The organism is Blautia sp. BCRC 81119 (assembly GCF_003184505.1).
GTDB classification, from domain to species: domain Bacteria; phylum Bacillota; class Clostridia; order Lachnospirales; family Lachnospiraceae; genus Blautia_A; species Blautia_A fusiformis.
The window spans coordinates 1-57,149 of sequence record NZ_QJHD01000033.1 but is presented as its reverse complement, the minus strand read 5'-3'; the positions used below and the strand labels follow the sequence as shown (position 1 = coordinate 57,149).

Sequence of the window (57,149 nt, the reverse complement as noted above, 5' to 3'; positions counted from 1 at the left end):
TCAGCTGGAAAAGTATCGTTATCTTTTTCAATGCGCAAAGGAAAGCAATGATTTTGATTCATTTATGAAATTCGCAGTGTAGTTTTGTGCAATTTTTCAAATTTGCTCATTTATAGTATATAATATAAATTACAAATATTTCTGCAGCTGTGTTATAATACAACAAGAATGACAGATCGTGAAGCGCTCACATTCGTGGAGATGTAAGTAATGGAGATGAATGTCCGCTTTACACCGCAAAAGTTAAGCAGATACAATCAATCCGAAAAAATATATGGAGGGAAGATCAATGAAAAAAAGAAACATGATCGCAGCTCTGCTCTGCAGTGCATGCCTTGTGGCAGGAAGTGTAAATCCCGTATTTGCAGATGCATCGAAGGTAGTAACACTTGGAGCAGATCTTACGGATGCTCAGAAGCAGACAATGATGAAATATTTTAATGTAAGTTCCGATCAGGTGCAGGTGATGACCATTACAAATGAGGATGAGCATAAACACCTGGATAATATCGCGCCACAGTCCCAGATCGGTTCCAGAACTTTGAGCTGTGCTTATGTGAAGCCTACACAGTCCGGCGGGATCAAGGTCCGCACAGCAAATCTGAACTGGGTGACAGGTAATATGATCGCAACCACACTTTCCACATCCGGTGTGAAGAATTGTGAAGTAGTTGCTGCCTGCCCGATGGAAGTATCCGGAACAGGTGCACTTACCGGTATTCAGATGGCATATGAGAAGGCCAGTGGAGAGAAGCTGGATGAGACCAAGACGAAGCTTGCCAACCAGGAGATCGTAACCACCGGTGAACTTGCAGATAAGGTTGGTAAAAATGAGGCGACAACAGTTGTAAATCAGTCTAAGATGGATGTGATCCAGAACGGAGTACAGAATGCAGATGAGATCCAGAATATTGTCATCAATGTGGCTGAGCAGAACAATATTTCCATAAGCCAGGACGATATTGACAGGATCGTGTCTCTTCTGGGACAGATCGCACAGCAGGATTACAATTATGATGATGTGAAGGAAACACTGGAGCAGGTAGATGCCAATACCACAGGCCAGGCCTCTTCCTCTGATGATACACTGGATGGAGAGAGCAGTGATGACACCGTAGATGTGGATGAAGATTCTTCAGATGATATCGTCAACAATGTAAATGACAGCATTCTTGGGGACGATGTGATCCAGAGCTCCACAGAAGACCCGGGTCTTGAGAAAGAAACAGGAGCAGATTCTCAGGATACAAGCAATGAGACCGGAATTCCGGATGCTACCGACGACGGAACCTATGGCAATGAGGAAAACTCGGACGAAAGCAGCACAGACGAAAGTGCATCTGACGAGAACAGCACAGAGGATAGTGCATCTGACGAGAGCAGTACAGACGAAAGTGCTTCTGACGAGAACAGCACAGATGAAAGCGCTTCTGATGAGGCTGCATCCGATGAGACCGGAATCCCGGAGGCAACAGAAGATACAGAATCTTCAGAAAGTACAGAGGGCTCAGACCAGGCAGATAGTGCAGAAAACGATACTTCCGTGCTCAGTGAAGAAGCAAAGAACAATTATGACAAATTTGTCCTCTTTGTAAAAGGCGAGTATGAGGGAGATGCAGATTCCCTTCTCGCTGCAACGGAGGATACAGAGGCAGTGGCAACGGTAACACTGGATGAGCAGATAGCGAAGAGTGTGACAGAAACTGTTGAGAAGGATTATTATGATATCCTGAAGGATGGTACAGAATCCTATGAGGCAGATGGTACAGAAAAATATCAGAGTACAGAGCTGAATATGATGGATCAGAAGCTGAAGAAGCTGTTCGGCATTGACAGTTCCCAAGAGGACACAGATGCCACAGACGTGACAGCTGCTATTCTTGCAGATGTTCCCCAGGAAGATAAGCAGACACTTTATAAAGAAACCATGAAATATCTGGCAGGTCTTTACGGCGAGAACACGGACGCTTCTGAGGAATCCGCAGCAGAATAAAAGATCAGCAGAAAAAGAGATGAATACGCCGCAGCAGAGAAAACAACCTCTGCTGCGGTATTTTTTGTCGTGCCGGAAAGATATCATGAAAATTTTGTGATTTACGACAAGGATTTGTGTAAGCACTGGAAAAATGGATTTTTCTGTGATAAAATTGACCGTAAATCGGTTTTGTGGACTCATACATCGCAAACCGTGACAGGGAAACGAGAAAGGGAAAAGGTAGAATTTATGAGCCTGGCAGTAGTAACATTAAAAAAAGGCGAAGGCAGATTCCTGAAATCAGGAGGCCTCTGGGTATATGACAATGAGATCGCAAGCATCATGGGAAGTTTTGTGAACGGAGATATCGTTCTGGTCCGGGACTTTGACGGATATCCCATGGGAAGAGGATTTATCAACACCAATTCCAAGATCACAGTCCGTATGCTTACCAGAGATGAGCGTACAGAGATCAGTCCGGAATTTTTGAAGCAACGTGTCCGCGACGCATGGGAGTATCGTAAGAAGGTAGTAGATACCGGAAGCTGCCGTGTGATCTTCGGAGAAGCAGACTTTCTTCCGGGTCTTGTTGTGGATAAGTTTTCAGATGTGCTTGTTGTACAGTCTCTTGCACTGGGAATCGACCGTCTTAAAGAAACAATCATAGATGCACTGAAGGAAGTCCTTGCTGAGGATGGAATCCGGATCCGCGGAGTCTATGAGCGAAGTGATGCAAAGGTACGCCGCCAGGAGGGAATGGAACTTACCAAGGGATTTATCGGAGAAGAATTTCCGACACTTGTTCAGATTGAAGAGAACGGTGTGAAATATGAAGTAGATATCAGGGATGGGCAGAAGACCGGATTTTTCCTGGATCAGAAATATAACCGTCTTGCTATCCAGAAGCTCTGCAAGGGGGCGAAGGTGCTGGACTGCTTTACACATACCGGCTCTTTTGCCTTGAATGCGGGAATTGCAGGGGCACAGAGTGTTCTTGGTGTGGATGCGTCGGAAACTGCAGTTCTGCAGGCAAGACGAAACGCCAGTCTGAACGGCCTGGACGGAACAGTGAAATTCCTCTGTGAGGATGTTTTTGAACTTCTTCCCGAGCTTGAGGAGAAGGGAGAGAAATTTGATGTTGTGGTACTGGATCCTCCGGCATTTACGAAATCCAGAAGCTCTGTAAAAAATGCCATCAAGGGATACCGTGAGATCAATCTCCGTGCAATGCGTCTTGTAAAGGACGGCGGATTTCTGGCGACCTGTTCCTGCTCTCATTTTATGACATATGAGCTGTTTACACAGACCATCGGTCAGGCAGCGAAGAATGTCCATAAGAGACTGCGCCAGGTAGAGTACCGTACACAGGCACCGGATCATCCGATCCTCTGGTCAGCTGACGAATCCTATTATCTGAAATTCTACATTTTCCAGGTGTGTAATGACCGTTAGGAACTGCCTCCGGATTTTTTGCGGAAATTTTTTGGCAGTGCCGTATGGCAGTGAAAAGGAGATGCAGATCATATGAGAGACAAATTCAATAAATTTATGCAGGGACGTTATGGAGTGGATGATCTTTCCAGGTTTACCATGGGAGCTGCACTGGTTCTGATCATTCTGGCAATGTTTGCCAATATATTCAGCAGAACTGCCGGCAGCACTCTTGACATTCTCGGGGTCGCAGCGATCGTATATGCATATATGCGTATTTTTTCCAGAAATATCCAGCAGCGTTATGCCGAAAATCAGAAATTCCTTCAGATGACGTCGAAGTTCCGTTTTCGCTTCAATAAAGAAAAGAATCTGATGAAGCAGAGAAAGACTCATCACATCTACAGCTGTCCGGGCTGTGGACAGAAGATACGTATTCCAAAGGGAAAGGGCAAGATCGAGATCGAATGTCCGAAATGCCATACAAAATTCGTAAAAAGGAGCTGACATGTTCGGATATGTGACCGTTAATAAACCGGAAATAAAATTCAAGGATTTTGATGTGTACCGTTCTTTTTACTGTGGCCTTTGCAGAGAACTTCGGGAGAGATACGGGATACCGGGACAGATCTCACTGACTTATGATATGACATTTGTGGTCCTTCTTTTAAGTGCCCTTTATGAACCGCCAACGAAGAAGGGAACTTCCAGGTGTGTGGTCCATCCGCTGAAGCCCCAGCCGGTACGTAAAAATACAGTAACTGAGTACTGTGCGGATATGAATGTGATCCTTACCTATTACAAATGTATGGATGACTGGCAGGATGAACACAAACCACTGCACTATGCATATGCAAGGATTCTGAAGAATTGCGGAAATATGCATATGTCTGATTATCCGGAGAAGATCCAAAGGATCCGAGGCGCACTGGAGGAGCTTTCTTCCCTGGAAAAACAGGGGGAAACCGATGTGGACCGTGTAGCCGGGTGTTCCGGACGTATCATGGAAGAGATTCTGGCCTTCCGTAAGGATGTCTGGGAATCATCCCTGCGCCGTCTGGGATTTTATCTCGGAAAATTTATCTATATCCTGGATGCTTATGATGATGTGGAAAAAGATGCAGAAAACGGAAATTACAATCCTTTCCTTGAAAAACATAAGATAGAAGGGTTCGAGGAAGAGGTACGTCGGCTTCTTATGATGATGCTTGCAGAATGCTGCAGAGAATTTGAAAAGCTGCCGATCATCCGATACGGAGATATCCTTCGAAATATTTTATATTCCGGCGTCTGGTGCCACTTTGCGGCAATCGGACAGAAGCGCAGGGAAGAACGGGAGAAAGAGAAAAAATGTTAGATCCATACAGCGTGCTGGGAGTTCCCAGAAACGCATCTGATGATGAAATAAAAAAGGCATACCGGAAGCTGAGCCGAAAGTATCACCCGGATGCCAATATCAATAACCCGAATAAGGATCAGGCCGAAGAAAAATTCAAAGAAGTGCAGCAGGCTTACGAGCAGATCATGAAAGAGCGTGAGTACGGAAGCAGTTCCCAGAATGGTTATGGCGGCTACGGAAATTACGGTGGTTTTGGAAATTACGGAAATGCCGGTTCCAGTGCCTATCAGGATGAGGAAAGTATGCGCAGAAGGGCGGCCGCCAATTATGTGCAGAGCGGTCATTTTAAGGAAGCTATGAATGTACTGGATTCTCTTGGTCAGAAAAATGGAGAATGGTATTACCTGGCTGCTATGGCGAATATGGGAATGGGAAATAATGTAACAGCTCTGGATCAGATCCGTGAGGCAGTCCGTCAGGAACCGGATAATATGCAGTACCGTATGTTACTCCAGAGAATGGAAGGCGGTGGCGGCTGGTATCAGCAGCGACAGGATCCCTTTGGGGGAATGCCGACCGCAGGAGGAGATATGTGTGATGCCTGCTGCAGGACCATGGCCTGTTTCATGTGCTGGCCGGGCGGCTTTTTCTGCTGCTGATGCAGAAACAAAGCGGTCATCGATATCCCGGAACTGAGAATCGGAATATCCTGAGGCAGCATGTCCATATGATTGTAAGGCGGATCAGGCAGATCCGTTTTGCGATATAGATCGCAGAGGAATTTTTCTGACAGAAATTCACAGTGCTGTCCGGAAAATGACATACTGCAGAGAAAAAGAGGAGGAAATCATTATGAGTATAAGAATTGGTATTTTAGGTTACGGAAACCTGGGACGCGGCGTGGAGTGCGCCATCAAGCATAATCCGGATACAGAGCTGGTTGCAGTATTTACCAGACGTGATCCGGAGACTGTAAAGATCCTTACAGAGACCGCAAAGGTTTATTCTGTAAAAGACGCAGAGAAGCTGAAAGATGAGATCGATGTCCTGATCATCTGTGGAGGAAGTGCGACAGATCTTCCTGTTCAGACACCGGAGTATGTAAAATATTTCAATGTTGTGGACAGCTTTGATACACATAAGAAAATCCCGGAGCATTTTGCAAATGTTGACAAGGCAGCAACAGAGAGTGGACATGTAGGAATCATTTCCGTAGGCTGGGATCCCGGAATGTTTTCTCTGAACCGTATGTATGCAAATGCGATCCTTACAAATGGAAACGACTACACATTCTGGGGCAAGGGTGTCAGCCAGGGACATTCTGATGCAGTCCGCCGCATCAAAGGCGTAAAGGATGCAAAGCAGTACACCATTCCGGTAGAAGCTGCACTTGAGGCAGTAAGAAACGGAGAAAATCCGGAGCTTACCACACGTCAGAAACATACAAGAGAGTGCTTCGTAGTTGCTGAGGAGGGTGCTGATCTTGCACGTATCGAGGAAGAGATCAAGACCATGCCGAATTACTTTGACGAGTATGATACAACGGTACATTTCATTTCCCAGGAAGAGCTGGATCGTGACCACAGCGGTATTCCACACGGCGGTTTTGTGATCCGCAGTGGAAAAACAGGCTGGAACAATGAGAACAGCCATGTGATCGAGTACAGCCTGAAGCTGGATTCCAATCCTGAGTTCACATCTTCTGTGATCGTTGCCTATGCAAGAGCTGCATACCGTATGAATCAGGAAGGACAGAAGGGCTGCAAGACAGTATTTGATGTTGCACCTGCATATTTAAGTGCCCTTGACGGAGCAGAGCTTCGCAAAAAATTTCTGTAAGGATCTGTAACAGATCTGTAACAGACAGGAGTAAAACTGCATAAAGGATCATATCCCCGGAGCATCAGTGAATATTTCTGATGTTTCGGGGATTTTTTCTGCATAAAATCAACATTGGTAATACCGGAATGACATTTTTTCTGAAAGAAAAGGAAAGAGTTGACGGACTGTAAAGAATGTTATATAATATGGACGTAAAATTGTAACAAAATTGTAATGTTTACGATCAGCCGGACTTAAGAAATAGTAAATATCAATGATCTATCTATCAAAGGAAGGTATGTATGCGAAAATTAAGCAGAAAATGGAAACTCTGGGGACTTTTTTTTGTTCTGATGTTCTTTGCAGCCGGAGCAACTGTACATACAACGGCAACCGATGTACAAGCTGCGGCCAAGAACGGCTTTAAGACCGAAAAAGGAAAATCCTATTATTATCAGAATGGCCAGAAGGTAAAAGGCTGGCTTACACTGAACGGGAAGAAATATTTTTTTAATAAATCCACAGGCGTGCAGATGAAGCGCTGGGCTAAGGATTCCAAGGGCAAACGATATTTTTATAATGTTAACGGTGTCAAGGGCTATATGGCAACAGGCTGGCTTACAGACAGAGAGAACAATACCCGCTATTTTAATCCCACCAGCGGATATATGACAACGAGATGGGCCACGATCAGTAATAAGAAATATTATTTCTACAGCGGCAGTGGTGTTGCTGCAAGAAGCGTATTCCTTACAGACAAGAAGAATGTGACCAGATATTTTACCAGCAAATGCTTTATGGCAAAGGGCTGGGCAACAAATAAAAAACAGCAGAAGCGCTATTTTGATCCAAACACGGGAGCTATGTATAAGGGCTTCAAGAAGATCGGCAGCGATACCTATTATTTTTACAGCAAGAGCGGCGTGATGGCTACCGGTTGGGTCACAAATTCCAAAAAAGGATATAAATATTATTTCGATCCGTCAACCGGTGTCATGGCTACGGGAACGAAGACGATCGATGGCAAGAAGTATACATTTGGCAGCAATGGTGTCTTGGATACCAACCCAAGCACTACTACAGCGACAAGCTCCAGGACTATCAAGAATTTCCTTGCCAATGCATTACTTCCAGTAGGAAAGACTCTTTACGTATGGGGCGGCGGCCACAACTGGTCGGATGCGACCAGAAAGGGCATCAGTCCAAAATGGAAACAGTGGTATGACAGCAATTCCAGCTCCTATAATTACAGATATTATATGGATCTCAGTGAAGCTACAGAACAGAAGGGCCTTGACTGTTCCGGCTTTGTAGGATGGTCTGTATATCAGATCATGCAGAGCAGATCCGGTGGACCTATGTACACGGATGTTTCCGGAAATCTTGGATCTTTGTATTCCGGCAAGGGAATGGGTACCGTTGTTTCCCAGGCTCAGCTGGCAAGCTCAAACTGGAAGCTTTATCCTGGGGATATCGGATACAACAGCGGACATACCTGGATCGTTCTCGGACAGTGTTCCGATAAGAGTGTCGTGATCCTCCACTGTACACCGAATGCCGGCGTACAGATTTCCGGAACACCGACACCAAGCGGAACTTACGGAAGCCAGGCGATCAAGCTGGCAGAAACTTATATGTCTAGGTATCCTGGAGCCAGCAAATATGACTATCATGAATCCAGTGGTAATTATATCCGAAACGGTGCATACTTCAGATGGAACAGAAGCACTCTTTCCGATCCCAACGGATATCTGAACAAGACAGCCAATCAGATCCTTGCAGATCTTTTCTGATCAGGATATGCTGAAAGAAATTTATATGTAACAAATAGCAATAAGAAACGCGAGAGGAGAATCTGAGATAACCCGGGTTCTCCTTTTTTAATGTCAAAATCATTAATAAATGTTACAAAGTTTTAAACTAATTAATAGAAAATCCTTGCAATCCAAATAACACTGTGTTAATATATAAAAAGATTGAAACAAGATATTGCAAAAGTATTACAAAGAAAACCAACGAAGCGGATGGTCAGATCCGCTGTATTAAATTAGAATCAGATTGCGAGGGTGAACAGTCATGAAGAAAAGGATATTATGTCTGACACTGGCGCTCATCATCAGCGGAGCACAGGTAGTCAGCGTAAGCGCAACAAGAGAAGATGAGGCAGCACTTCAGCAGGAGATGGATGCGACCAACGAACAGCTGAATGCGACTTATTCCAGATTGGATGAGCTTTCCTCACAGAAGTCACAGATTGAAGGCGAGATTTCAACTCTTGATGCCAATCTTGTAAACGTGATGGTTTCGATCCAGACACTGGAGGGAGATATCTCCAATAAGGAAGCCGACATTGCATCTACACAGACCAACCTTGAGAAGGCCAAAAATGCCAAGCAGAAACAGTATGAGGCAATGAAGAAACGTATCCAGTATCTCTATGAGAAGGGTGGAGACGATGCATGGTTCCAGATGATGCTGAATGCAGAGAACCTGTCTGACCTTCTTACAAGAGCAGAGTACACACAGAAGACTTATGAGCAGGACCGTAAGAGTCTTGAAAAATATTCCAATACGATCCAGCAGGTGGCAAACCTGGAGGCACAGTACACACAGGAGAAGGCAGAGCTGGAGGGAATGAAGCAGGAATATGAGGCAGAGTCCCAGAACCTGCAGGCACAGCTGGATGAGAAGCGTGCCACATCCGCAGATTATGATAATGAGATCGCCTACGCACAGCAGCAGGCTACAGATTATGCAAACCTTCTTGCAGAGCAGACTGCAGAGCTTCAGAGATTAGAGGCTGAGCGTATTGCAGCAGAGGAAGAGGCAAGACGTCAGGCCGAGGCTGAAGCAGCAGCGAGAGCACAGGCTGAGGCAGAAGAGGAAGCAAGACGCCAGGCAGAGCAGGAAGCACAGCAGGATGAGGCAGACGAGAGCGAAGACGGACAGTACGATGAGGACGGCGACGTGATCGAGAATGCAGATGAGGATACTGCAGAAGATGACACCGAGGATGTGGATGAAGATGCAGACAATGGTGAGAATGATGATGCGTCCGAGGATACTGAGAATACAGAGGATAATGCAGACGCAGATTACGATAACAGCACAGACGCATCTGAAGAAAGTGCAGAGGACACATCTAATGCAGAGGATACATCTTCAGACAGTGACAGTTCTTCTTACAGCAGTGGTTCCGGATCTTCTGTTGTGAATTATGCTACACAGTTTGTGGGAAATCCTTACGTATGGGGCGGAACAAGCCTTACCAATGGTGCAGACTGCTCCGGATTTGTACAAAGTGTCTATGCGAACTTCGGAGTCAGCCTTCCGAGAACCTCCTATGAGCAGCAGAATGCAGGTACAGAAGTATCCTACGCAGATGCACAGCCGGGAGATCTGATCTGCTATGGCGGACACGTGGCTATTTACATGGGTAATGGCCAGATCGTTCATGCATCGAACTCTCAGGACGGGATCAAGATCAGCAATGATGCTACATACAGAACAATTGTATCTGTAAGACGTCTTGTATAATAAGAACGTACAACAGAAAATAAAAATACAGCAGCCCGACAGTAGTTTGTCGGGCTGTTTTTGACGTCGGAAAAAATATTGAAAACCCATGGAACGGATTGAACAGCAATAAAATATGCTCAAAAATGTATAAATATTGAAAACAGTATTGACATATAATTAACAGGATGTTATTATAATGTCAGTATAATTCCATATTGAACATAGCAAGTGCTGAGGATAGCTGACAGTTATATATTGATTATCAGAAGTCCACAGAAAAGGGAATCAGGTGTGAAACCTGAGCGATCCGGTCACTGTAACGGAGGAGCGAATCTCATAGTCCATTGTACGTATGTATGAGAAGGAGAGAGGAGTCATGATCCCGGAGCCAGGAAACCTGCTTGTTATGGCGAGGTTAAACTTCCGTGTAAAGTGTAACAACCATTTCAGGGACTCCGCACCCCTGGGACGTTGTCTACTTTTTTACGAGAGTAGGCATTTTTTTATGGAATGCGCCTGTTCATATGAATTATACATGATTAAATGGCAGGCGATACTACTCCGGATACATTCGTTCCCTCCGCGCACTCATGAACGGATTATATTTCTACCCCGGGGTGGCATCGCTACCTCTTTTTTATAGGAAAAAATTATGTGTGGTTATGTCAGGAGAGGAGAAAAGAGCCATGGAGAAACCATACTGGGAAGGCAAAGAATACTCTTACTTCAGCCACAAAAACTGTGAGTATTTTCCGTGCCATAAAGGAGCAGATCCGGAGAACTTCAATTGTCTGTTCTGCTATTGTCCTTTATATGCACTGGGAGATAAATGTGGTGGTAATTTCCGCTTTACGGAAAGCGGGATTAAAGACTGCACCGAATGCAAGCTTCCTCACAGAAGAGAAAATTTCGGATATGTTACAGGTAAATATAGCGAGCTTGCGGAAATTGTACGGAAGCAGCGGGAAAAATAAAAAACAGGCCAGTTCAGATACAGGAAAATGTATATTCCTGTGTTTGAACTGGCCTGTTTTGTTTGGAGTGGACAATATCTGTTATCTGTCGGAAAAGATACAGAAGATCATTCTCTGGTTTGGAGAAAAACCTTGAGTCTGGGAATCTGGTTGTTGAGGATCAGCTGTTCCGGAAACATGGCCTGATGAACAAACTCAGCAGCACAGGTAAAATCTCCGATATGCTCCGGGCCATGGCTGTCACTGGAAAGAAGCAGCGGCAGATCATATTTGCGGCAGCATCGAAGGATCTCGAAACAGTTTTCTCTTGTGTCGCCACGATAGCCATAAGGTGCAAGAGAAGCTTCGTTGATCTCAAAGATCGTGCCGGTTTCCCTGGCAGCCCTTGCAAGCGCATCATAATTAACCGGGTAATGAGTGTTATCACTATGTCCGAGGATCTTTACACAGGGGTTTTTCATTACATTGATAAAAGCTTCTGTGTTTTCGGCTCTGGTACCGCAGCGGTAATTCCAGGCATGCATGCTGGCAATGGCGTAATCAAGTTTACATAATGATTCCTGATCTAAATCTACCGTTCCGCTGCGGTCAAGGATATTCAGTTCAATTCCGTAGAGTAATTCTACACCGAAATGTTTTTTGGGAGAATAGGTAAGGCTACGGAAATAGGAGGAAGTTCCGGCTGCCAGAGTGCCGGGACCGTGATCAGTGATCCCGAGAAGCCGGAGACCTTTCTCGGCAGCTGCGCGTGCCATGTTGGTGATGGTACATTCCGTGCCGTGACCACTGGCGATGGAGTGGGTATGCATATCAGAAAGATACATAAAAATACACCTCTTTTACTGTTTGAGAACATGTGACAGAGCGGAATACGAATGTCCGCTTTGCATAAATTTTTTTCTGAAAAACAAAGGAATTCCTATATAAATCCAAGTATGGCAGAGCAGAAAAACAAAGTCAATAGAGAAAAACATAAAAATACAAAAAACAAATAAAATCAACAGGGCGCAACCGACAAAAACCACAAAAACAGCTAGAAACACATGTTGGATTTCGTTGACATCGAAGTAGGGGTAAGGTATAATAAAACTACATGAGCACATAGCCGGACAGGAGCGGTTCTGGAAGCGTAGAGGCAGACAGATCACCAGAAACAACCGGTTGTGAGAAAGGAGAATCATGGAGAAATTTCATATAGCAGATGTTCCGAAAACAGACAGGATCACACATCTTGTAGATAATCTTTATGCAAAGATGCCGGTAATCGAATCTGCCAGAGCAAAACTGATCACAGAGTCTTACAAAGCAACAGAAGACGAGCCGATCATCACCCGCAGAGCCAAGGCATTTGCCCACATCCTGCACAACATTCCGATCATCATCCGTGATGAGGAGCTGATCGTCGGAAGCAGCACTTTGGCGCCGAGAGGATGTCAGACGTTTCCGGAGTATTCTTTCCAGTGGCTGGAGGATGAGCTGGATACAGTGGCTACCAGAACAGCCGATCCATTTTATATTGCGGAGGAAACCAAGGCGGAGCTCCGTGAGGTACATAAATACTGGAAAGGCAAGACTACCAGTGAGCTTGCAACCTCCTACATGGCACCGGAAGCGATTCTTGCCATTGACCACAATATTTTTACACCCGGAAACTATTTCTACAATGGTGTAGGACACGTAACCGTTAAATATGAAGAAGTTCTGGCGATCGGTTATGAAGGAATCATTGCCAAAGCTCAGAAGGAACTGGATGAGTGTAATGTAGGAGATGGTGATTACGCAAAGAAATCTCGTTTCCTGGAAGCAGTTATCATGAGCTGTCAGGCAGTTATCGACTATGCACATCGCTATGCCGAGCTCGCAGAGCAGATGGCATATCAGTGTCAGGATCCGACCAGAAAACAGGAACTCCTTCAGATCGCATCTAATTGTACACGCGTACCGGCGAAGGGCGCCCGTAACTTCTATGAGGCGTGCCAGTCCTTCTGGTTTGTACAGCAGCTGATCCAGATGGAAAGCAGCGGACATTCTATTTCTCCGGGACGTTTTGACCAGTATATGTATCCATATTACAAGAGTGATATGGAAGCAGGCAATCTTACCAGAGAATTTGCCCAGGAACTGATGGACTGCATATGGGTAAAATTAAACGACCTGAATAAATGCCGTGATGCTGCATCTGCAGAAGGCTTTGCAGGCTACAGCCTTTTCCAGAACCTGATTGCAGGCGGTCAGAACAAGGATGGCGAGGATGTGACCAATGATCTCTCCTTTATGTGCATCCAGGCGTCTATGCATGTGCACCTTCCGGCACCGTCTCTTTCTGTAAGAGTATGGAACGGATCACCACATGAATTCCTGATCAAGGCTGCAGAGCTTACAAGAACAGGAATCGGACTTCCGGCTTATTACAATGATGAGGTTATCATTCCTGCACTGCAGAACCGCGGCCTTTCTCTTGCAGATGCCAGAGAATATAACATCATCGGCTGTGTAGAACCGCAGAAGGCAGGTAAGACAGAGGGTTGGCATGACGCTGCATTCTTTAACATGTGCCGTCCGCTGGAGATGGTTTTCTCTAATGGTATGGACAAAGGGGTACAGATCAGTGTCCAGACCGGCGATGTCACAGAGATGAAGAGCTTCGATGAGTTCTATGATGCATATAAGAAACAGATGGAATATTTCATTTCCCTGCTTGTAAATGCTGATAATGCCATTGATGTGGCACATGCGGAGAGATGTCCGCTTCCATTCCTTTCCTGTATGGTGGATGACTGCCTGAAACGAGGCAAATCCGTTCAGGAAGGCGGAGCTGTTTATAACTTTACAGGTCCTCAGGGATTTGGTATTGCAAACATGGCAGATTCTCTGTATGCGATCCGCAAGCTTGTATATGAAGAAAAGAAGATGACCATGGAAGAGCTGAAGGAGGCTCTGGCATGGAACTACGGCAAGGGTATCGATGCACAGTCTGCAGCAGATATCACCACCATTGTTATGCAGAAGCTTCAGGAGAATGGCATCCGCGTAAATGAGCAGACCGCAACAGCTGTTATGACAGCAGCTCTCGGAACAGAGCCATCTCCGGAGAAGAAAGCAAGATTCGAAGAGATCCACAAGATGATCGAGGAGGTTCCGAAGTTTGGAAACGATATCCCGGATGTGGATTATTTTGCAAGAGATGTGGCTTATACTTACACCAAGCCGCTTCAGAAATATATGAACCCGAGAGGCGGACATTATCAGGCAGGACTTTATCCTGTATCTGCAAACGTTCCTCTTGGCGGACAGACCGGTGCAACACCGGATGGCCGTTACGCACATACTCCGGTAGCAGATGGTGTTTCCCCGTCAGCCGGCAAGGATGTGAAGGGACCGACAGCTGCGGCAACTTCTGTATCCCGCCTGGATCATTTTATCGTATCCAACGGAACACTGTTTAATCAGAAATTCCATCCGTCAGCACTTGCAGGAAGAGAAGGACTGGAGAAATTCGTAGCACTGATCCGCGGATACTTTGATCAGAAGGGTATGCATATGCAGTTTAATGTTGTTGACAGAGAAACACTTCTGGATGCACAGAAGCATCCGGAGAAGTACAAACATCTGGTTGTACGTGTTGCAGGCTACAGCGCATTGTTCACTACACTTTCCAGATCTCTGCAGGACGATATCATCAGACGTACTGAGCAGGGCTTCTAAAGGAGTAACGAATGGACTATTTGGATACAAAGGGCAGGATCTTTGATGTTCAGAAATATTCAGTACACGATGGACCGGGTATCCGTACCATCGTGTTCCTGAAGGGCTGCGTTCTTCGCTGCCGCTGGTGCTGTAATCCGGAATCACAGGAATACCGGATCCAGAACATGAAGGTTCTGGGAGAAGATAAAGTGATCGGCCGCGACGTGACAGTTCGTGAGATGATCGAAGAGGTGGAAAAAGACCGTGCCTATTATTACCGTTCCGGAGGCGGGATCACCCTTTCCGGAGGGGAATGTATGTGCCAGGCGGACTTTTCCAGAGACCTTCTCCGCGCAGCAAAGGAGAGAGGAATCAACACAGCAGTGGAAAGCATGGCCTGTGCCCCATGGGAAAAGATCGAACAGGTACTTCCCTATCTGGATGTATATCTGATGGATATCAAGCATATGGATCAGGAAAAACATAAAGAATTCACAGGACGGGCCAACGGACTGATGCTGGAGAATGCAAGAAGGGTTGCGCTCTACGGAAAAACCAGATTGGTGATCCGCGTTCCGGTGATCCCCACATTTAATGATTCTGTGGAAGAGATTCAGGCGATCGCAAGATTTGCAGCATCCCTTCCGGGCGTAAACAAGATCCATCTTCTTCCGTACCACAGACTGGGGCAGGATAAATATGAAGGACTTGGCAGACCCTATTTAATGGAAGGAATCCTTCCGCCTACAGCAGAACATATGCAGATGTTAAAGAATGCAGTGCATGCGGTATGCAGCCTGGACTGCCAGATCGGCGGCTGAGAGATACAGGATTACAGAAAAAAGATCCTTTACAAACAGAAAATATAAAAAACAATAAAAACAACACAAAATACAACAAGAAACCAACATAAAACAACGGATTGTCCTTGACTTATTTTGTGGTATGGGGTAAAATGTTCTCAGAAACAAAATAGTGCAATCCAATGCTCAAGGAGGAAATTAAGCATGGTAAACGAGTTTGAAATCAAAAAACAGCTTTGTGACATCGGTAAGAGAATCTACAACCGTAACATGGTTGCAGCTAACGACGGAAACTTTTCTGTTAAGATAGCTGAGAATGAATATCTTTGCACACCAACAGGTGTATCCAAAGGATTCATGACACCAGAGTTCATCTGTAAAGTAGATGGCAAGGGTAATGTGATCCAGGCTAACCCGGGATTCAAACCATCATCTGAGATCAAGATGCATATGAGAGTATATGAGAAGAGACCGGACGTAGGATCTGTTGTACATGCTCATCCAATCTATGCTACATCTTTCGCAATCGCAGGTATCCCGCTTACACAGCCGATCATGCCTGAGGCAGTTATCGCTCTTGGATGTGTTCCGATCGCTGAGTACGGCACACCTTCCACAATGGAGATTCCGGACAACCTTGAGAAATACCTTCCATACTTCGATGCAGTACTTCTTGAGAACCATGGAGCACTTACATGGAGCACAGACCTTAACGCTGCATATATGAAGATGGAGTCTGTAGAGTTCTATGCACAGCTTCTGTATCAGACCAAGCTCCTTGGCGGACCGAAGGAATTTGACAAAGAGAACATCGAGAAGCTCTATGCGATCCGTCGTAAATTCGGTATGCCTGGAAAACATCCGGCAAGCCTCTGCCTGAACAAAGACGGCAAGAACTGCCACAACTGCGGCGGTGCATGCCACAGCGAGGACTACAAACAGTTCCCAGGATATCAGTATGATTTCGTTGGAAAAGACTGTGATTGTGATAAAGATGCAGCTCCTGCAGCAGATACAGCAAAGAATGACGCAGAGCTTGTTGCTCAGATCACAAAACAGGTTATGGCTCAGCTTGGCCTGAAATAATTTTTTGACGGAATATTAAGGAGGACATCTCATGCCAATAAGTGAGAATATGGTACAGGAAATTGTACAGGAAGTTATGGCAAAAATGCAGATCGCAGATGCTCCGGCCGGAAAACATGGCGTTTTCAAGGATATGAATGATGCTATCGAAGCAGCCAAGAAGGCTCAGTTGGTAGTTAAGACAATGTCTATGGACCAGAGAGAAAAGATCATCACCTGCATCCGCAAGAAGATCAAAGAAAATGCGGAAGTACTGGCACGTATGGGTGTTGAGGAAACTGGTATGGGTAATGTAGGAGATAAGATCCTGAAACATCACCTGGTAGCAGACAAGACACCTGGAACAGAAGACATTACAACAACTGCATGGTCCGGAGACAGAGGACTGACTCTGATCGAGATGGGACCGTTTGGTGTTATCGGTGCGATCACACCATGTACTAACCCGAGTGAAACAGTTCTCTGCAACACAATAGGTATGCTGGCAGGTGGAAATACAGTAGTATTCAACCCACATCCGGCAGCAGTTAAAACTTCTATTTACGCAATCAATCTTTTAAATGAGGCTTCCCTGGAATCAGGCGGCCCGGATAATATCGCTGTCACAGTTGAGAAACCAACTCTTGAGACAAGCAATATTATGATGAAACATAAAGATATCCATCTGATCGCAGCAACAGGCGGCCCTGGTGTTGTAACAGCAGTTCTTTCCTCCGGTAAGAGAGGAATCGGTGCAGGAGCAGGTAACCCGCCGGCACTGGTTGATGATACTGCTGATATCCGTAAGGCAGCAAGGGATATCGTAAACGGGTGTACATTCGATAACAACCTTCCATGTATCGCAGAGAAGGAAGTTGTTGCAGTATCTTCCGTAGTTGATGAGTTAATGCACTACATGCTTACAGAGAATGACTGCTACCTTGCATCCAAGGAAGAGCAGGACAAACTTGTTGAGACTGTACTTGCAGGCGGCAAGCTGAACCGTAAATGTGTAGGACGTGATGCGAAGACCCTTCTTTCCATGATCGGAGTTCAGGCACCGGCCAATACCCGCTGCATCATCTTCGAGGGACCGAAGGAACATCCGCTTATCACAACAGAGCTTATGATGCCAATCCTCGGAATCGTAAGAGCAAAGGATTTCGACGATGCTGTAGAGCAGGCTGTATGGCTTGAGCATGGCAACCGTCATTCCGCACATATTCATTCCAAGAATATCGATAACATTACAAAATATGCGAAAGCAATCGATACCGCGATCCTTGTAAAGAACGGCCCGTCCTATTCCGCACTTGGATTCGGAGGAGAAGGTTTCTGTACATTTACCATCGCAAGCCGCACAGGTGAGGGACTTACAAGCGCAAGCACATTCACAAAGAGAAGACGCTGCGTAATGACAGACAGCCTTTGCATTCGTTGATCAGGAGGAACATAAATCATGGATATGAACAATGTAAATATCGAAGAAATCGTTAAACAGGTTCTCTCCGGCATGACAGGAAACGCTCCGGCAGCAGCTGCTGCACCAAGCGCTCCGGCTGCTCCGGCAGGAAACACAATTCCGAAAAAAGCAAGAGTAGCAATGATGACAGAGAAGAAACATTTTGAGCTTCAGGAGTATGATCTTCCGGAAGTTGGCGACGACGACATCCTTGTTAAAGTTGAGGGATGCGGTGTCTGCGGAACAGATGCTCATGAGTACAAAAATGACCCGTTCGGTCTTATCCCGGTAGTTCTCGGACATGAGGGAACCGGTGAGATCGTAAAAATGGGTAAAAACGTTAAAGTTGATACAGCTGGTAAACCGGTTAAAGTCGGCGACAAGATCGTTACATGTATGATCTTCAAAGATGATCCGGAAATCACAATGTTCGACCTTAACAAGAAGAACGTAGGCGGCGCTGATGTATACGGACTTCTTCCGGATGACGACGTTAAATTCAACGGCTGGTTCGCTGATTACATCTTCATCAGAGGCGGAAAATTTGGTTCTACATTCTTTAATGTAAGTGACCTGGATCTTGATTCCCGTATCCTCATCGAGCCATGTGCAGTACTTGTACATGCTGTAGAGAGAGCAAAAACAACAGGAATCCTGAAATTCAACAGCAGAGTTGTTGTTCAGGGTTGCGGACCGATCGGTCTTATCTGCATCGCAGTTCTCCATACAATGGGTGTTCATAATATCTGTGCAGTAGACGGAAATGAGAAACGTCTTGAGTTTGCCAAGAGAATGGGAGCAAACACAACCGTTAACTTCATGAACTTCAAGGGCATTGAGGCACTTACTGAGGCTGTTAAAGAGGCTCAGGGCGGACATCTTGCAGATTTCGCTTTCCAGTGTACTGGAAATCCTCATGCACACTCCAACATCTACAAATTTATCCGCAACGGCGGCGGTCTTTGCGAGCTTGGTTTCTTCATCAACGGTGGAGACGCTACCATCAACCCGCACTTCGACCTCTGCTCCAAAGAGATCAACCTTGTTGGTTCCTGGGTATACAACCTCAGAGACTATGCAACAACATTTGATTTCCTTAAGAGAGCAAAAGCAATCGGACTTCCAATGTCTGAGCTGATCACACACAAGTTCCCGCTTGAGGAGATCAACGAGGCACTTGAGACAAACCTGGCAATGACAGGTCTTAAGATCGCGATTGTTAATAAATAACCTTAACGGGAAAGGAGAAGCAACATGGCAGAAGCTGTAGGAATTCTGGAGGTCTTCGGACTTGCGACAGCCTTTGTGGCAGCTGACGCCGGGTGCAAGGCTGCAAATGTCCACCTGGAGGTATTCGATAAGAATAAACCGGCGAATGCGGACAGCCTGCCAGTACCGCTTCTTGTCTGCATCAAGTACCGCGGAAGCGTGTCAGATGTCACGGCAGCGGTAGAAGCCGGCATGAAAGTTGCAGAGAGCATGACAGGCGTGGTACAGCATTACATAATCCCCAACCCGGAACCAGGTACACAGAAAATGCTGAAAATCAGCGCCCTGGATAAAGATTAAGAGGATTCCGAAGTTCACTTTACAAAAGTGGCGGAATCATATATGATAAAATGTAACGAAGATAAGATTCAGGAGGATAGAATCATGGCACAGGAAGCATTAGGAATGGTTGAGACAAGAGGCCTCACAGCTGCAATCGAGGCAGCAGATGCAATGACAAAAGCAGCAGAGGTTGCACTTGTAGGAACAGAGAAGATCGGTTCCGGTCTTGTAACTGTTATGGTTCGTGGAGACGTAGGCGCTGTAAAAGCAGCAGTAGAGAGCGGAAGCGCAGCAGCATCCAGACTTGGAGAGCTCGTAGCTACACACGTAATCCCGAGACCTCATACAGACGTAGAGAAAATTCTTCCGAAGCTCTGATTTCAGGCTTTGAGAGGAACAGAAATTAATTAAGGAGTTCGCTCATGGGAAAATCATATGGATTTATAGAAATCACTGGTGTTGTAGCGGCGATCAATGCCCTGGACATCATGTGCAAAACGGCAGACGTTGAGCTGGCGTCATGGGAGCGTAAGCTGGGCGGACGACTGGTGACCCTGATCGTACAAGGCGATGTATCAGCAGTTACAGCAGCTGTCAATGCAGCAGTGGAGCAGGCAATCAAAAAACCTGCCAGCTATGCGGTAATTGCCAATCCTCACGAGGAAATCGTCAAACTGGTTGAGCTGAGTGCAAGCCGGTGGAAAAAGAAACAACAAGAAGATCCGGAAGAAGCACTGGAAAGCAAAAACAGCAGCAAAAAATAAGCTGCTGCACCAAAATAGTCAGAAGTAAACAGAACAAATAAAGCATTTATAATCCACAAGGAGGATATGATCATGACACAGGAAGCATTAGGAATGGTTGAGACAAGAGGACTTACAGCAGCTATCGAGGCAGCTGACCAGATGTGTAAAGCAGCTAACGTTGCTCTGGTAGGAACAGAGAAGATCGGTTCCGGTCTTGTAACAGTTATGGTTCGTGGAGACGTAGGAGCAGTTAAATCTGCAGTAGAGAGCGGAAGCGCAGCAGCATCCAGACTTGGAGAGCTTGTAGCTACACACGTAATTCCGAGACCTCATACAGACGTTGAGAAAATCCTTCCGGTTCTTAAATAATCCAACTGATTAGTTCCAAGATGCACCGGCCCAAGGGCCATTAAGGGTTCGGGCCGGTGCGTTTTGAGTTAATTTCAGTTATGAAACCGAAAGAAAGCAGGTGTACTCTTGGAAACGAATAATATTGAAATGATCACAAAAATGGTGATCGATGCGATCAACAAAAACGAAGACAAGGGCAATGGTTTTGTTGTACCTATCGGAGTTTCTGCAAGACATATTCACCTGACACAGGAGCATGTGGAGGCACTGTTCGGAGAAGGCTATCAGCTTACCAAGAAAAAAGATCTGATGGGCGGACAGTTTGCATCCAACGAAACAGTTACCATCGTAGGACTGAAGCTCCGTGCGATCGAGAATGTAAGAATCCTCGGACCTGTCCGCAGTAAATCACAGGTTGAGGTTTCAGCAACAGATGCGATCAAGCTGGGAATGAAGGTTCCGGTACGTATGTCCGGTGATCTTGCAGGAAGTGCACCGATCGCCATCGTTGGACCAAAAGGTGCCATTTATCTGAAAGAGGGATGTATTGTGGCTATGCGTCACATTCACATGGCTCCGAAAGATGCCCAGGCTGCGGGTGTACATGATGGCGATATTGTTTCCGTAAAAGCTGACAATGAGCGCGGAACGATCTTTAATCAGGTTAAGATCCGTGTAGATGACAGCTTTACATTGGAAATGCATATTGATACAGATGAAGCAAATGCAGCAAGAATTGCCACAGGCAATACAGTTACCATAATCAAATAATATTCCTCCTTTTGGGATGCCTGAAAACGGCATCCCAAAAGGAGGATATAGAGAAAACGGAGGCTCATATGATCGTAGGCAAAGTAGTTGGAAGTATTGTTTCCACACGAAAAAGTGAAAAACTCATAGGAAATAAATTCATGATCGTGGAGCCGGTGCATCATATGAAAGCCGAGCACAGCCAGATTGTCGCTATTGATATCATCGGTGCGGGAATCGGCGAATATGTATTGGTGGCACAAGGAAGCGCAGCAAGAATTGGCTGCGGCGTAGAAACAGCACCGGTAGATGCCGCCATCGTCGGTATCGTAGACGACGGTGCAGGATTGGAGTAACGCCATGGATATCAAAGAATTACAGAAAATTATGCAGGAGAATGGTGTTGTCGGAGCAGGTGGAGCAGGTTTCCCTACATACATGAAACTGACAGACAAAGCGGATACCATTCTTATGAACTGTGCAGAGTGCGAACCATTACTGAAACTTCACAGACAGTTGTTGGAGAAGCACGCATACGAGATCATGAAAACATTCGATATGGTTGCGGAGACGGTAGGAGCTTCACAGGCCATTATCGGAATCAAAAAATCTTATGTACAGACGATCAATGCTTTAAATCAGCATATTGAAGAATTCCCGAGGGTTAAGATCCATCTTCTGGATGAGGTTTATCCGATGGGTGATGAGGTTGTTCTTATTTATGAGGCAACCGGACGTGTGGTACGGCCCGGAGGACTGCCGATCGAGCAGGGAGTAGCCGTATTTAATGTAGAGACTCTATACAATGTATACCGCGCGGTAGAAGAACATAAACCGGTCACATGTAAATATGTTTCCGTTGTTGCTGAGGTTGAGAACCCTGTTACAGTGAAAGTTCCACTGGGATGTACACTGGAAGAGGTTGTTGCCCAGGCAGGCGGTACAACTGTAAAGGATCCTGTATATTTCGTTGGCGGCCCGATGATGGGACGTATCGGAAATGGTTCAGACCCGGTTACAAAAACAACGAATGCAATCCTGGTTCTTCCAAAGGACCATGTTATTGTCATGAAGAAGCAGCGGACTTCTTCTATAGATCTGAAGAGAGCAGCATCGATTTGCTGCCACTGCCATACATGTACAGATCTTTGCCCGAGACATAATCTGGGACACCCGATCGATCCGGCAATGTTCATGATGGCAGCATCTAATCAGGATTTCAGAAATGTAAATCCTTATATCAATTCTGCATTCTGCAGCTCCTGTGGTGTCTGCGAGATGTATGCGTGTCCGCAGAGCCTGGCTCCGAGAACACTGCTTGCAGATATGAAGGGCGGACTTCGTAAGGCAGGGATCAGACCACCTCAGGGTGTTCAGCCGAAGCCGGTTCAGGAGTCCAGAGAATACCGCAAGGTTCCTGAGGAGCGTCTGATGGCACGTCTGGGACTTACCAAATATGACAAGGATGCACCGCTTCAGGAAGAACTTGTAAACGTATCGAAGGTAAAGGTTCTCTTAAGCCAGCATATCGGTGCACCGGCACAGGCAATCGTAAATGTAGGCGATATGGTAACAGAAGGCCAGATGATCGCACAGCCTGCACAGGGATTAAGTGTCGGAATCCATGCAACCATCAGCGGTAAGGTTACAGAAGTGACAGACCGCCATGTTGTAATTGCAAGAAATTAGAAAGGACGTGCACAAAATGAGTAGAGCAATCGGAATGATTGAGTTTAAAACCACACCAGCTGGTATCACTGCAGCAGATGCCATGGTTAAGACATCTGAAGTAGAGATCGTGGAGGCGCAGACAGTATGTCCGGGAAAATATATTGCAATTATCACCGGAGATTTAAGCGCAGTAAAAGCTGCTGTAGACACGGCTGTAACAACATACGAGGACAAATGTATTGACAGTTTTGTACTGGGCAATCCACATGAGTCCATTTTCCCGGCAATCTACGGAACCACACAGGTCGAGGAGATCAGTGCCCTGGGAATTCTTGAGACCTATGATGCAGCATCTATCATCGAGGCAGCAGATCAGGCAGCTAAGACAGCTATCGTTGATCTGATCGAGCTTCGTATCGCCAAGGGTATGTGCGGTAAATCTTACATGCTCCTTACCGGCGAGGTTTCTGCAGTAGAGGCTTCTATCGAAAGAGCAAAAGAGCTGGTAGCTGAAAAAGGAATGTACATGGATTCCTCAGTGATCGCTCATCCGGACAAGAGAATGATCGATACGATCCTTTAATATTGTCTTTATATCTGAGGGATATCCTTTTGAAGGGTATCCCTGCAATGACATCTGAAAAGGAGGCATCTTATGCTAGCATTAGAGAGAAGAAATCTGATTCTCGAGAAATTACAGGAAGAGAAAAGGGTTGTTGTAAGTGAACTAAGCCAGCTTTACAGTGTCTCAGAAGAAACCATCCGCCGTGATCTGGACAAGCTGGAAAAAGAGGGACTTGCCACAAAGAGTTATGGCGGTGCGGTGATCAACGAAGATGTCGGTATTGATTTACCATTTAATGTTCGTAAAAACCAGAATGTACAGGGAAAGCAGAAAATGGCGGAGATTGCTGCTTCCATGGTGAATGACGGAGATCACATTTTTCTGGATGCCAGCACAACGGCAGTTTTTGTGGCCAAGGCGCTGAAAGAAAAAGAACGTCTCACCGTTGTTACCAATTCTATGGAGATCCTTCTGGAACTCTCTGATGTATCCGGCTGGAATATTATTTCCACCGGTGGAGTGATGAAGGAAGGGTATCTTGCATTTCTTGGTGCCAGAACCGAAGAAGTGATCCGTTCTTATTATGTGGACAAGGTGATCTTTTCCTGTAAGGCATTAAACGAGGATATGGGGATCATGGAATCCAAAGAAGCCTTTGGAACAACCAAAAAAGCCATGATCAATTCCGGAAAAATGCGTATTCTGGTGGTAGACAGCACGAAATTTGATCAGACTGCTTTTTCCGTGGCAGGACAGCTGCGGGATATCGAGACGGTCATCACAGACAAAAAGCCGTCTGAAAAGTGGCTGAAGCATTTCAGCGCGCATAAGATCGAATGCATCTACCCGAAATAGGTTGGACATATATCGGAAAACGATTGTGTTCATGAGCATGCAGTGTATGCGGAATGCGGAGATCCGCTTTACTTTATCCGGCCACAGGCAGACAAAAGAGACCTGTGTTTCGGTATGACGAGAGGGAGCAGTTTCTATGAATACATTTGAAATGAAAACAGCCATCCATTTTGGAGCTGATGCCCTGGGAAGACTGAAAGAAATTCCATACAAAAGAGTCCTTGTTATCACAGACCCGTTTGTTGTAAAAAGCGGAATGATCGATATGATCACAAAACCGCTTCAGGCAGGTGGAAAAGAATTTGATATTTTCTGTGATGTTGTTCCGGATGCACCGGTTGGAAAAATTGCCGAAGGAGTTAAGAAATTCCTTCAGTATCAGCCGGAAGCTATTGTTGCAGTAGGTGGTGGTTCTGCCATCGACTCCTCCAAGGCAATCCGTGAGTTTGCCCTGAAGATCAATAATTACGGAAAAGTCGGACTGGTTGCCATTCCTACAACAAGTGGTACCGGTTCCGAGGTTACTTCTTTTGCAGTTGTAAATGATACAGAAGCACATGTGAAGTATCCGCTGATCTCAGAAAGCCTGACCGCTGATGAGGCAATTCTGGATGCGGAGCTTGTACGTAGTGTTCCGCCTGCGATTACAGCAGATACAGGTATGGATGTTCTGACTCATGCAATTGAGTCTTATGTCAGCATCAACCATAATGAGTTTACATCTGCACTTGCAGAGAAAGCAATCGAGATCTGTGGCGTATATCTTTATCGTGCATATGTTGACGGTAATGATATGCATGCAAGACAGAAGATGCATGTAGCGTCCTGTCTGGCAGGACTTTCCTTCAATGCAGCAGGTCTTGGAATTACTCACAGTATGGCTCATCAGCTGGGTGCTATTTTCCATATTCCTCACGGAAGAGCTAATGCGATGCTGTTGCCGCATATTGTTGAATATAATGCAAATATCAACAAACGCAGCAGAAGCCAGAAAGAATATCTTCCGGCAGTAAAGAGATATTCCAATATTGCACATCTTCTTGGACTGAGCAATTATAACGAAGTTATGAGCGTAAGATCTCTTGTAAACTGGATTCAGTTTATGCAGAAAGAGATGAATATCCCGCTTACCATCGAAGAGATGAAGACGATCACACCGGATGCTTATTTTGCGGCGGTTGATAAGATGGCGGATATGGCACTTGCGGATGCCTGCACAGCGGCAAATCCGCGTGTACCGAAGAAAGAGGATATTGTTAAGATTTATACTAAACTTTGGTCTTTTTGATAAAAGATGAAAACCGCAAAGGGGCCGCAAAGCCGCGGCCCCTCTGCACACCCCTCGGGCTTTTTTTAGAGTGCTTGACTGTGGCGGGCGGAAGGGTATTGACTTGTGCCTGTATGCTGCGGTTGTTCCGGGTTGAACGTTGTGCCGATGGGGCGCCGTGGGCGCTTTGGATGTGTGACGTTGTTGGCAGGGGCTGGCGCGTTTGTGAACGCCGCGCTTGGTTTGCCGGGATGGTTGTGGTGTGTGTTTACGTACGTGTGGTATGCGTAGCATTTCGAGGATTGTAAAATTGGTCTGATATGGGTGGGATTATTTATCAGGAGTTGCTGGGAGGTTGAGCTGGGATGGAGGTTTATACCGGGTATGGTGATAAGGGGATGACGGATCTTTCCCATACGAAGAATGTTTCAAAGTCGGATGATCGGATTTGTCTGATGGGGTCAGTTGAGGAGCTGATGAGTCATATTGGGCTTGTGCGGGTTCTGGTTGATGATGTGGATGTTGTCCGGATGCTGGAGAAAATCTCGGAGACTTTGAAGAAGATCATAGATGGGGTTTCTGATCCTTATAATCGGGAGTTTAAGGTCAGTGAAGACCGGACGGAGCTTCTGGAGGAGGAGATTGGCCGGATGAAAGAGATTTTTTCCGGAGAGAGGCTTCCGATTCTTCCGGGGGATTCCCGAGTTGCGGCTGAGATTGATGTGACAAGAGCTGTGGCACGGAGGGCTGAGAGAGAGCTTGCGCTGGTCAGCGTGAAGTTTGGATCGGATACCGGAGCCAAGAAATATATGAATCGATTGTCGGATTATTTTTATGTGTTGGCAAGGTATGTGGATGCAGCGAAGATTGAAGAGAAGAAGACAGATATTTCTGAAAGTGTTCAGGAATCTGTGAAAGCAGAAACTGCTGGGATTGTAGCTAATGTTGGGGCAGAGGCTGTTGGAAGTAGTGCGGATGTTGCAGCGGGTACATCGGCGGTGGATGTAAGAGCACAGGATTCGCAGATGGTGCAGAAAAGGGATGTACAGACTTTTAATGCGCAGAATGGGACTGTGACGACAGCAGTGGGAGGAAATACGGCGATGGCACAGAATGACAGTATGGCAGCAAACACGGCGATGATCCAGGAAGTGCTGAAGCGTATGGGTATCCAGGGTCGTATCACATTGGATTCTGCCAAGAGGCTTATTGAGAAGATCGAGCAGGAAGCTTTGAGAAGAAACAAGCCTTCCGTAATTGCGATATGCAGCCCGGATGGAAATCCGGTTGCGGTTCATGTGATGGATGGATCTTTTCTTGTAAGCTTTGAGGTGGCTTTGAAGAAGGCCTATACATCGGTTGCAGTGAAGATGTCCACCATGGAGCTTTCCAGATTGACACAACCGGGCCAGACATTTTATGGTCTTGGAAAAATGAGTGACAATATTGTGATATTCGGAGGTGGTGTACCCCTGAAGGTTGGAGACACCATCATCGGCGGTCTTGGTATCAGCGGCGGTACCGGCGAAGAGGATAACAGCCTCGCAGAGTATGGACTGCAGGTACTGAATGAGGTACTGTAGGATACAGGATAAAAACAAAACGTATAGACAGCTCAGAGAGAATAAATAAAAGGGACGTGTTGCAGTGATGATTTTTAAATCAATACTGCGGCACGTCCCTTTTGAATTATTTATTTCCAGCTAATCTTCAGGCATTTAACGGAAATATCACTTTTTTCCGGCGCCTGGACCATGTTCTGGATGAAATAGGTCTTTGTCATGGATTTTCCGGGCTTTAGGTTCAGTGTCAGGTTCTTGGTCCAGTACATCTGGTCATAGATACCGGAACCTGTGGTGATCTGTACTTTTGCGGTAGTGATGGTTTTTGCAGAAGTATTGGTGAATTTCAAGGTATAATAGGTCTTCATGTCATTGGGGCCATACTTGATACGGGCAACACTGATCTTCAGATTTTTGACGGTAGGTTTGGCGGCCGGTGCGGATACGGTAATAGTGATCTTACGATTGACACCGTTTAAGTTTGCGGTAACTGTGGCTGACCCTTTTTTCTTTGGGACAAGATAGTTTCCGGAAATGGCAAGTACAGAAGGCTTGCTGGATTTTGCATTTTTGATGGTCAGACTGGTACCGCCCTTCAGATTGATGAGGGAACGCATGCTGACCTTGGAGCCAACCTTGAGTGTAGTCTTGGAAGCGCGGAAGGTTGCTACGGTTTTTGAAGGCGAGGTTACTTTTCCGGTCAGCTTACAGGCTGCGGCCTTTGGATAGGATAAAGTGATCTTTGCGGATCCGGCTTTCATGCCCTTCAGGGTAACTGTGAAACGGCTGCGTTTTTTGGAATCCTGAGTGATGCTCTGTACCTTGAGAACAGAGCTGTTGGAAGAAGTAACCTTGAATTTTGATTTGCTGATGGTTTTTACGTAGGGATCAGAAATCTCAATTCCGATGGAAGTGGTTTTTCCGGTCCGGATGCTCTGGTTCAGATAATTGTTGTTGGTGATAAAAATTTCCGGAACAGCCTGTTTGATGGTAACCTCATAGTCACAGTCTACCGGTACCGGACATTCTTTATTGCCGAAATCGAACTCCAGGTAGCCATCCTCTATGTTGTCATCGTAGGTGAAAAAGGTTTCCTTGTATGCCAGTGGTGTATAATTTGAAGTGCTCAGCTTAACCACATTGATCCCATCGATGGAAAATGTGGTGCTTTTTGGGATGACTCCCTTGGGTGAATAAAAGCTTACACGAACTGTCACGGCATAGACCCGTTTTTGGCAGTTTGCATTTTTGATGTTGATCGGGAAATTAATGTCTGAAGACTCATCTTCGATCACACCGTCGGTATCACGGATAGTGGAAGTGGTTCCTTTGGTCACGACCCGGACTCTGGCGTGAGCATCCTGGGGAAGCAGGAGCACAATAAAGGAAAAAAGAATCAGGAAAAAAATTGTTTCGATGGTTTTTATTTTTCTTTTACACATAACAAACCCTCCTTTTTTTATGAGCATACCGGCTGTTACTGAACAGAGGCCCGGGTACTCCATGAATTCATGGTCCTCTGCTGCGGAACAGTATAAACAGACTCTTTCTCTTATATCATTATAACAGGAAACCAGGTAGGAAGTGCATTGTGATTTTTTTGTATCAATTGGCAATTTATCTGTAAATATGTTAAAATGAAATATTCGGAAAACAGCAGCGATTCGACAATGAAAAAGAGAAGCGTTACAGTTCCGGTGGGAACGTAACAGAAAGGATCATGTCGATTTATGACGAAACAGGAACTTTTAAAGACCCATTTCGGGTATGATACATTCAGAGAAGGGCAGGAAGCGGTGATCGATGCGCTTCTTGCAGGAAAAGATGTTCTGGCAGTGATGCCAACCGGCGCAGGAAAATCCATCTGCTATCAGGTACCGGCACTGATGATGAAGGGGATCACACTGGTAATATCACCGTTGATCTCCCTTATGAAGGATCAGGTGAGAAGCCTGAACCAGGTCGGCATCTCAGCAGCATACCTCAACAGCTCTCTGACGCAGGGGCAGTATTTCACAGCCTTGCGCTATGCAAAGGCAGGACGATATCCGATCATCTATGTAGCACCGGAGAGGCTTACCACAGAGGCGTTTCTGGATTTTGCGCTGAGTGCGGATATTTCCATGATCGCAGTGGATGAGTCACACTGTGTATCACAGTGGGGACAGGATTTTCGGCCAAGCTATCTGAAGATCGCAGAGTTTGTTGCACAGCTTCCAAAAAGACCGGTGATCGGTGCATTTACAGCTACAGCCACGAAGGAGGTCAGGGAGGATATTGCAAGACTTCTGGGGCTTCAGGATCCCTTTTGCACAACCACAGGATTTGACCGGGAAAACCTTTATTTTGCAGTGAAAACACCGAAAGATAAATATAAGGAAGTACACGATTACATACTGGAGCATCCGGACGACAGTGGAATCATCTACTGTCTCACCAGAAAGCTGGTGGAGGAGGTCTGCGGAAAGCTGATCCGTGACGGCATCACGGCCACCAGATATCATGCAGGACTTTCCGATGAGGAACGCCGGAACAATCAGGATGATTTTATTTATGACCGCTGTCGTGTGATGGTAGCCACTAATGCATTTGGAATGGGAATCGACAAGTCCGATGTGCGTTATGTCATTCATTATAATATGCCGAAGAACATGGAAGGCTATTATCAGGAAGCAGGCCGTGCGGGCCGTGACGGCGATCCTGCGGAATGTATCCTGCTTTACAGCGGGAAGGATGTGGTTACCAATCAGTATCTTATCGAGAGAGGACAGGATAACCAGGAAATGGAAGCGGCAGTCTGGCGCCTTGTCCGGGAGCGTGATCAGGAGAGGCTGAAGCAGATGACCTTTTACTGCTTTACCCATGATTGTCTGCGTGAGTACATCCTGAAATATTTTGGGGAATACGGAAAAAGCTACTGCGGAAACTGCCTGAACTGTCAGACCGAGTTTGAAGAGCAGGATGTGAGCCAGGAGGCCAGGGCAATGATCCGGTGCGTGGAAAGCAGTGGTCAGAGATACGGGGTGAACGTGATCCTGGATACTCTGCGCGGCGCATCTACGGCGAAGATCCGGCAGTATGAGATGGATGGAAATCCGGAATATGGAGTCTGTGCAAAGATTCCGGCACACCGGCTGCGGCAGATCTTTAATTATCTGGTACTGAAGGAATATCTTTATCTGACGGATGACGGATATACGATTGTGAAGCTGACCGCCGCTTCCAGGTCACTTCTGGAGGAGGCGCATATCCTCACAATGAAAATGTCAAAAGAGCTGGAGACGAAGAAAAAAGAGAAACGGAGCAGACTTCCGAAATCTGCAGTCGGGGAGCTGGGAGAACAGGATGAGCCCCTTTTTCAGAAGCTCCGTGCTCTTCGCCTGGAAATCGCCAGAGAGGAAAAAATCCCCCCTTATATGGTCTTTTCCGACAAAACCCTTATCCATATGTGCATTCTGAAGCCCGGAAACGAGGAGGAAATGCTGAATGTGACAGGAGTCGGCAGGCACAAGTACGAAAAATACGGAAAAAGGTTTATAGACGCGGTGAAAAATCTGTAGGAAATAGACTTTTGCCGTCGGAAAATGAAGAGCGAAATGTTCTGAAATTTCTTGCATTTTAAAGAGGCATTTGTTAGAATAAGACAAGCAGGAAACATCCGGCGGCTATAATGCGGCCGGATCGTTTTTAACTGTATCATATTCTGCTGCACGTTCCGGTGCAGCGTACAGGCATTTCGCAAGCAGAGTTCTATGCAGCAGTGGAATCCCTTCGAGTAGATGGACCAACTGTGTGAGATATCCGTTGGTCAGAAGCAAGCAGTGAGGTGGATGATCGTATCCGCTTTCAATTACGACATAATCTGGTGCTGGTCACTGCGTAAACAGAGATCAGGCTCCTTCACGATCTGCGTCGGCTTTTTCATGCAGAAAATCTGCCCTGCCGGCTTTTTTTCTCATACAGAAGAGTAGCATGTATTCATAAAGACATGAACATAGCCCGTCTGCAAAACGGGAATCCGTTCCGGCATGACTGTTCTCCGCCAGGCCGAAAAAGCTGTATTTACATAAAACAGCCCAATTCCTCAAAAAGCAGGATATCCGCAATATGTGCGAGATCCTGCTTTTTGTCATGTAATACTCTGATATGTGCCATTAAGACGTGGAAAAATATTTCAGCGTCTTTTATATTTGCCGGGGGTGATCCCCTTGTACTTTTTGAAGGTACGGATAAAATAGCTCAGATCATTAAAGCCATTCCGATAGGCAATCTCTGTGATGGAATCATCGGTGGTAGCCAGCTGGCAGCAGGCCTGCTCGATCCTCTGGCGGTTGAGGTAATCCATTGGTGTCTGATGCGTCATCTCGGAAAAGAACCGGCAGAAATATTTGGGAGACATGGAAACCGAAGCGGAAAGCTCCTGCAGGGTAATGGGGCTGGCATAGTTCTTTTCAATAAATTCCACGACCTGCTTCAGCTGGACAATGCGCTTGTAATCTCGTCTGGTTTTCCGCAGGCTTTCCAGGTAGTAATGATTACCAAAAACCAATCCGAAAAAGTGGTAAAATTGTCCAAACACAACCAGCTCATATCCTGGCTTCCTCTGCCAGAAAGAATCAAAAAGAGAGTTCACCGCTCTCTGGATATCAGGCTGCTTTTCGGTGAAATGGTGATAGATCAGCAGCTCCTGGTGGCTGATCTTCTGCATATATTCTGTGCAGACGGAATTAAATTTCAGAAACATGTTCATATCAAAAACAATGCACTGATAGATACAATCCTGAGGAATTCCGGAATGCAGAACTCCACTATTGACAAAAATCACATCTCCGGCTTTTGCTGTAAAACTTTTTTCGTCTAAAGTGACGGTGAGAGTGCCCTGTAATACACGCATGATTTCACATTCTACATGCCAGTGGTAGGACATGACATAGCGTGGATGGCTGCTGTCAATGTGGTGGAATTCAAAAGGAAATTCATAGGTACCTCGAAGTCTGTCCTCATTTCTTCCAAGATCGTGCAAAATACAACCCTTCTTTCTTAAATTTTATAGATTTTTTAGGAACTCATATGAAAAAGTGAATATTGTACTGTTTTTTGCTATTATAACACAAGTAATTTAAAAGATGCAATCGTATAATAAAAGCATAGTTCGGACAGGAGTTGTCAGAACGTGAAAAAACTGTAAGTTATAATAGTGAATATAAATTTAGGAGGTAATTGTTACTATGGCAAAGAGCAGATTAGTAGGCAGCTATCCGGTTATCGGTATCAGACCAACCATCGACGGACGTAGAGGAGCCCTCGATGTAAGAGGATCTCTGGAAGATCAGACTATGAACATGGCCAAATCCGCAGCAAAGCTTTTCGAGGAGAACCTGAAATATTCAAATGGTGAGCCTGTAAAAGTTGTTATTGCTGATACCACCATCGGACGTGTTGGTGAGAGCGCTGCATGTGCGGATAAATTCCGTAAAGAGGGTGTAGATATCACTCTTACAGTTACACCATGCTGGTGCTACGGAGCTGAGACCATGGATATGGATCCACAGACCATCAAGGCTGTATGGGGATTCAACGGAACAGAGAGACCTGGTGCTGTATATCTGGCATCCGTTCTTGCTACACATGCACAGAAGGGCCTTCCGGCATTCGGTATCTACGGACATGACGTTCAGGAAGCTGACGACACATCCATTCCGGAAGACGTTAAAGAGAAACTGTTAAGATTCGGTCGTGCAGCAGTTGCAGCTGCATCCATGAGAGGTAAATCCTACCTGCAGATCGGTTCTGTAACAATGGGTATCGGCGGATCTATCATCGATTCTGATTTCATCGAGTCCTATCTCGGAATGAGAGTTGAGTCTGTTGATGAGGTAGAGATCATCCGTCGTATGACAGAGGGTATCTACGATCACGAAGAGTTTGAGAAAGCTCTCAAATGGGCAAAAGAGACCTGCAAGATCGGTTGGGACAAGAACCCGGAAGAGCTTCAGTTCTCACCAGAGAAGAAAGAGGAGCAGTTCGAGTTTGTTGTTAAGATGGCAGTTATCATCAAAGAGCTGATGAACGGCTGTGATAATCTTGCTCCGGAATTCTCCGAGGAAGCGATCGGACACAATGCTCTTGCAGCTGGATTCCAGGGCCAGAGACAGTGGACAGACTTCTATCCGAACGGTGACTTCGCAGAGGCTATGCTGAACACATCCTTCGACTGGAATGGCGCTCGTGAGCCGTACATCCTTGCTACAGAGAACGACGTTCTCAACGGACTTGGAATGCTGTTCATGAAACTTCTTACAGGACGTGCTCAGATCTTCGCTGATGTTCGTACATACTGGAGCCCGGAGGCAGTTAAGAAAGCTACAGGATATGACCTTGAGGGTGTTGCCAAAGAAGCTGGCGGATTCCTTCATCTGATCAACTCCGGTGCTGCTTGCCTGGATGCTAACGGACAGGCTAAAGAGGCTGACGGAACACCAGTTATGAAACAGTGGTGGGATGTTACAGAGGCAGACCAGAAAGCGATCATGGACAACACAGAGTGGTGTATGGCCGACAACGGATACTTCCGTGGAGGCGGATACTCCAGCCGTTATGAGACACGTGCTCAGATGCCTGCAACTATGATCCGTCTGAACCTTGTAAAAGGACTTGGACCGGTTCTTCAGATCGCAGAGGGATGGACAGTAGCCCTTCCGGAAGAGGTATCTGACAAGCTTTGGAAACGTACAGATTACACATGGCCATGTACATGGTTCGCTCCAAGATGCGATGGCAAAGAGGGACCGTTCAAAACAGCTTACGATGTAATGAACAACTGGGGTGCTAACCACGGTGCGATCTCCTACGGACACATCGGTGCAGACCTGATCACAATGTGCTCTATGCTGAGAATCCCGGTATCCATGCACAACGTTCCTGAGAAGGATATCTATCGTCCGGCAGCTTGGAACGCATTCGGTATGGAAAAAGAGGGTGCAGACTTCCGCGCTTGCAAGAACTATGGACCACTTTACAAATAAATCATATTGTTAAGATAACGGAATATCAAATCCTCCGGCATGCATGTGCCGGAGGATTTTTTTGTGCCGTGGTATATGGATAGTTGGGAAATATACTGTTCGGATCTACGGAAAAAAGTTATAATAGAAAAAGATATATATGAATACGGGAGGTTACGTAGATGAAATATATACAGCTGAACAATACAGATCTGAACATCAGTCCTATCTGCCTCGGAACAGCAGGATTTGGAGATAAATCAGATCTGGAAAAAAGCTTTGAGATTCTGAACGCATTTGTACGCGCAGGTGGAAATTTTATTGATACGGCAAATGTCTATTGCAAATGGCTAAAAGGACATGGAAACTGCAGTGAGCAGATCATAGGAAAATGGCTGAAAGAGAGTGGCATGCAAGGAAAAGTTATTGTGGCAACGAAGGGCGCGCACTATTCCTTTGAGGATCCGGGCCGCAGCAGAGTGAACAAAGAAGATATCCGCATGGACCTGGATGAGAGTTGCCGCACACTGGGAAAAGATGAGATGGATTTTTACTGGCTTCACAGAGATGATCCGGAGAAACCGGCGGAGGAAATCGTGGATATTCTGGAAGAATTGAAAAAAGAAGGCCGGATCCGTTATTATGGATTTTCTAATTACCGCACAGAGAGGCTGAAAGAAATTGCTCAGTGTCTGAGAGAACGAAATCTTTCAGGGATCACAGCAGTATCCAATCAGTGGAGTCTTGCAGGAATCAATCCCGGAGGAAATACAAATCCGGATCCTACACTTGTGGAGTTTTCCAGGGAAGAATATCAGTGGCACTGTGAGACAGGCGCTGCTTCCGTTCCGTTTTCTTCCACTGCAATGGGATTTTTTTCAAAACTTCAGAAAATGGGGCTTTCCTGTACAGATGCAGAGGTGGATGAATCCTGGATGCGGGAGAAGGAAACACAGATCACAGGTCTTTCAGAAAGTATGAAAAGATCCTACTGGAACGAGACAAACCTTCGCACCTATCAGAAGCTGTTAAAGCTGCAGAAAGAAACCGGCCACAGCCTGCAGGCCCTGTCTCTGGCATACTTTTTCAATCAGCCATTCCAGATTGTGCCTGTAACCGGCGTCAGCAATCCTTCACAGCTAAAAGATGTACTGGATGGCTGTGAGATCGATCTTGCACCGGAACTGTTCGGAGGCTGGGTGAGCGCAGGAGGTGATCGATGAAACTGATCCATTTATCAGACCTTCACCTAGGAAAACGAGTCAATGAGTTTTCCATGATCGAAGATCAGAAATATATTTTGAACGAAATCCTGAGGATCATTGATGAAGAAGCACCGGATGGGATCCTTCTCGCCGGTGATCTTTATGACAGACCGGTTCCTTCGGCGGAGGCAGTGCAGCTTTTTGACCGGTTTCTTACCAGGCTTGCAAAGCGGAAGCTCCCGGTGTATGCCATCAGCGGAAATCATGACAGTGCGGAAAGGATCGCTTTCGGTTCACAGATCATGAGCAGCAGCGGGATCTGTATGTCCCCGGTATACGATGGAAAAACAGAAAAGTACTGTTTAACGGATAGCTATGGAGAAGTTTGGATCCATCTGCTTCCATTTGTGCGTCCGGCAACTGTGAGGCACGGACTGGAAGGAGAGAAAGGTGTGGATGAGATCCGTACCTACCAGGAGGCTGTGCAGGCAGCAGTTGCACATATGGAGATTGATAAACGTTATCGCAATGTATTGATCGCCCATCAGTTTGTGGTCGGTGCCATGCGCTGCGATTCTGAAGAGATCTCCGTTGGAGGTATCGACCAGGTGGAGGCAGATGTGTTCCGAGATTTTGACTATGTGGCACTTGGCCATATCCACAGTCCTCAGAATGTGGGAAGCGAGCACATCCGCTACTGCGGAACTCCTTTGAAATATTCTTTTTCCGAGGCAGGACAGCAGAAATCCGTGACAGTTGTGGAGCTTCTGGAAAAAGGAAATCTCAGGATCAGGGAGATTCCGCTGAAGCCTCTTCGGGATATGCGAAAACTGAAAGGCACATACATGGAGATCACATCACTGTCCAGTTATCAGGACACAAACACAGAGGATTATGTGCAGATCACGCTGACAGATGAAGAAGATATCGTAGATGGAATGCAGAAGCTCCGTACTGTTTATCCGAATCTGATGAGGCTGGAATATGATAACCGACGCACAAGAGAAAACCAGGAGATCGCAGGTACAGAAACGGTGAAAAGGAAATCCGAGCTGGAATATTTTGAGGAATTTTTTGAACTGCAGAATAACCAGCCCATGAATGAAGAACAGCGGAAATATTCCGAAGATCTGATCCGTAAGATCCAGGAGGTGAGACAATGAGACCGGAAAAACTAACCATCAGTGCCTTCGGGCCCTATGCAGACAAAACAGAGATTGATTTTTCAAAGCTTGGAGAGGGCGGTCTCTACCTGATCACCGGTGACACCGGAGCGGGAAAAACTACGATCTTTGATGCGATCACCTTTGCGTTATATGGAAGAGCCAGTGGAGAGGTAAGGGAATCCGCCATGTTCCGGAGTAAGTATGCAAAAGATTCCACGGAGACTTTTGTGGAGCTTGTTTTTTCCTATCAGGGGAAAACCTATCACGTGCGCCGAAGTCCGGAATATATGGCTCCGAAAAAAAGAGGCACCGGACAGACTCTTAGGAAAGCTGAGGCACAGCTGATCTATCCGGATGACCGGCAGCCGGTGACAAAGGCAAAAGATGTTACTGTGGCAGTGGAACAGCTTCTGGGACTGAGTTACGATCAGTTCACACAGATCGCAATGATCGCCCAGGGAGACTTTCAGAAGCTGCTGTTGGCAGGAACTCTGCAGCGAGGGGAAATCTTCCGGCAGATTTTTCATACGGGCCTTTACCAGCAGCTCCAGATAAAGCTCCGGGATGCGGCTATTTCCAGATATAAAGAATATGATGAGATGCGCCGGAGTATCGCCCAGTATCTGGATGGTGTGAAGTTCCAGCCGGATGCAGGGATGGAAGAAGAGGAATTTTCAAGGCTTAAAAAAGCGAAATTCGAAGGAAAGCTGGAACGGAGTCTTGAGCTTCTGAAACTGTTTATTGACAGAGGAGAACTCCGGGAAAAGGAACTTCAGAAACAGGAAAAGGAATTGGAAGAGAAGCTTCGGACAATGGAAACCATGCTGAATCTTTCTGCACAGAAACGAAGCCTGGAAGAGAAACGAGCGCTTGCTCTGGAGCAGCTTGAAAAGATTCTTTCGGAACTTGCGAAGGCGTCAGAAGAGGCAGAAAAATATAAAGATGCAGATCAGAGATGTGAGGAACTTGGCCTTCTGATCCGGGAAAAACAGGAAAAGCTGAAAAAATACCAGGATCTGGAGCAACTGCAAGAAGAACGAAGAGAAATTGAAAGACAGTTGGGAAATTGTCAGACGCAAAAGGAAAAAATCATCCGGCAGGAAGAACAGCAGCAGAAAGAAATGGAGCAGCTGAAAACGGAACGGGAGCAGCTGGGAAATTCTGAGCTTGACCTGCAGAAAGCGCTCACAGAGAAAGAAAAACAGACGCGGAGAAAGAGAGAACTGAATGGACTTATTGCTGAGATCCGGAGATTCAGAGGCCTTTATGATGAAACCAAAGAGCAGCAGAAAAAGTATCAGTCTGCTTACAGAGATGCACAGCAGCAGAGGGAATATTATCAGCAGATATTCCACATTTTTCTGGATGCACAGGCAGGTCTTCTGGCCCGGGAGCTTAAGGATGAAATGCCCTGCCCTGTGTGCGGTTCCCTGAGCCATCCACATCCCAGAATGCTTTCAGAAGAACAGACAGTTGACCAGAAAACACTGGATAACGAGAAAAGCAGGCTGGATAAAATGGAGAAGGATTCTGTAGATCAAAGCCTGAAAGCCGGAAGCTTAAAGGAACAGAGCAATGCATCCTGGAGGCAGATCGTAGCCAGTGCAGAAGAGCTTCTGGAAGAGTTTCAGGAATTCCATAAGAAAAATAAAAACGGGAACGGACAGGCAGAGGATTTTCTGACTGTGTGGAAACAGCTGACTTCCATGGTAAACAGAGCGCAGGAACAGTGTGAGGATCTTCTGATGGAAAGTGAGAAAGAGATCAGGAAAGCCCAGGAAAATACAAAAAGAAAGAAAACAGTGGAAAATGCCATGGAGCGTCTTGAAAAAGAAAAAGAGGAGCTGCAGGAAAAAAAGAATTTCTTTGACAGAGAGCAGGCCGGCCTGAGTATGAAAGCATCCGAGAATCAGAAACAGCAGCAAAATGCGGCAGAGGAGATCCGACAGATCCGTCTGGAAACGGAAAAAGATAAGTCCTGTAAAGCGGACAGTACGAAATCGGAAGCCTTGAAAGCAGGAAAAGAAGATCTGGAAAAAGAAATCAGGGAAAAGCAGCAGGAATACGGGGAACTGAAGGAAAACAGCAAAAAAGTGAAAGAAACGCTGCAGAGATTTCAGTCAGAAAAAGAAAGGATAGCTTCCTCTATAGAGACTTTTGAAGCGCAGAAAAAAGAGATCGGAGAGATTCCGGAAGCGGAGATTAGAGAACAGCATGCACAGACTACTGCGAGGAAAGCAGATCTCACAGAAAAAAGAAAAGAGCTTTTTTCCGTTCAGAGTGGAAACCAGGATATTTTTCAGAAAGTGCAAAAGGGCCGGGAGGAAATGACAATAGCGGAAAAAGAATATGCATGGATCAGGAATCTTTCGGATACAGCCAATGGAAAACTGAACGGAAAGGCAAAGATCGAGCTGGAAACCTATATCCAGATGGCATATTTTGACCGGATCCTGCGAAGAGCCAATCTCCGTCTTATGACCATGAGTAGCGGTCAGTACGAACTGAAACGCCAGGAGCAGAGCAAAAATCAGAAAGAAAAAGCAGGTCTCGATCTGAATGTCATAGATCACTATAACGGAACAGAACGAAGTGTAAAGACATTGTCCGGTGGGGAATCCTTCCAGGCATCTCTGTCCCTTGCACTGGGCTTGTCTGATGAGATCCAGGCCTGCGCAGGGGGAATCCGGCTGGATTCCATGTTTGTAGATGAAGGATTCGGTTCTCTGGATGAGGAGTCTCTGGAGCAGGCATTAAAAGCGCTGAACAGCCTTGCAGATGGCAGACGCCTGGTAGGGATTATTTCCCATGTTTCCGAGCTGAAGGAACGAATTGACAATAAGATCATCGTTACCAAGCAATGTGGCGGAGAAGGTGTGGGAAGCAGTATCCGGATACAGTAACGCAGAAATAAAATAAGAATAAGATAAAAAAGCTCCGGCCGGGATGACATATATATGTATCGTTCTGGTCGGAGCTTCTTATATAGCTTTTTATTTATACAGAAGGTATGTTATCAGAGAATCAGTCTTTCTGATAATTTTTCTTCTGTTCCTTCTTGGCTTCGCAGGTAAGCTCAACACCAAGCTTACGGAAGCTGATCACATCCACATCGGAAAGCATTACGGAAGTATGAGCCTGGCATCCACGGAGATTCGGAATCTGTTCCAGGGCAAGGCGTGCGGCATCGCTGGTTGCGGCACTCATGGAAAGGGCAATCAGGATCTCATCAATGTGAAGACGTGGATTTTTGCTTCCAAGATATTTGGTCTTCAGCTGCTGGATCGGATGTATGGCATCCGGAGAGATCACATGAAGCTCGTGATCGATTCCTGCCAGCTCTTTCAGGGCATTGAGAAGAAGCGCAGCGGATGCGCCGAGAAGATCGGAGGTTTTTCCGCATACGATCTTTCCGTCAGGAAGTTCCAGAGCGGCGGCAGGGCCATTGGTTGCTTTTTCTTTTTCGAGGGCAGCCGGAACAACCTTACGGTCAGTGATCTCTGCATGAGCCTGCTGGAGAAGAAGCTCGATCTTACGTACCTCATTCTCTGTGCCGGAGCCGGAAACCAGAGCGTTCATGCTCTTATAATAACGGCGGATGATCTCCTGGCGGGAAGCCTCCTGGCATACTTCATCGTCAACGATGCAGTTACCTGCCATGTTGACACCCATATCTGTCGGAGATTTATAAGGGCAGCTGCCCATGATCTTCTCAAACATGGCCTGTACAACAGGGAAAACTTCTACGTCACGGTTGTAGTTGACGGTAGTTTTGCCGTAAGCCTCCAGATGGAACGGGTCGATCATGTTGACATCGTTCAGATCCGCAGTGGCAGCTTCGTAGGCAAGGTTTACCGGATGTTTCAGAGGAAGGTTCCAGATCGGGAAGGTCTCAAATTTTGCATAGCCGGCTTTTACTCCTCGTTTGTATTCGTGGTAAAGCTGGGAAAGGCAGGTTGCCATCTTTCCACTTCCTGGTCCCGGTGCTGTGATCACGACCAGAGGTCTGGTAGTTTCAATATAATCATTCTTTCCATAACCTTCGTCACTTACAATAAAGGAAGGGTTGCTTGGATAGCCGGGGATCAGGTAAAGCTTGTAGACACGGATTCCCAGTTTCTCCAGACGTTTTTTGAAGAGATCGGCACTTTCCTGGCCGGAGTACTGTGTGATGCATACGCTTCCCACATACAGGCCACGGCTTGAAAACTCATCCATAAGACGAAGAACGTCTTCATCATAGGTAATGCCAAGGTCGCCTCGTACTTTATTCTTGTCAATGTCATTGGCACTGATAACAATAACGATCTCCGCCTGATCAGAAAGCTGCATCAGCATGCGGAGCTTGCTGTCCGGTTCAAAACCCGGAAGAACACGGGATGCATGGTAGTCGTCAAACAGTTTGCCGCCGAATTCAAGATAAAGCTTGTTGCCGAACTGACCGATTCTTTCACGGATGTGTTCTGACTGCATTTTCAGATATTTGTCATTATCAAAACCTATTTTCATTTGTCTGATTTCCTCTCCTCTTTAATTTTCCAATTCACTGGGAACAGTATACTACAACTTTACGTTCACTGGCAATATCCAATGCGGTGTTTTTTCGATGGTATTTTTGTAATCTCGCAGTTGATTTATATGGTTTTTCTCTTTATAATAAAGAAATGACAAGAGGAGGAAAAAAATGAATAATCAACTGAATAATGATCAGGACGGGAAGCGACCTGACAACAAAGATCCCAGGCAGGGATCAGGTAAGAATCATCAGTCGATTCTGGCTTTTCTGATATGCCTCCTGGTCACACTGGTGTGCTTCGCGTTGTTTACCAATATGCTGAAGGATAACAGCAGTGAGATCTCCTATGATAAATTTATCGATATGGTGGATAAGGACCAGGTTAAGGAAGTAACGATCCAGTCCAGTACATTGACGATCGTACCCAAGAAAAAGAATTCCAAGTACGAGGATATGAGCTATTACACCACGAAGACCGAAGACAGTACAGCACTTACCAAGAGACTGGAAGGAAAGGGAATCAAGTTTGAGACCGATCCGCCGGATGTTTTTGGTGAATTTGTTGCAATGATCCTGAGCGTGGTTCTGCCGACACTGCTTCTGTTCGGACTTCTGATGTTCTCCATGCGCCGCATGAACAAAGGCGGCGGGATCATGGGCATGGGCGTAGGCAAGAGCAAAGCCAAGGCATATGTGCAGCAGGAAACGGGAGTTTCCTTTAAGGATGTGGCAGGTCAGGATGAAGCCAAGGAATCACTCCAGGAAGTTGTGGATTTTCTTCACAACCCCGGAAAATACACAGCCATCGGAGCCAAGCTGCCTAAGGGCGCACTTCTTGTAGGCCCTCCGGGAACCGGTAAGACATTACTTGCCAAGGCAGTTGCAGGTGAAGCACAGGTACCGTTCTTCTCTCTTTCCGGCTCGGAATTTGTGGAGATGTTTGTGGGCGTGGGTGCCTCACGTGTCCGTGATCTTTTCGAGGAAGCCAAGAAGAATGCTCCGTGTATCGTTTTTATCGATGAGATCGATGCCATTGGTAAAAGCCGTGATTCCCGCTATGGCGGCGGAAATGATGAGCGTGAGCAGACATTGAACCAGCTGCTTGCGGAGATGGATGGCTTTGATACATCCAAGGGACTTCTGATCCTTGCTGCGACAAACAGACCGGAGGTTCTTGATCCGGCTCTTCTCCGTCCGGGACGTTTTGACAGACGTGTGATCGTTGACAGACCGGATCTTAAAGGAAGGGTGGATATCCTGAAGGTACATGCCAAGAATGTGCTTCTGGATGACACCGTTGATTTTGAAGCTATTGCACTTGCAACTTCCGGTGCGGTAGGCTCTGATCTTGCCAATATGATCAATGAGGCTGCGATCCTTGCAGTCAAGAAGGGACGTAAAGCTGTATCACAGAAGGACCTGGAAGAATCCGTAGAGGTAGTTCTGGTGGGAAAAGAGAAGAAGGATCGTATCTTAAGCAAACAGGAACGCCGGATCGTATCCTACCATGAAGTCGGACACGCACTGGTAAATGCACTCCAGAAGGATGCGGAGCCTGTACAGAAGATCACCATCGTACCCCGTACCATGGGAGCACTGGGTTACGTTATGCAGGTACCTGAGGAAGAAAAATATCTCAACACCAAGAAAGAGCTGGAAGCTATGCTGGTAGGCTATCTTGGCGGACGTGCTGCAGAGGAGATCGTTTTTGACACAGTCACTACAGGTGCTGCCAATGATATTGAGCAGGCTACCAAGGTGGCCAGAGCCATGATCACACAGTATGGTATGTCTGAGAAGTTCGGACTGATGGGACTTGCCACACAGGAGAACCAGTATCTCAGCGGAAGAGCAGTTTTAAACTGTGGTGATGATACCGCAACAGAGATCGATCATGAGGTGATGAAGCTTCTCCACCATTCCTATGAGGAAGCCAAGAGGATCCTTGGAAGTCACAGAACAGAGATGGATAAGATCGCAGAATATCTGATCCGCAAGGAAACCATTACAGGTAAAGAGTTCATGAAGATCCTCCGTGCAGTTCAGCAGGGCCTGGATATCTCGGAGAATCTGGATGATCTGGTACTTTCCGAGGATGAAAAAGAAGTGTCCAATAAACAGGACATTGAAACGATTGTAGAAAATAACGAGACTGCAAAAAGTACAGAATCGGTTCAGTTCAGACCGGAGATATCCGGACAGGAACTGACAGAGGATATGCAGGCACCGGAGAAAACAGAAGAATCTGCTCAGACAACAGATGCTGATCATACAGAAACAGAAGAAAAGCCGGGATCACAGGCATAAAACAGATCATAAGAAAACCGGGAGAAATCCCGGTTTTCTTATTACTGTAATAGTAAAACAGGAGAATAAAGTATGTTCATAATCGAGGAAGAATTAAAGAAGCTTCCGGCAAAACCGGGAGTTTATATCATGCATGGCGAGAAAGACGAGATCATCTATGTGGGAAAAGCCATAAGCCTTAAGAATCGTGTGCGCCAGTATTTCCAGAGCAGTCGTAATAAAGGTGCCAAGATTGAACGGATGGTTACACATATTACGAGATTTGAGTACATTATTACGGATTCGGAGCTGGAAGCCCTTGTGCTGGAGTGTAATCTTATCAAGGAACATCGTCCGAAATATAATACCATGCTCAAAGATGACAAGAGCTATCCGTTTATTAAGGTGACAGTTCATGAGCCATACCCGAGAGTGCTTTTTGCCAGGAGAATGAAAAAGGACAAGGCAAAATATTTTGGTCCCTATACAAGCGGCGGAGCAGTAAAGGACGTGATCGAACTGGTGCGAAAGCTGTATCAGGTGCGCTCCTGCAACCGCAGTCTTCCGAGAGATACCGGAAAGGACCGGCCCTGTCTGTACTATCATATGAAACAGTGCAAGGCACCCTGCCAGGGATATATCAGCCAGGAAGAATACCGGAAGAATATCAATAAGGTGATCAAATTTCTGAATGGAGATTTTCAGGACGCCATTAGTGAGCTGATGGAAAAAATGCAGAAAGCTTCGGAGGAAATGCGCTACGAAGATGCTATGGAATACCGGGACCTGATCAGCAGTATCCGGAAGATCGGGGAACGGCAGAAGATCACCGGCTACGGGCAGGAGGACAGGGACATCATTGCAGTAGCCATGGATGACAGTGAAGACCTCAGGGATCAGGATGCGGTTGTCCAGGTGTTTTTTATCCGGGATGGCAGGCTGATCGGCAGAGATCATTTTTATCTCCGTGTGGCAAAGGGCGATACAAAGGCGCAGGTCCTTTCCAGCTTTCTGAAACAGTTTTATGCGGGAACGCCATTTATCCCATCTGAGATCATGCTGCAAAGTGAGATTGAAGATGCAGATATCATCGAGGAGTGGCTGTCAGGAAGGAGAAAGCAGAAGGTACACATTCGGGTCCCGAAGAAGGGAACCAAGGAAAAGCTGGTAGAACTTGCCCTGGAAAATGCCCGTATGGTACTTGCCAAGGACAGAGAACGGATCAGGCGGGAGGAAGGACGAACCATCGGAGCTGTTCACGAGGTGGAAGAATGGCTGGGCTTGAAAAATGTGGTGCGCATGGAAGCCTATGATATTTCAAATATCAGTGGCTTTGAGTCTGTGGGATCCATGGTAGTCTATGAAAAAGGACGTCCCAAACGCAGTGATTACCGTAAGTTCAAGATCAAATGGGTACAGGGACCCAACGATTATGCCAGCATGGAAGAGGTTCTGACCCGAAGGTTCACTCATGAGAGTAACGGAGAATTTGACAGCTTTGCAAGGCTTCCGGATCTGATCCTGATGGATGGTGGAAGAGGGCAGGTAAATATCGCTCTGAAGGTGTTGAATGAGCTTGGGATAAGCATCCCGGTCTGCGGTATGGTCAAGGATGATCATCATCGGACGAGAGGCCTGTATTTCAACAATGTGGAGATTCCTATTGACACATCCGGCGAAGGCTTCCGTCTGATCACCAGGATCCAGGATGAAGCCCATCGGTTTGCCATTGAATACCATCGTTCCCTCAGGAGCAGGGAACAGGTCCATTCTATCCTGGATGATATCCCGGGGATCGGTGATACCAGGAGGAAAGCCCTTCTGCGTAAATTTAAATCTGTGGAAAATATCCGGGATGCATCGGAGAAAGAACTGGCACAGACAGAGAGCATGAATGCCAGAAGCGCCCGTCAGGTCTATGAATTTTTTCATAAATCCTGATGCTGCATTGCAGTTTCAGCAGTGATTGTGTATAATTAAAAATAAGGTGTCTCACGCCTCGGTAAAACGGCAGTGAGAATGCAAACTTTCAGCGAAAAGGAGACAAAAGTATGAAGGGTGTACAGTTGACAAAGATGGTACAGGAACTGGAGCTTAATAATCTGACTCCGGAGATCGACCTGTCAGGCATCGTGATCAAGACTGCGGAGATCAACAGACCTGCGCTTCAGCTTACCGGATATCTGGAGCATTTTGCCAATGAACGAGTTCAGATCATCGGATATGTAGAGTATACGTATCTGATGCAGCTTAATGAGGAGGAGAGACGTTTTAAATATGAACGTTTCATTTCCAGCAAGATCCCATGTGTTATTTTCAGTACCATGACTCGTCCGTCTCAGGACATGATCGATCTGGCTGTTAAATATAATGTTCCGACATTCGTGACAGAAAGAACAACTTCCAGTTTTATGGCAGAGATCATCCGTTGGCTGGGCGTGCAGCTTGCACCATGTATTTCTATTCATGGTGTGCTGGTTGATGTTTACGGCGAGGGAATCCTGATCACAGGTGAGAGCGGTATCGGTAAGAGTGAGGCAGCCCTGGAGCTGATCAAGAGAGGTCATCGTCTTGTCAGTGATGATGTTGTTGAGATCCGTAAGGTCAGTGACGTAACACTGGTGGGATCTGCGCCGGATATCACACGTCACTTTATCGAACTTCGTGGTATCGGTATCATCGATGTAAAAACACTGTTCGGTGTTGAGAGCGTTAAGGATACCCAGTCTATCGATCTCGTGATCAAGCTTGAGGAGTGGGACAGAGACAAGGAATACGATCGTCTTGGACTGCATGAGGAGTATACAGAGTACCTTGGAAATAAGGTAGTATGCCATTCTCTTCCGATCCGTCCGGGCCGTAACCTGGCGATCATCGTTGAGGCAGCGGCTGTCAATCACAGACAGAAGAAGATGGGATACAATGCGGCAGAGGCTCTGTACAAGCGTGTACAGGCAAATCTTGCGAAAAAAAGAGAAAATCCGGATGACGAAGAATAAGAGAGGGTAAGAAATGGGAACATATTGTTTTGGAATCGATGTAGGTGGAACAACTGTAAAATGCGGACTTTTCCGTACGGATGGTACTCTTGTTGAGAAATGGGAGATTCCAACCCGTAAAGAAAACAATGGAGATCAGATCCTTCCTGATGTGGCAGCAGCAGTAAATGCCAAGATGGAAGAAAAGGGTATCTCCAAAGAGGAGGTGGAAGGCGTCGGGATCGGTGTTCCGGGACCGGTAAACTCCAAAGGCGAAGTATCACGTGCAGTAAATCTCTTCTGGGGATATAAGAACGTTGTGGGAGAGATGGAAGAACTTACAGGTCTTCATGCGGAAGCTGGAAATGACGCCAATGTAGCGGCATTGGGAGAGGCATGGAAGGGTGCTGCAGCAGGCTCCTCCGATGTGATCATGGTCACACTTGGAACAGGTGTAGGCGGTGGTATCATTGTTGATGGAAAGATCGTGACCGGACATCACGGAGCTGGCGGTGAGATCGGACATGCCAATGTGGATCATCATGAAACAGAATCCTGCAACTGCGGAAACAGGGGCTGTCTGGAACAGTATGCTTCTGCGACCGGAATTGTCCGCATGGCAAAAAAAGAGCTTGCAGCTTCCGGTGAGAACAGTGTTCTCAGAGATGCCGAAGAGATTTCAGCAAAAGCAGTTCTGGACGCATTTAAGGAGAATGATCCGGTAGCTGTAGCAACCATGGAAAAGGTCGGAGAGCAGCTGGGTGGTGCTCTTGCCATTATTTGCTGTGTGACAGATCCGGAGACCATTGTTATCGGCGGAGGAGTTTCCAAGGCCGGACAGCCGCTTATTGACTGTATCCGGAAATATTACAGAGAGTATGCTTTTGAATCCTGCAAGGATACTCCTATCGTGATCGCGACACTTGGCAATGATGCAGGAATCTACGGTGCAGCCAAGATGGTACTTTAACCGAACCAGGGAAGTACCCTGCTTCAATTGCGAAAAGTAATAAGCGGTGGGTGGGACTTGCCTGAACTGATAAACTGCGAGACAGTAAGAAGTTATTAAAAGTAAAAAAAGTGGTTTCCATATTTCAGGAAACCACTTTTTTTATATGTTGTTTATGAAAGATACCTATAATGGAGATCATTCATAATATTCTACCGGATCTTCGCCGGTGTCATCGCCACCGGTATCATTGCTGTTATCATAGCTGCCGTCATCACCACCGGTGTTGTCGTCTGTTCCGGAATTGTCAGTATCATCACCGGTATTATCGGAACCGTCATCGGAATTGTCAGTATTGTCAGTGTCGGTGCTGTCAGTACTGTCCGGAGCTGCGCTTGGAATCGCTTCAGCTGCTGCATCGGTATCGGCGTCCGTATCTTCGTTATAATAATAGTCCTCTTCATCGTAATCGCTGCTGCCGTAGAAATGCTGATCACAGTATTCGGTGGGAAGACTGGAGATATCAAAATACTCTGTGATAGTCGGGCATCCGGATCTGGGAAGAAGACCGGTTTCTGCGCAGACACTGGCTTTTTCCACACTGGAAGGCATATCGAAATCTCTGTCCTCCAGGCCCTCGTGGATACGGGTCATAACCTTTTTCCAGAGATTTTTGTGGAAGTTACGGGCATCTTCCGGAATTTTTTCGTTGTTGTCATAGCCGGACCATACTGCACAGGTGTAGTACGGTGTGTAGCCTACGAACCACAGGTCATTGTAGTCCTCTGTAGTACCTGTTTTTCCGGCTACAGTCATATTGTCCAGCTGGCAGGCGGTACCGGTACCTTTTTTTACAACGTCTTCCATGGCGCTTGTAAGAAGATAAGCGGTACTGTCTTTGATCACAGATCTGGAAACGGAGGAGTTCTCGATCAGAACATTTCCGTCATGATCAAGGATCTGTGTATAATAGATCGGTTTGATATAGTTCCCGCCATTAGCAATGGCTGCATATGCAGCACAAAGTTCCACGTTCTTGACACCTTTGGTGATACCGCCAAGAGCAGTAGCCAGGTTGGCGTCACTCCAGATATTTCCGTTGGCATCTTTATCTGCCTCAGTTCCGTGAGCTAGTGTGGTGAAACCGAAATCATCCAGATATTTAAGGCCGAGAGCCGGGGTAACCTGCTCCAGGCATTTAACAGCTACAACGTTGATAGAATTCTGGATCGCTTTGCGGATGGTGGTCTCGCCGCCGTAGCTTCTTGAGGCGTTGTTGACAGGAGATCCGTCCGGGTATTCGTAAGGCTCATCCATAAAGGTTGTAGCAAGGGTATCGCCTTTTTCGTTCAGCGCCGGTGCATAGGTGGAAACGATCTTAAAGGTAGAACCAGGCTGTCTGGTCGTATCAGTGGCACGGTTCAGAGTCAGGCTGGCTGTTTTTTCACCACGGCCTCCGATCAGGGCTTTTACGTAACCGGTATGCTGGTCAATGACAGTCATGGAAGACTGTGGCTGTGGCGCAAAGTTTACACGCTCAGATACTACGGTGCTTCCGTCTGCCAGGATGTTAGCCTTGTATTGATCCACATACTGCTGACCTTCTTCAGGAGAATCAAAGAGAAGATCAAATTCCGGATCCTGATCACGGAAATACAGCTGCAGCATTTCTTTGCTGTAGTTTGTCTGTTTTCCATCCGGGCTTTGTACAGTCAGTGCATAATCCAGTTCATACTGAACATTGGCCGGATAGTTATCAGGGTTTGCATATTCCTCATCAAGGATCTGCTGCATGTTGGAATCCAGGGTTGTCATGATCTTCAGACCACCGCTGTAAAGAAGATTGGTAGCCTGTGTCTTGGTATATCCTTTAATGTTCATCAGGTCGCTGATGACCTGATTGGTAACCTCATCTTCGAAATACGTGTAAACGGTACTTTCTTCTTCGGTGTTCTCAAGCTGTGCGGCCTGGATACGGGAATAAACGTCATCATTCAGTGCTGCATTATATTCATCCTGTGAGATGTAATTCTGATCCAGCATGTGATCCAAGACTTCCTTCCGTCTCTTGGAGTTTGCCTTTGGATTGGTGATCGGATTGAATTTGGTAGGGTTCTGCGTGATGCCGGCAAGGGTGGCACATTCAGAAAGATTCAGATCCCATACGTCTTTGTTAAAGTATTTTTTGGAAGCGGCCTGTACACCGTAGGAACCTGCACCCAGGTTAATGGTATTCAGGTAATTCTCAAGAATCACATTTTTGTCATATTTTTTTTCAATCTGTACAGCAAGGTACTGCTCCTGGAACTTACGTGTGAAACGTTCCAGCTGTGTGGATTCGTTGGTCCAGTCAGTGAAAACATTATTCTTCAGAAGCTGCTGTGTGATGGTACTGGCACCCTCGGAAAAGTTACCGGTGGTGATCGCCTTCATTCCGGCACGTGCGATACCGCGGACATCAATACCGTTATGTTCATAAAAACGCTCATCCTCAATGGCTACCACTGCATGCTGCAGACTGACCGGGATCTGGTCCAGGGAGACCGGGAGACGGTTGGATGTAGGGGCTGAAAGCTGTCGGATCTGTGTTCCCTGGTCATCATACAGGAAGGTTGCATATCCGAGAGGTGAAATATCCACATCGTTGACGTCAGGTGCTCCGGCGATCACGCCCCGGAAGGAGCCGATACCAAGGCAGACAACCATGACGCAGACTGCGATCAGAGCTGTAAATAAAACCCGGATAAACGAAACATGTGCTCTTTTTTCCAGCATGGAAGTACGGGAGATCAGAGCATTCCGCTTCTTGGAAGTGGATCTTTTTCCGTAGTTCATAATATTCCTCCTTTATAATCCGTTTCATTATAACAAATATGGAAAGCCAAATAAAGCCTTAAAAAAAATTTCACAATTCATGATATCTTATACATTGTGCAATGAAGATAATTATTATACAATAAAGAAAACTCTGCCTGAAACAGAGGGTTGGATATAGATAACGGAGGCGTAAACCATGCTGGAACATTATAAAACCATATACGAAGGCGGCGAAGGCGAACTTGTGGAAAAAAAATCCCGTTTCATCGCAACCGTCCGTCCTGTGGAAACAGAAGAAGAGGCCCTTGCCTTTATCGAAGAAATGAAAAAAAAATACTGGGATGCACGTCATAACTGCTATGTATATTCCGTAGGGATGAACCGGGAAGCCACCCGCTGCAGTGATGACGGAGAACCATCCGGAACAGCCGGAAGGCCTATGCTGGATGTGCTTCTGGGAGCCGGGATCTATAATGCGGCCATTGTGGTGACCAGATATTTTGGAGGTGTCCTTCTTGGGACAGGAGGGCTTGTGCGGGCATATTCCGGTGCAGTCCAGGCAGGACTGGCGGCAAGTACCGTCATTGAGAAGCATCATGGAATCTCTCTTCAGGTGACGACGGATTATACAGGGATCGGAAAGATCCAGTATATCGCAGGAGAAAGAAGTTTGCCGATCCTGGATTCCGAATATACCGACAAGGTTGTCCTGAAGCTTCTTGTGCCGGATGATCAGGTCGAAGAGGTGAAGAAGGCGATCACAGAAGGAACAAACGGAAGAGCCGGACTTGAGAAGGATGCAGAACTGTATTTTGCGAAAGTAAACGGAGAAGTGAAGACCTTCGAAAAGTAAAAGAAAAGAGAATGTCAGTATAAAAATACCCCGGGAAGAGGGCAGATGATCTGTGTTACAGTCTGCTCTTCGCGGGGCTTTTTTATTTCAGAAAATTATTCCTGTTAGCATTTCTCCGGTTCCGGATAATCCACACCAAAGGTATCAACAGTCATGGAGCTGATCTTCTGCTCGTCAAGAGGACGGTCACTGTAGTCCGTGTCTGTCTCTGCGATAGCATTTACAACATCCATGCCCTCAATGATCTGACCGAATGCAGCATAGCTTCCGTCAAGATGCGGAGCAGCCTTGTGCATGATAAAGAACTGGCTTCCGGCAGAGTTCGGATTCATGGCTCTTGCCATGGAGAGAACACCTGGTGTATGCTTCAGGTCGTTTTTGAAACGGTTCTGGGAGAACTCACCCTTGATGCTGTATCCCGGGCCACCCATACCGGTTCCGTCCGGGCATCCGCCCTGGATCATAAAGCCGTTGATGACACGGTGGAAGATCAGGCCGTCATAAAAGCCTTTTTTTACAAGGCTGATGAAGTTATTTACTGTGTTCGGGGCAACTTCCGGATATAATTCCGCTTTCATTACATCGCCATTATCCATTGTGATGGTAACGATAGGATTTGCCATAGTTTTCGCACTCCTTTTCAAAAAGTATTGTATTTCGCTGTTCGCTCTATTATAATATGCAAAGAATAATTGTGCAAGAAAAAGGTGGAAAATATGGTCATAGAAACGCATGATCCTGAGGAAACATTCGAGGTCGGAAGGACGATCGGAATGAATGCGAAGCCGGGACAGATCTACACACTGACAGGCGATCTGGGAGTTGGAAAAACCGTGTTCACACAGGGAGTGGCAGCAGGTCTTGGAATTACAGAACCTGTAAACAGCCCTACGTTTACCATTATCCAGGAATATGAAGACGGACGTCTGCCATTTTATCATTTTGATGTATATCGTATCGGGGATCTGGAAGAAATGGAAGAGATCGGATACGATGATTATTTTTTCGGGCAGGGAATCTGTCTGATCGAATGGGCGGAACTCATTGAGGAGATCCTGCCGGAAAAAAGGATTGAAGTTACCATTGAAAAAGATCTTGAGAAGGGCTTTGAATACAGAAAGATCACCATTGAGGAGAGAGGAGAAAAGACAGAATGAGAGTTTTGGCACTGGACAGTTCCGGAATCGTGGCATCCGTAGCCGTTGTGGAGGACGATATACTGGTAGCAGAATATACAGTTAATTATAAGAAAACACATTCCCAGACTCTTCTTCCCATGCTGGATGAGATCGTGAAGATGACAGAGCTGGATCTGAAGACGATTGACGCTATTGCGGTAGCCAAGGGACCGGGCTCTTTTACCGGACTCCGTATTGGCTCTGCCACAGCCAAGGGACTTGGACTTGCTCTTGACAAACCCCTGGTCGGGATTCCGACTGTGGAGGCACTGGCCTATAATCTCTATGATGTAAACGGACTGATCTGTCCGATCATGGATGCCAGAAGAAAGCAGGTTTATACGGGAATCTATCGTTACGAGGATCACAGGCTCATGACGGTAAAGGATCAGATGGCAGTGGGAATTGAGGAGCTTCTTTCCATGCTGAATGAGATGGGAGAAACCGTAACATTCCTCGGAGACGGAGTCCCGGTATTTAAAGATATCATCGCAGATAAGCTTACTGTACCGTTTTCTTTTGCACCGGCCCATCTTTCCAGACAGAGAGCAGGTGCTGTAGGTGCACTTGGTGTCCTTTATTATAAAGAAGGCAGAATCGAGACAGCGGCTGAGCACAAACCGGATTATCTCCGTGTTTCACAGGCTGAGCGGGAGCGTGCCCAGAAACTGAAAAAAGGATCAGAAGGGGAAAACGCATGATCTTAAGAGAAATGCTTGTGGATGATCTGGATCAGGTTATGGAGATCGAAGAGGAACTTTTTTCAGTCCCCTGGACAAAAGAGGGATTTCTGACATTTCTTATGAAAGAGAACGGGATGTTTCTTGTTGTGGAAGAAAAGGGCCGGATCCTGGGATATTGTGGTCTTCTTACGGTGCTGGATGAGGGGGATGTGACCAATGTGGCTGTCCGCAGAGAACGTCAGAGAGAGGGAATCGGAAATTTCCTTATGGAGAGTATGATCCGTCTGGCAGAAGAGCGTGGGATCACCATGATCCATCTGGAGGTCCGGGCAGGAAATGAGACTGCGATCCGGCTTTATGAACGTCAGGGATTTGTGCGGGATGGCCTGCGAAAGGGGTACTATACAGATCCCACAGAGGATGCTGTTCTTATGACACGCACCGCAGTTTCTGAATAGGCTTACCCGGGAGAGGTACTTGTCTGTACGGGATAAGTATGCTAAACTTTGCCACAGAACAGGAAAAGAGGAAAAATATGTTAGATGTTTGTTTACTTGGCTGCGGAGGAATGATGCCGCTGCCACGCAGATGGCTTACCGCACTGATGACCCGTTATAACGGCAGCAGTCTGATGATCGATTGCGGGGAAGGCACTCAGGTGGCCATTAAAGAAAAGGGCTGGAGCTTCAAGCCTATTGATGTGATCTGTTTTACCCATTATCATGGGGATCATATCAGCGGACTTCCGGGACTCCTTTTGACTATGGGAAATGCAGACCGCACAGAACCGCTGACTCTGGTAGGCCCAAGAGGACTGGAACGTGTGGTAAGCGCACTTCGTGTGATCGCACCGGAGCTGCCCTTTGAAATTAAATTTATCGAGATCACGAAACCGGAGGAAGTTCTGGAACTGAATGGGTACCGGATCACTGCATTTCGGGTGAACCATAATGTTACCTGCTATGGATATACCCTTGAGATCCTGCGCCAGGGAAAATTTTCTCCTGACAGTGCCAGAGAGCATGAGATCCCGCTGAAATTTTGGAATCCGCTGCAGAAGGGACAGACTGTGGAGGATGAAGGAAGGATCTACACACCGGATATGGTGCTTGGTCCGCCAAGAAAAGGGATCAAGCTTACCTATACCACAGATACCAGACCGACAGAGTCTATTTTACGTAATGCAAAAGGTTCCGATCTTTTTATCTGTGAGGGAATGTATGGTGAAGATGACAAGATCGAAAAGGCAAAAGGCTACAAACACATGACGTTTCGTGAAGCGGCCACTCTTGCCCGTGATGCGGAAGTGGGGGAAATGTGGCTGACCCATTACAGCCCTTCTCTGGTACGTCCGGATGATTACATGGATACAGTACGTGAGATCTTTCCGAAGGCATGGCCGGGAAAAGACGGGAAGAGTGTGGAACTGAATTTTGAAGAGGACTGAAAAAATGAAAGATACATTAATTCTTGGTATTGAGAGCTCCTGTGATGAAACGGCAGCTTCCGTTGTAAAAAATGGAAGGACTGTCTTATCAAACGTGATTTCCTCACAGATCGAGATCCATAAACTGTACGGAGGTGTTGTACCGGAGATCGCCTCCAGAAATCATATAGAAAGGATCAACCAGGTCATCCAGGAAGCGCTGGACGAGGCAAATGTCACTCTGGATGATATTGATGCTATCGGTGTAACCTATGGACCGGGGCTTGTCGGTGCACTTCTTGTAGGTGTGGCAGAAGCCAAGGCTATTGCCTATGCAAGAAACCTGCCACTGGTAGGCGTGCATCATATAGAAGGCCATGTTTCTGCCAATTATATTGAGCATCCGGATCTGGAACCGCCGTTTCTCTGTGCCATTGTATCCGGTGGACACACCCATCTTGTTATTGTGAAGGACTACGGCCAGTTTGAGATCCTGGGCCGAACCAGAGACGATGCGGCAGGTGAGGCATTTGATAAGGTTGCACGTGCCATTGGGCTGGGATATCCGGGAGGACCGAAGATCGATAAGCTGGCAAAGGAAGGAAATCCGGACGCTATCGAGTTTCCACGTGCAAAAATCGGCGAAAATCCATATGATTTCAGCTTCAGCGGCGTGAAGTCCGCAGTTCTTAATTATTTAAACGGGGCAAAAATGAAAGGTGAGGAAGTAAACCGTGCAGATATCGCGGCATCCTTCCAGAAGGCGGTTGTTGACGTACTGGTAGAGCATACCATGCAGGCAGCAGCTGATTTTGGCATGAAAAAGGTTGCCATTGCAGGAGGTGTTGCTTCCAACGGAGCACTTCGCACTGCTATGGAAAAAGCATGTACAGAACGTGGATACAAATTTTACCGTCCGTCACCGATCTTCTGTACGGATAACGCAGCGATGATCGGTGTGGCAGCTTACTATGAATATATCAGGGGAACACGCCACAGCTGGGATCTGAATGCGGTTCCGAACCTGAAGCTTGGCGAAAGATAAAAGAATCCGGGGTAATTGATCATGGGAGAGTGCAGAAATACAGCTATTGTCCTGGCAGCAGGCCAGGGAAAGAGAATGCACAGCAAAATACAGAAGCAGTTTATGGAGCTTGACGGGATGCCGGTGCTCTGTTATTCTCTGCGCTGTTTTCAGGAAAGTCCGCTGATCAGGGATGTGATCCTGGTAACAGGGGAGGAGTATGTTTTCTGGTGCAAAGAAGAAATCGTGGAAAAATATGGTTTTACAAAGGTTTCTGCTGTAGTATCCGGCGGAAAAGAACGGTACGATTCTGTTTATGAAGGACTTCGTGCGTGTAAAGACACAGAGTATGTGCTGATCCATGACGGTGCCAGACCATTTATTGATCATGGGATCATTGAAAGAGGACTTATGGCAGCAGCACAGACAGGTGCCAGTGTTACAGGCATGCCTTCCAAGGATACAGTTAAGATCGCAGATGAGGATGGGAATGTCAGTGAAACTCCGGATCGCAGCAGTGTATGGATCGTCCAGACTCCGCAGATCTTTCAATACCCGCTGATCTATGGCGCATATACCAGCATTCGGCAGAAGGAAATGACCGGAATTACAGATGATGCCATGGTTGCAGAACATGAGACCGGGGTGAAGATCCGCTTTTCAGAAGGTTCTTATCGCAATATTAAGATCACAACACCGGAAGATCTGGTGGTTGCGGAGGCATTTTTGAAGGAAAACAGAGAGTAGAATAGAGAGTAGAACAGGGTGAAAATCCCGGTAAATATGGACATATAGCAGAAATTGAAGCTATATGTCCAATTTTTTGAAAAAAATATCAAATTTGTTATTGACAGGGGAGATATTTGATGATAGAATACAACATGCGCTGACAAAACAGCACAAAAAATGTTGGAAAACATTATATGGAGAGATATCGAAGTGGTCATAACGAGGCGGTCTTGAAAACCGTTTGTCCGCAAGGGCGCGTGGGTTCGAATCCCACTCTCTCCGTTTGTCAAATACAGAATAAAAACTTTTTAAAAAAGTAAAAAAAAGTACTTGACAACATAAAAGATACGAGATATAATATCACCTGTCGCTGAGAACGGCAGAGATAAATATCGGAACTACTTAGTAAGTAGGGCAATTTGGAGAAGTACCCAAGCTGGCCGAAGGGGCTCCCCTGGAAAGGGAGTAGGTCGTTAACGCGGCGCGAGGGTTCAAATCCCTCCTTCTCCGCTTTAATTTTTTTGAAGACTAAATGCTTCAAAAAAATTAAAAAAAGTTCTTGACAAGCAGTTGAGAATGAGATAAAATGAACAAGCTGTCCGAGAGACAGACGCAACAAACCTTGATAACTAAACAGTGAAACACATACGATTCTCGAAAATTTCTTTACATTTAAAGAACGGTTTAAACAAACCAAAAGCAGTAAAAACGAGAGATAGCCAAACGGTTGTCTTGAGTAAACGAATCAAACACTTCTTAAGCCTTTGGCTTAATCAGTGTGAGCTGCAATTAAGTTGATGCGAGCATCACTGAATTGCTAACACATTTTATCAGAGAGTTTGATCCTGGCTCAGGATGAACGCTGGCGGCGTGCTTAACACATGCAAGTCGAACGGGAATTACTTTATTGAAACTTCGGTCGATATGATTTAATTCTAGTG

At 46.3% G+C, this 57,149-nt stretch carries 47 protein-coding genes, 2 tRNA genes, 1 rRNA gene and 1 riboswitch; of the genes, 44 read left to right on the top strand and 6 right to left on the bottom strand.

The window, feature by feature from the left end; all coding sequences use genetic code 11:
* Positions 1-289 precede the first annotated feature (289 nt).
* The 9 genes from DMI82_RS17215 (at position 290) to DMI82_RS17175 (ending at position 11,059) form a co-directional block, all read left to right on the top strand.
* The gene (locus tag DMI82_RS17215; RefSeq protein ID WP_110104069.1) at positions 290-1,993 is read left to right on the top strand and encodes a DUF1002 domain-containing protein; all 1,704 of its coding nucleotides are present in this window, start codon (positions 290-292) and stop codon (positions 1,991-1,993) included.
* A 231-nt stretch (positions 1,994-2,224) separates the two neighbouring features.
* The gene (locus DMI82_RS17210) at positions 2,225-3,427 is read left to right on the top strand and encodes a class I SAM-dependent rRNA methyltransferase (RefSeq protein WP_015525970.1); all 1,203 of its coding nucleotides are present in this window, start codon (positions 2,225-2,227) and stop codon (positions 3,425-3,427) included.
* 72 nt (positions 3,428-3,499) lie between these two features.
* A complete protein-coding gene (locus tag DMI82_RS17205; protein ID WP_110104068.1) occupies positions 3,500-3,913 on the top strand; it encodes a hypothetical protein in 414 nt (137 codons plus the stop codon).
* A 1-nt stretch (position 3,914) separates the two neighbouring features.
* Positions 3,915-4,763 carry a DUF5685 family protein gene (locus DMI82_RS17200; protein ID WP_110104067.1) on the top strand — a complete coding sequence of 283 codons (849 nt, stop codon included), beginning with the start codon at positions 3,915-3,917 and terminating at the stop codon, positions 4,761-4,763.
* Positions 4,757-5,404 (top strand): J domain-containing protein, encoded by a 648-nt coding sequence (locus tag DMI82_RS17195; RefSeq protein ID WP_110104066.1) that lies wholly within the window; start codon positions 4,757-4,759, stop codon positions 5,402-5,404. Before DMI82_RS17200 ends, DMI82_RS17195 begins: the two co-directional genes overlap by 7 nt.
* A gap of 193 nt (positions 5,405-5,597) precedes the next feature.
* Positions 5,598-6,584, top strand: coding sequence for a diaminopimelate dehydrogenase (locus DMI82_RS17190; protein ID WP_110104065.1), 987 nt, complete (start codon positions 5,598-5,600; stop codon positions 6,582-6,584).
* Positions 6,585-6,868: 284 nt separating this feature from the next.
* Positions 6,869-8,359 carry an N-acetylmuramoyl-L-alanine amidase family protein gene (locus tag DMI82_RS17185; protein WP_242981866.1) on the top strand — a complete coding sequence of 497 codons (1,491 nt, stop codon included), beginning with the start codon at positions 6,869-6,871 and terminating at the stop codon, positions 8,357-8,359.
* Between the two features lie 283 nt (positions 8,360-8,642).
* Positions 8,643-10,103 (top strand): C40 family peptidase, encoded by a 1,461-nt coding sequence (locus DMI82_RS17180; RefSeq protein WP_110104064.1) that lies wholly within the window; start codon positions 8,643-8,645, stop codon positions 10,101-10,103.
* A gap of 231 nt (positions 10,104-10,334) precedes the next feature.
* Positions 10,335-10,504, top strand: a riboswitch (cobalamin riboswitch).
* Between the two features lie 267 nt (positions 10,505-10,771).
* Positions 10,772-11,059, top strand: coding sequence for a cysteine-rich small domain-containing protein (locus DMI82_RS17175; RefSeq protein WP_173723397.1), 288 nt, complete (start codon positions 10,772-10,774; stop codon positions 11,057-11,059).
* Between the two features lie 107 nt (positions 11,060-11,166).
* Here DMI82_RS17175 and DMI82_RS17170 read toward each other — a convergent pair whose 3' ends face one another.
* Positions 11,167-11,883: a phosphatase gene (locus DMI82_RS17170; protein WP_015525959.1), complete on the bottom strand. Its 717-nt coding sequence runs from the start codon at positions 11,881-11,883 to the stop codon at positions 11,167-11,169.
* Between the two features lie 355 nt (positions 11,884-12,238).
* Here DMI82_RS17170 and DMI82_RS17165 point away from each other — a divergent pair, with 355 nt between their 5' ends.
* From DMI82_RS17165 to DMI82_RS17090, 16 genes are all read left to right on the top strand, one after another.
* Positions 12,239-14,764, top strand: coding sequence for a glycyl radical protein (locus tag DMI82_RS17165; RefSeq protein ID WP_092070145.1), 2,526 nt, complete (start codon positions 12,239-12,241; stop codon positions 14,762-14,764).
* A gap of 11 nt (positions 14,765-14,775) precedes the next feature.
* Positions 14,776-15,567, top strand: a complete 792-nt coding sequence (locus tag DMI82_RS17160; protein ID WP_059086811.1) for a glycyl-radical enzyme activating protein — start codon at positions 14,776-14,778, stop codon at positions 15,565-15,567.
* A gap of 186 nt (positions 15,568-15,753) precedes the next feature.
* The gene (locus DMI82_RS17155; RefSeq protein ID WP_015525956.1) at positions 15,754-16,635 is read left to right on the top strand and encodes a class II aldolase/adducin family protein; all 882 of its coding nucleotides are present in this window, start codon (positions 15,754-15,756) and stop codon (positions 16,633-16,635) included.
* Between the two features lie 31 nt (positions 16,636-16,666).
* Positions 16,667-18,055 carry an aldehyde dehydrogenase family protein gene (locus tag DMI82_RS17150; protein ID WP_110104063.1) on the top strand — a complete coding sequence of 463 codons (1,389 nt, stop codon included), beginning with the start codon at positions 16,667-16,669 and terminating at the stop codon, positions 18,053-18,055.
* An 18-nt stretch (positions 18,056-18,073) separates the two neighbouring features.
* Positions 18,074-19,306, top strand: coding sequence for a zinc-binding dehydrogenase (locus DMI82_RS17145; protein WP_059086814.1), 1,233 nt, complete (start codon positions 18,074-18,076; stop codon positions 19,304-19,306).
* A 24-nt stretch (positions 19,307-19,330) separates the two neighbouring features.
* Entirely contained in the window at positions 19,331-19,645 is a 315-nt protein-coding gene (locus DMI82_RS17140; protein WP_015525953.1) for a BMC domain-containing protein, read from the top strand.
* A gap of 84 nt (positions 19,646-19,729) precedes the next feature.
* Positions 19,730-20,005: a propanediol utilization microcompartment protein PduA gene (gene pduA, locus DMI82_RS17135; protein ID WP_015525952.1), complete on the top strand. Its 276-nt coding sequence runs from the start codon at positions 19,730-19,732 to the stop codon at positions 20,003-20,005.
* A 44-nt stretch (positions 20,006-20,049) separates the two neighbouring features.
* Entirely contained in the window at positions 20,050-20,391 is a 342-nt protein-coding gene (locus DMI82_RS17130) for a BMC domain-containing protein (RefSeq protein WP_015525951.1), read from the top strand.
* A 72-nt stretch (positions 20,392-20,463) separates the two neighbouring features.
* On the top strand, positions 20,464-20,742 hold the full coding sequence (locus tag DMI82_RS17125; RefSeq protein WP_005427721.1) for a BMC domain-containing protein: 279 nt from the start codon (positions 20,464-20,466) through the stop codon (positions 20,740-20,742).
* 141 nt (positions 20,743-20,883) lie between these two features.
* Positions 20,884-21,495, top strand: a complete 612-nt coding sequence (locus DMI82_RS17120) for a phosphate propanoyltransferase (protein ID WP_370816971.1) — start codon at positions 20,884-20,886, stop codon at positions 21,493-21,495.
* A 68-nt stretch (positions 21,496-21,563) separates the two neighbouring features.
* On the top strand, positions 21,564-21,830 hold the full coding sequence (locus DMI82_RS17115) for a EutN/CcmL family microcompartment protein (protein WP_015525950.1): 267 nt from the start codon (positions 21,564-21,566) through the stop codon (positions 21,828-21,830).
* Between the two features lie 4 nt (positions 21,831-21,834).
* A complete protein-coding gene (locus DMI82_RS17110) occupies positions 21,835-23,163 on the top strand; it encodes a 4Fe-4S dicluster domain-containing protein (protein WP_015525949.1) in 1,329 nt (442 codons plus the stop codon).
* A gap of 16 nt (positions 23,164-23,179) precedes the next feature.
* Positions 23,180-23,728, top strand: coding sequence for a BMC domain-containing protein (locus tag DMI82_RS17105; RefSeq protein WP_015525948.1), 549 nt, complete (start codon positions 23,180-23,182; stop codon positions 23,726-23,728).
* A gap of 72 nt (positions 23,729-23,800) precedes the next feature.
* Positions 23,801-24,565 carry a DeoR/GlpR family DNA-binding transcription regulator gene (locus DMI82_RS17100; RefSeq protein ID WP_092070138.1) on the top strand — a complete coding sequence of 255 codons (765 nt, stop codon included), beginning with the start codon at positions 23,801-23,803 and terminating at the stop codon, positions 24,563-24,565.
* 136 nt (positions 24,566-24,701) lie between these two features.
* A complete protein-coding gene (locus DMI82_RS17095; protein WP_110104062.1) occupies positions 24,702-25,853 on the top strand; it encodes a 1-propanol dehydrogenase PduQ in 1,152 nt (383 codons plus the stop codon).
* Between the two features lie 344 nt (positions 25,854-26,197).
* Positions 26,198-27,415, top strand: a complete 1,218-nt coding sequence (locus DMI82_RS17090; protein WP_110104061.1) for a cob(I)yrinic acid a,c-diamide adenosyltransferase — start codon at positions 26,198-26,200, stop codon at positions 27,413-27,415.
* Between the two features lie 110 nt (positions 27,416-27,525).
* Here the strand turns inward: DMI82_RS17090 and DMI82_RS17085 are convergent, their stop codons facing one another.
* On the bottom strand, positions 27,526-28,836 hold the full coding sequence (locus DMI82_RS17085; protein WP_110104060.1) for a hypothetical protein: 1,311 nt from the start codon (positions 28,834-28,836) through the stop codon (positions 27,526-27,528).
* Positions 28,837-29,124: 288 nt separating this feature from the next.
* On the opposite strand from DMI82_RS17085, the gene recQ reads away from it, so the two are divergent.
* Positions 29,125-30,954 carry a DNA helicase RecQ gene (recQ, locus tag DMI82_RS17080; protein ID WP_059086818.1) on the top strand — a complete coding sequence of 610 codons (1,830 nt, stop codon included), beginning with the start codon at positions 29,125-29,127 and terminating at the stop codon, positions 30,952-30,954.
* A 614-nt stretch (positions 30,955-31,568) separates the two neighbouring features.
* On the opposite strand, the gene DMI82_RS17070 is transcribed toward recQ, so the two are convergent.
* A complete protein-coding gene (locus DMI82_RS17070) occupies positions 31,569-32,417 on the bottom strand; it encodes an AraC family transcriptional regulator (RefSeq protein ID WP_021651531.1) in 849 nt (282 codons plus the stop codon).
* Positions 32,418-32,622: 205 nt separating this feature from the next.
* On the opposite strand from DMI82_RS17070, the gene DMI82_RS17065 reads away from it, so the two are divergent.
* The 4 genes from DMI82_RS17065 (at position 32,623) to DMI82_RS17050 (ending at position 39,672) form a co-directional block, all read left to right on the top strand.
* The gene (locus DMI82_RS17065) at positions 32,623-34,419 is read left to right on the top strand and encodes an L-fucose isomerase (RefSeq protein WP_015525941.1); all 1,797 of its coding nucleotides are present in this window, start codon (positions 32,623-32,625) and stop codon (positions 34,417-34,419) included.
* A 161-nt stretch (positions 34,420-34,580) separates the two neighbouring features.
* Entirely contained in the window at positions 34,581-35,621 is a 1,041-nt protein-coding gene (locus DMI82_RS17060) for an aldo/keto reductase (protein WP_110104059.1), read from the top strand.
* Positions 35,618-36,766 (top strand): exonuclease SbcCD subunit D, encoded by a 1,149-nt coding sequence (locus DMI82_RS17055; protein ID WP_110104058.1) that lies wholly within the window; start codon positions 35,618-35,620, stop codon positions 36,764-36,766. Before DMI82_RS17060 ends, DMI82_RS17055 begins: the two co-directional genes overlap by 4 nt.
* Positions 36,763-39,672: an SbcC/MukB-like Walker B domain-containing protein gene (locus DMI82_RS17050; protein WP_110104057.1), complete on the top strand. Its 2,910-nt coding sequence runs from the start codon at positions 36,763-36,765 to the stop codon at positions 39,670-39,672. Before DMI82_RS17055 ends, DMI82_RS17050 begins: the two co-directional genes overlap by 4 nt.
* Positions 39,673-39,793: 121 nt before the next feature.
* Here DMI82_RS17050 and DMI82_RS17045 read toward each other — a convergent pair whose 3' ends face one another.
* Positions 39,794-41,278 carry a DUF1846 domain-containing protein gene (locus tag DMI82_RS17045; protein WP_110104056.1) on the bottom strand — a complete coding sequence of 495 codons (1,485 nt, stop codon included), beginning with the start codon at positions 41,276-41,278 and terminating at the stop codon, positions 39,794-39,796.
* Positions 41,279-41,453: 175 nt separating this feature from the next.
* Here DMI82_RS17045 and ftsH point away from each other — a divergent pair, with 175 nt between their 5' ends.
* The 4 genes from ftsH (at position 41,454) to DMI82_RS17025 (ending at position 47,519) form a co-directional block, all read left to right on the top strand.
* Complete coding sequence (gene ftsH, locus DMI82_RS17040; protein ID WP_110104055.1) at positions 41,454-43,592, top strand: ATP-dependent zinc metalloprotease FtsH; 2,139 nt, start codon at positions 41,454-41,456, stop codon at positions 43,590-43,592.
* Positions 43,593-43,664: 72 nt separating this feature from the next.
* Positions 43,665-45,512: an excinuclease ABC subunit UvrC gene (uvrC, locus tag DMI82_RS17035; protein ID WP_110104054.1), complete on the top strand. Its 1,848-nt coding sequence runs from the start codon at positions 43,665-43,667 to the stop codon at positions 45,510-45,512.
* Between the two features lie 110 nt (positions 45,513-45,622).
* Positions 45,623-46,570: an HPr(Ser) kinase/phosphatase gene (gene hprK, locus DMI82_RS17030; RefSeq protein ID WP_021651515.1), complete on the top strand. Its 948-nt coding sequence runs from the start codon at positions 45,623-45,625 to the stop codon at positions 46,568-46,570.
* Between the two features lie 13 nt (positions 46,571-46,583).
* Positions 46,584-47,519 (top strand): ROK family glucokinase, encoded by a 936-nt coding sequence (locus DMI82_RS17025; protein WP_021651514.1) that lies wholly within the window; start codon positions 46,584-46,586, stop codon positions 47,517-47,519.
* Between the two features lie 177 nt (positions 47,520-47,696).
* Here DMI82_RS17025 and DMI82_RS17020 read toward each other — a convergent pair whose 3' ends face one another.
* Positions 47,697-50,333 carry a transglycosylase domain-containing protein gene (locus DMI82_RS17020; protein WP_059086826.1) on the bottom strand — a complete coding sequence of 879 codons (2,637 nt, stop codon included), beginning with the start codon at positions 50,331-50,333 and terminating at the stop codon, positions 47,697-47,699.
* 178 nt (positions 50,334-50,511) lie between these two features.
* Here DMI82_RS17020 and DMI82_RS17015 point away from each other — a divergent pair, with 178 nt between their 5' ends.
* A complete protein-coding gene (locus DMI82_RS17015; protein ID WP_022426677.1) occupies positions 50,512-51,168 on the top strand; it encodes a YigZ family protein in 657 nt (218 codons plus the stop codon).
* A gap of 104 nt (positions 51,169-51,272) precedes the next feature.
* Here DMI82_RS17015 and DMI82_RS17010 read toward each other — a convergent pair whose 3' ends face one another.
* Entirely contained in the window at positions 51,273-51,791 is a 519-nt protein-coding gene (locus tag DMI82_RS17010; protein WP_021651510.1) for a peptidylprolyl isomerase, read from the bottom strand.
* A gap of 93 nt (positions 51,792-51,884) precedes the next feature.
* On the opposite strand from DMI82_RS17010, the gene tsaE reads away from it, so the two are divergent.
* From tsaE to DMI82_RS16965, 9 genes are all read left to right on the top strand, one after another.
* Entirely contained in the window at positions 51,885-52,325 is a 441-nt protein-coding gene (tsaE, locus tag DMI82_RS17005) for a tRNA (adenosine(37)-N6)-threonylcarbamoyltransferase complex ATPase subunit type 1 TsaE (RefSeq protein WP_015525922.1), read from the top strand.
* Positions 52,322-53,047: a tRNA (adenosine(37)-N6)-threonylcarbamoyltransferase complex dimerization subunit type 1 TsaB gene (gene tsaB / locus DMI82_RS17000; RefSeq protein ID WP_110104053.1), complete on the top strand. Its 726-nt coding sequence runs from the start codon at positions 52,322-52,324 to the stop codon at positions 53,045-53,047. The genes tsaE and tsaB overlap by 4 nt, the downstream gene beginning before the upstream one ends.
* Positions 53,044-53,487, top strand: a complete 444-nt coding sequence (gene rimI / locus DMI82_RS16995; RefSeq protein ID WP_110104052.1) for a ribosomal protein S18-alanine N-acetyltransferase — start codon at positions 53,044-53,046, stop codon at positions 53,485-53,487. Before tsaB ends, rimI begins: the two co-directional genes overlap by 4 nt.
* A gap of 77 nt (positions 53,488-53,564) precedes the next feature.
* The gene (locus DMI82_RS16990; RefSeq protein WP_015525919.1) at positions 53,565-54,476 is read left to right on the top strand and encodes a ribonuclease Z; all 912 of its coding nucleotides are present in this window, start codon (positions 53,565-53,567) and stop codon (positions 54,474-54,476) included.
* Between the two features lie 4 nt (positions 54,477-54,480).
* A complete protein-coding gene (gene tsaD / locus DMI82_RS16985) occupies positions 54,481-55,500 on the top strand; it encodes a tRNA (adenosine(37)-N6)-threonylcarbamoyltransferase complex transferase subunit TsaD (protein WP_015525918.1) in 1,020 nt (339 codons plus the stop codon).
* 21 nt (positions 55,501-55,521) lie between these two features.
* Positions 55,522-56,226 (top strand): 2-C-methyl-D-erythritol 4-phosphate cytidylyltransferase, encoded by a 705-nt coding sequence (ispD, locus tag DMI82_RS16980; protein WP_015525917.1) that lies wholly within the window; start codon positions 55,522-55,524, stop codon positions 56,224-56,226.
* A gap of 178 nt (positions 56,227-56,404) precedes the next feature.
* Positions 56,405-56,490, top strand: a tRNA-Ser gene (locus tag DMI82_RS16975).
* Between the two features lie 139 nt (positions 56,491-56,629).
* Positions 56,630-56,718, top strand: a tRNA-Ser gene (locus DMI82_RS16970).
* A 317-nt stretch (positions 56,719-57,035) separates the two neighbouring features.
* Positions 57,036-57,149: ribosomal RNA gene (locus DMI82_RS16965) — 16S ribosomal RNA — on the top strand; the annotation flags it as partial.

Excerpts from the sequence above, each read along its gene's own strand:
- DMI82_RS17215 (WP_110104069.1), top strand. The coding sequence starts at position 290 with ATGAAAAAAAGAAACATGATCGCAGCTCTGCTCTGCAGTGCATGCCTT.
- DMI82_RS17210 (WP_015525970.1), top strand. The coding sequence starts at position 2,225 with ATGAGCCTGGCAGTAGTAACATTAAAAAAAGGCGAAGGCAGATTCCTG.
- DMI82_RS17205 (WP_110104068.1), top strand. The coding sequence starts at position 3,500 with ATGAGAGACAAATTCAATAAATTTATGCAGGGACGTTATGGAGTGGAT.
- DMI82_RS17200 (WP_110104067.1), top strand. The coding sequence starts at position 3,915 with ATGTTCGGATATGTGACCGTTAATAAACCGGAAATAAAATTCAAGGAT.
- DMI82_RS17195 (WP_110104066.1), top strand. The coding sequence starts at position 4,757 with ATGTTAGATCCATACAGCGTGCTGGGAGTTCCCAGAAACGCATCTGAT.
- DMI82_RS17190 (WP_110104065.1), top strand. The coding sequence starts at position 5,598 with ATGAGTATAAGAATTGGTATTTTAGGTTACGGAAACCTGGGACGCGGC.
- DMI82_RS17185 (WP_242981866.1), top strand. The coding sequence starts at position 6,869 with ATGCGAAAATTAAGCAGAAAATGGAAACTCTGGGGACTTTTTTTTGTT.
- DMI82_RS17180 (WP_110104064.1), top strand. The coding sequence starts at position 8,643 with ATGAAGAAAAGGATATTATGTCTGACACTGGCGCTCATCATCAGCGGA.
- DMI82_RS17175 (WP_173723397.1), top strand. The coding sequence starts at position 10,772 with ATGGAGAAACCATACTGGGAAGGCAAAGAATACTCTTACTTCAGCCAC.
- DMI82_RS17170 (WP_015525959.1), bottom strand. The coding sequence starts at position 11,883 with ATGTATCTTTCTGATATGCATACCCACTCCATCGCCAGTGGTCACGGC.
- DMI82_RS17165 (WP_092070145.1), top strand. The coding sequence starts at position 12,239 with ATGGAGAAATTTCATATAGCAGATGTTCCGAAAACAGACAGGATCACA.
- DMI82_RS17160 (WP_059086811.1), top strand. The coding sequence starts at position 14,776 with ATGGACTATTTGGATACAAAGGGCAGGATCTTTGATGTTCAGAAATAT.
- DMI82_RS17155 (WP_015525956.1), top strand. The coding sequence starts at position 15,754 with ATGGTAAACGAGTTTGAAATCAAAAAACAGCTTTGTGACATCGGTAAG.
- DMI82_RS17150 (WP_110104063.1), top strand. The coding sequence starts at position 16,667 with ATGCCAATAAGTGAGAATATGGTACAGGAAATTGTACAGGAAGTTATG.
- DMI82_RS17145 (WP_059086814.1), top strand. The coding sequence starts at position 18,074 with ATGGATATGAACAATGTAAATATCGAAGAAATCGTTAAACAGGTTCTC.
- DMI82_RS17140 (WP_015525953.1), top strand. The coding sequence starts at position 19,331 with ATGGCAGAAGCTGTAGGAATTCTGGAGGTCTTCGGACTTGCGACAGCC.
- pduA (WP_015525952.1), top strand. The coding sequence starts at position 19,730 with ATGGCACAGGAAGCATTAGGAATGGTTGAGACAAGAGGCCTCACAGCT.
- DMI82_RS17130 (WP_015525951.1), top strand. The coding sequence starts at position 20,050 with ATGGGAAAATCATATGGATTTATAGAAATCACTGGTGTTGTAGCGGCG.
- DMI82_RS17125 (WP_005427721.1), top strand. The coding sequence starts at position 20,464 with ATGACACAGGAAGCATTAGGAATGGTTGAGACAAGAGGACTTACAGCA.
- DMI82_RS17120 (WP_370816971.1), top strand. The coding sequence starts at position 20,884 with ATGGTGATCGATGCGATCAACAAAAACGAAGACAAGGGCAATGGTTTT.
- DMI82_RS17115 (WP_015525950.1), top strand. The coding sequence starts at position 21,564 with ATGATCGTAGGCAAAGTAGTTGGAAGTATTGTTTCCACACGAAAAAGT.
- DMI82_RS17110 (WP_015525949.1), top strand. The coding sequence starts at position 21,835 with ATGGATATCAAAGAATTACAGAAAATTATGCAGGAGAATGGTGTTGTC.
- DMI82_RS17105 (WP_015525948.1), top strand. The coding sequence starts at position 23,180 with ATGAGTAGAGCAATCGGAATGATTGAGTTTAAAACCACACCAGCTGGT.
- DMI82_RS17100 (WP_092070138.1), top strand. The coding sequence starts at position 23,801 with ATGCTAGCATTAGAGAGAAGAAATCTGATTCTCGAGAAATTACAGGAA.
- DMI82_RS17095 (WP_110104062.1), top strand. The coding sequence starts at position 24,702 with ATGAATACATTTGAAATGAAAACAGCCATCCATTTTGGAGCTGATGCC.
- DMI82_RS17090 (WP_110104061.1), top strand. The coding sequence starts at position 26,198 with ATGGAGGTTTATACCGGGTATGGTGATAAGGGGATGACGGATCTTTCC.
- DMI82_RS17085 (WP_110104060.1), bottom strand. The coding sequence starts at position 28,836 with ATGTGTAAAAGAAAAATAAAAACCATCGAAACAATTTTTTTCCTGATT.
- recQ (WP_059086818.1), top strand. The coding sequence starts at position 29,125 with ATGACGAAACAGGAACTTTTAAAGACCCATTTCGGGTATGATACATTC.
- DMI82_RS17065 (WP_015525941.1), top strand. The coding sequence starts at position 32,623 with ATGGCAAAGAGCAGATTAGTAGGCAGCTATCCGGTTATCGGTATCAGA.
- DMI82_RS17060 (WP_110104059.1), top strand. The coding sequence starts at position 34,581 with ATGAAATATATACAGCTGAACAATACAGATCTGAACATCAGTCCTATC.
- DMI82_RS17055 (WP_110104058.1), top strand. The coding sequence starts at position 35,618 with ATGAAACTGATCCATTTATCAGACCTTCACCTAGGAAAACGAGTCAAT.
- DMI82_RS17050 (WP_110104057.1), top strand. The coding sequence starts at position 36,763 with ATGAGACCGGAAAAACTAACCATCAGTGCCTTCGGGCCCTATGCAGAC.
- DMI82_RS17045 (WP_110104056.1), bottom strand. The coding sequence starts at position 41,278 with ATGAAAATAGGTTTTGATAATGACAAATATCTGAAAATGCAGTCAGAA.
- ftsH (WP_110104055.1), top strand. The coding sequence starts at position 41,454 with ATGAATAATCAACTGAATAATGATCAGGACGGGAAGCGACCTGACAAC.
- uvrC (WP_110104054.1), top strand. The coding sequence starts at position 43,665 with ATGTTCATAATCGAGGAAGAATTAAAGAAGCTTCCGGCAAAACCGGGA.
- hprK (WP_021651515.1), top strand. The coding sequence starts at position 45,623 with ATGAAGGGTGTACAGTTGACAAAGATGGTACAGGAACTGGAGCTTAAT.
- DMI82_RS17025 (WP_021651514.1), top strand. The coding sequence starts at position 46,584 with ATGGGAACATATTGTTTTGGAATCGATGTAGGTGGAACAACTGTAAAA.
- DMI82_RS17020 (WP_059086826.1), bottom strand. The coding sequence starts at position 50,333 with ATGAACTACGGAAAAAGATCCACTTCCAAGAAGCGGAATGCTCTGATC.
- DMI82_RS17015 (WP_022426677.1), top strand. The coding sequence starts at position 50,512 with ATGCTGGAACATTATAAAACCATATACGAAGGCGGCGAAGGCGAACTT.
- DMI82_RS17010 (WP_021651510.1), bottom strand. The coding sequence starts at position 51,791 with ATGGCAAATCCTATCGTTACCATCACAATGGATAATGGCGATGTAATG.
- tsaE (WP_015525922.1), top strand. The coding sequence starts at position 51,885 with ATGGTCATAGAAACGCATGATCCTGAGGAAACATTCGAGGTCGGAAGG.
- tsaB (WP_110104053.1), top strand. The coding sequence starts at position 52,322 with ATGAGAGTTTTGGCACTGGACAGTTCCGGAATCGTGGCATCCGTAGCC.
- rimI (WP_110104052.1), top strand. The coding sequence starts at position 53,044 with ATGATCTTAAGAGAAATGCTTGTGGATGATCTGGATCAGGTTATGGAG.
- DMI82_RS16990 (WP_015525919.1), top strand. The coding sequence starts at position 53,565 with ATGTTAGATGTTTGTTTACTTGGCTGCGGAGGAATGATGCCGCTGCCA.
- tsaD (WP_015525918.1), top strand. The coding sequence starts at position 54,481 with ATGAAAGATACATTAATTCTTGGTATTGAGAGCTCCTGTGATGAAACG.
- ispD (WP_015525917.1), top strand. The coding sequence starts at position 55,522 with ATGGGAGAGTGCAGAAATACAGCTATTGTCCTGGCAGCAGGCCAGGGA.